At 63.3% G+C, this 56,998-nt stretch carries 51 protein-coding genes (1 of these 51 cut by a window edge); 24 read left to right on the top strand and 27 right to left on the bottom strand.

What is annotated here, in order from left to right; translation table 11 throughout:
* Window positions 1-1,640, top strand: partial view of a gamma-glutamyltransferase gene (locus RCO31_RS24320; protein ID WP_308971158.1) — the 3' portion only. The gene continues 136 nt to the left of window position 1, outside the view; only the last 1,640 of its 1,776 coding nucleotides appear in the window; the start codon falls outside the window, past its left edge; its stop codon occupies window positions 1,638-1,640.
* A 110-nt stretch (window positions 1,641-1,750) separates the two neighbouring features.
* Here the strand turns inward: RCO31_RS24320 and RCO31_RS24315 are convergent, their stop codons facing one another.
* The 4 genes from RCO31_RS24315 to RCO31_RS24300 all read right to left on the bottom strand — a co-directional run bounded on the left by RCO31_RS24315 (window position 1,751) and on the right by RCO31_RS24300 (window position 4,951).
* Window positions 1,751-2,425, bottom strand: coding sequence for a 3-oxoacid CoA-transferase subunit B (locus RCO31_RS24315; protein ID WP_308971157.1), 675 nt, complete (start codon window positions 2,423-2,425; stop codon window positions 1,751-1,753).
* Complete coding sequence (locus tag RCO31_RS24310; protein WP_308971156.1) at window positions 2,422-3,102, bottom strand: 3-oxoacid CoA-transferase subunit A; 681 nt, start codon at window positions 3,100-3,102, stop codon at window positions 2,422-2,424. The genes RCO31_RS24315 and RCO31_RS24310 overlap by 4 nt, the downstream gene beginning before the upstream one ends.
* A gap of 1 nt (window position 3,103) precedes the next feature.
* Window positions 3,104-4,060, bottom strand: coding sequence for a tripartite tricarboxylate transporter substrate-binding protein (locus RCO31_RS24305; RefSeq protein ID WP_308971155.1), 957 nt, complete (start codon window positions 4,058-4,060; stop codon window positions 3,104-3,106).
* A 93-nt stretch (window positions 4,061-4,153) separates the two neighbouring features.
* On the bottom strand, window positions 4,154-4,951 hold the full coding sequence (locus tag RCO31_RS24300) for an enoyl-CoA hydratase/isomerase family protein (RefSeq protein WP_308971154.1): 798 nt from the start codon (window positions 4,949-4,951) through the stop codon (window positions 4,154-4,156).
* Between the two features lie 167 nt (window positions 4,952-5,118).
* On the opposite strand from RCO31_RS24300, the gene RCO31_RS24295 reads away from it, so the two are divergent.
* Complete coding sequence (locus RCO31_RS24295) at window positions 5,119-5,907, top strand: enoyl-CoA hydratase/isomerase family protein (protein WP_308971153.1); 789 nt, start codon at window positions 5,119-5,121, stop codon at window positions 5,905-5,907.
* A 56-nt stretch (window positions 5,908-5,963) separates the two neighbouring features.
* Here RCO31_RS24295 and RCO31_RS24290 read toward each other — a convergent pair whose 3' ends face one another.
* Together RCO31_RS24290 and RCO31_RS24285 are read right to left on the bottom strand one after the other, a co-directional pair.
* A complete protein-coding gene (locus RCO31_RS24290; protein WP_308971152.1) occupies window positions 5,964-7,178 on the bottom strand; it encodes a CaiB/BaiF CoA-transferase family protein in 1,215 nt (404 codons plus the stop codon).
* Between the two features lie 32 nt (window positions 7,179-7,210).
* Window positions 7,211-8,053 carry an amidohydrolase family protein gene (locus tag RCO31_RS24285; RefSeq protein WP_308971151.1) on the bottom strand — a complete coding sequence of 281 codons (843 nt, stop codon included), beginning with the start codon at window positions 8,051-8,053 and terminating at the stop codon, window positions 7,211-7,213.
* A 535-nt stretch (window positions 8,054-8,588) separates the two neighbouring features.
* Here RCO31_RS24285 and RCO31_RS24280 point away from each other — a divergent pair.
* From RCO31_RS24280 to RCO31_RS24260, 5 genes are all read left to right on the top strand, one after another.
* Complete coding sequence (locus RCO31_RS24280; RefSeq protein WP_308971150.1) at window positions 8,589-9,716, top strand: lytic transglycosylase domain-containing protein; 1,128 nt, start codon at window positions 8,589-8,591, stop codon at window positions 9,714-9,716.
* 279 nt (window positions 9,717-9,995) lie between these two features.
* Window positions 9,996-11,387, top strand: coding sequence for an MmgE/PrpD family protein (locus tag RCO31_RS24275; protein WP_308971149.1), 1,392 nt, complete (start codon window positions 9,996-9,998; stop codon window positions 11,385-11,387).
* 154 nt (window positions 11,388-11,541) lie between these two features.
* The gene (locus tag RCO31_RS24270) at window positions 11,542-12,699 is read left to right on the top strand and encodes an NADH:flavin oxidoreductase/NADH oxidase (RefSeq protein WP_308971148.1); all 1,158 of its coding nucleotides are present in this window, start codon (window positions 11,542-11,544) and stop codon (window positions 12,697-12,699) included.
* A gap of 125 nt (window positions 12,700-12,824) precedes the next feature.
* Complete coding sequence (locus RCO31_RS24265; protein WP_308971147.1) at window positions 12,825-13,280, top strand: hypothetical protein; 456 nt, start codon at window positions 12,825-12,827, stop codon at window positions 13,278-13,280.
* A 664-nt stretch (window positions 13,281-13,944) separates the two neighbouring features.
* Entirely contained in the window at window positions 13,945-15,360 is a 1,416-nt protein-coding gene (locus RCO31_RS24260; protein WP_308971146.1) for an MATE family efflux transporter, read from the top strand.
* A 160-nt stretch (window positions 15,361-15,520) separates the two neighbouring features.
* Here the strand turns inward: RCO31_RS24260 and RCO31_RS24255 are convergent, their stop codons facing one another.
* The 6 genes from RCO31_RS24255 to RCO31_RS24230 all read right to left on the bottom strand — a co-directional run bounded on the left by RCO31_RS24255 (window position 15,521) and on the right by RCO31_RS24230 (window position 18,886).
* A complete protein-coding gene (locus tag RCO31_RS24255; protein ID WP_308971145.1) occupies window positions 15,521-16,270 on the bottom strand; it encodes a hypothetical protein in 750 nt (249 codons plus the stop codon).
* A 48-nt stretch (window positions 16,271-16,318) separates the two neighbouring features.
* The gene (locus RCO31_RS24250; RefSeq protein ID WP_308971144.1) at window positions 16,319-16,738 is read right to left on the bottom strand and encodes a hypothetical protein; all 420 of its coding nucleotides are present in this window, start codon (window positions 16,736-16,738) and stop codon (window positions 16,319-16,321) included.
* Between the two features lie 123 nt (window positions 16,739-16,861).
* Window positions 16,862-17,539 carry a thiaminase II gene (gene tenA / locus RCO31_RS24245; protein ID WP_308971220.1) on the bottom strand — a complete coding sequence of 226 codons (678 nt, stop codon included), beginning with the start codon at window positions 17,537-17,539 and terminating at the stop codon, window positions 16,862-16,864.
* Between the two features lie 4 nt (window positions 17,540-17,543).
* Window positions 17,544-17,786, bottom strand: coding sequence for a DUF3297 family protein (locus tag RCO31_RS24240; protein WP_308971142.1), 243 nt, complete (start codon window positions 17,784-17,786; stop codon window positions 17,544-17,546).
* Between the two features lie 183 nt (window positions 17,787-17,969).
* The gene (locus RCO31_RS24235; RefSeq protein ID WP_308971140.1) at window positions 17,970-18,392 is read right to left on the bottom strand and encodes a MaoC/PaaZ C-terminal domain-containing protein; all 423 of its coding nucleotides are present in this window, start codon (window positions 18,390-18,392) and stop codon (window positions 17,970-17,972) included.
* A gap of 11 nt (window positions 18,393-18,403) precedes the next feature.
* On the bottom strand, window positions 18,404-18,886 hold the full coding sequence (locus RCO31_RS24230; RefSeq protein ID WP_308971139.1) for a MaoC family dehydratase N-terminal domain-containing protein: 483 nt from the start codon (window positions 18,884-18,886) through the stop codon (window positions 18,404-18,406).
* 223 nt (window positions 18,887-19,109) lie between these two features.
* Between RCO31_RS24230 and RCO31_RS24225 the strand changes: the two genes are divergently transcribed.
* Together RCO31_RS24225 and RCO31_RS24220 are read left to right on the top strand one after the other, a co-directional pair.
* Window positions 19,110-20,060, top strand: a complete 951-nt coding sequence (locus RCO31_RS24225; RefSeq protein ID WP_308971138.1) for a MoxR family ATPase — start codon at window positions 19,110-19,112, stop codon at window positions 20,058-20,060.
* An 88-nt stretch (window positions 20,061-20,148) separates the two neighbouring features.
* Complete coding sequence (locus tag RCO31_RS24220) at window positions 20,149-21,438, top strand: VWA domain-containing protein (RefSeq protein WP_374991531.1); 1,290 nt, start codon at window positions 20,149-20,151, stop codon at window positions 21,436-21,438.
* 175 nt (window positions 21,439-21,613) lie between these two features.
* Here the strand turns inward: RCO31_RS24220 and RCO31_RS24215 are convergent, their stop codons facing one another.
* The 11 genes from RCO31_RS24215 to RCO31_RS24165 all read right to left on the bottom strand — a co-directional run bounded on the left by RCO31_RS24215 (window position 21,614) and on the right by RCO31_RS24165 (window position 34,336).
* A complete protein-coding gene (locus RCO31_RS24215) occupies window positions 21,614-22,450 on the bottom strand; it encodes a VOC family protein (protein ID WP_308971133.1) in 837 nt (278 codons plus the stop codon).
* Window positions 22,451-22,530: 80 nt separating this feature from the next.
* Window positions 22,531-23,664 carry a M20/M25/M40 family metallo-hydrolase gene (locus RCO31_RS24210; RefSeq protein WP_308971132.1) on the bottom strand — a complete coding sequence of 378 codons (1,134 nt, stop codon included), beginning with the start codon at window positions 23,662-23,664 and terminating at the stop codon, window positions 22,531-22,533.
* Between the two features lie 15 nt (window positions 23,665-23,679).
* Entirely contained in the window at window positions 23,680-26,088 is a 2,409-nt protein-coding gene (locus RCO31_RS24205; RefSeq protein ID WP_308971130.1) for a penicillin acylase family protein, read from the bottom strand.
* The gene (locus RCO31_RS24200; RefSeq protein ID WP_308971128.1) at window positions 26,085-26,336 is read right to left on the bottom strand and encodes a GIY-YIG nuclease family protein; all 252 of its coding nucleotides are present in this window, start codon (window positions 26,334-26,336) and stop codon (window positions 26,085-26,087) included. Before RCO31_RS24200 ends, RCO31_RS24205 begins: the two co-directional genes overlap by 4 nt.
* A gap of 52 nt (window positions 26,337-26,388) precedes the next feature.
* Entirely contained in the window at window positions 26,389-27,585 is a 1,197-nt protein-coding gene (locus RCO31_RS24195) for a CoA transferase (RefSeq protein ID WP_308971126.1), read from the bottom strand.
* Window positions 27,586-27,634: 49 nt separating this feature from the next.
* On the bottom strand, window positions 27,635-28,570 hold the full coding sequence (locus RCO31_RS24190; RefSeq protein WP_308971124.1) for a glycine reductase: 936 nt from the start codon (window positions 28,568-28,570) through the stop codon (window positions 27,635-27,637).
* A 266-nt stretch (window positions 28,571-28,836) separates the two neighbouring features.
* Complete coding sequence (locus RCO31_RS24185; RefSeq protein WP_308971122.1) at window positions 28,837-29,613, bottom strand: enoyl-CoA hydratase-related protein; 777 nt, start codon at window positions 29,611-29,613, stop codon at window positions 28,837-28,839.
* 47 nt (window positions 29,614-29,660) lie between these two features.
* Complete coding sequence (locus RCO31_RS24180; protein ID WP_308971121.1) at window positions 29,661-31,163, bottom strand: acetyl-CoA acetyltransferase; 1,503 nt, start codon at window positions 31,161-31,163, stop codon at window positions 29,661-29,663.
* A 291-nt stretch (window positions 31,164-31,454) separates the two neighbouring features.
* Entirely contained in the window at window positions 31,455-32,189 is a 735-nt protein-coding gene (locus tag RCO31_RS24175; protein WP_308971119.1) for a DUF3750 domain-containing protein, read from the bottom strand.
* Window positions 32,190-32,436: 247 nt separating this feature from the next.
* Window positions 32,437-33,219: an enoyl-CoA hydratase gene (locus tag RCO31_RS24170; RefSeq protein ID WP_308971118.1), complete on the bottom strand. Its 783-nt coding sequence runs from the start codon at window positions 33,217-33,219 to the stop codon at window positions 32,437-32,439.
* 4 nt (window positions 33,220-33,223) lie between these two features.
* Window positions 33,224-34,336, bottom strand: coding sequence for an NADH:flavin oxidoreductase/NADH oxidase (locus tag RCO31_RS24165; protein WP_308971117.1), 1,113 nt, complete (start codon window positions 34,334-34,336; stop codon window positions 33,224-33,226).
* 416 nt (window positions 34,337-34,752) lie between these two features.
* Here RCO31_RS24165 and RCO31_RS24160 point away from each other — a divergent pair, with 416 nt between their 5' ends.
* The 8 genes from RCO31_RS24160 to RCO31_RS24125 all read left to right on the top strand — a co-directional run bounded on the left by RCO31_RS24160 (window position 34,753) and on the right by RCO31_RS24125 (window position 44,182).
* Window positions 34,753-35,871, top strand: a complete 1,119-nt coding sequence (locus RCO31_RS24160; RefSeq protein WP_308971115.1) for an efflux RND transporter periplasmic adaptor subunit — start codon at window positions 34,753-34,755, stop codon at window positions 35,869-35,871.
* Between the two features lie 33 nt (window positions 35,872-35,904).
* On the top strand, window positions 35,905-39,045 hold the full coding sequence (locus RCO31_RS24155) for an efflux RND transporter permease subunit (protein ID WP_308971114.1): 3,141 nt from the start codon (window positions 35,905-35,907) through the stop codon (window positions 39,043-39,045).
* Window positions 39,046-39,069: 24 nt separating this feature from the next.
* Window positions 39,070-39,684, top strand: a complete 615-nt coding sequence (locus tag RCO31_RS24150) for a TetR/AcrR family transcriptional regulator (RefSeq protein WP_308971113.1) — start codon at window positions 39,070-39,072, stop codon at window positions 39,682-39,684.
* Between the two features lie 186 nt (window positions 39,685-39,870).
* Complete coding sequence (locus RCO31_RS24145; protein WP_308971112.1) at window positions 39,871-40,431, top strand: sugar O-acetyltransferase; 561 nt, start codon at window positions 39,871-39,873, stop codon at window positions 40,429-40,431.
* A gap of 185 nt (window positions 40,432-40,616) precedes the next feature.
* Window positions 40,617-41,765 (top strand): acyl-CoA dehydrogenase family protein, encoded by a 1,149-nt coding sequence (locus tag RCO31_RS24140; RefSeq protein WP_308971111.1) that lies wholly within the window; start codon window positions 40,617-40,619, stop codon window positions 41,763-41,765.
* Window positions 41,762-42,856, top strand: a complete 1,095-nt coding sequence (locus tag RCO31_RS24135; RefSeq protein WP_308971109.1) for an enoyl-CoA hydratase/isomerase family protein — start codon at window positions 41,762-41,764, stop codon at window positions 42,854-42,856. The genes RCO31_RS24140 and RCO31_RS24135 overlap by 4 nt, the downstream gene beginning before the upstream one ends.
* Window position 42,857: 1 nt before the next feature.
* On the top strand, window positions 42,858-43,745 hold the full coding sequence (gene mmsB / locus RCO31_RS24130; RefSeq protein WP_308971107.1) for a 3-hydroxyisobutyrate dehydrogenase: 888 nt from the start codon (window positions 42,858-42,860) through the stop codon (window positions 43,743-43,745).
* Between the two features lie 140 nt (window positions 43,746-43,885).
* Entirely contained in the window at window positions 43,886-44,182 is a 297-nt protein-coding gene (locus tag RCO31_RS24125; RefSeq protein ID WP_308971106.1) for a copper-binding protein, read from the top strand.
* A 20-nt stretch (window positions 44,183-44,202) separates the two neighbouring features.
* On the opposite strand, the gene RCO31_RS24120 is transcribed toward RCO31_RS24125, so the two are convergent.
* A complete protein-coding gene (locus tag RCO31_RS24120) occupies window positions 44,203-45,126 on the bottom strand; it encodes an SDR family oxidoreductase (protein WP_308971105.1) in 924 nt (307 codons plus the stop codon).
* Window positions 45,127-45,330: 204 nt separating this feature from the next.
* Here RCO31_RS24120 and RCO31_RS24115 point away from each other — a divergent pair, with 204 nt between their 5' ends.
* Together RCO31_RS24115 and RCO31_RS24110 are read left to right on the top strand one after the other, a co-directional pair.
* A complete protein-coding gene (locus RCO31_RS24115; protein WP_308971103.1) occupies window positions 45,331-47,679 on the top strand; it encodes an acyl-CoA dehydrogenase in 2,349 nt (782 codons plus the stop codon).
* A gap of 25 nt (window positions 47,680-47,704) precedes the next feature.
* Window positions 47,705-48,745: an MBL fold metallo-hydrolase gene (locus tag RCO31_RS24110; protein WP_308971102.1), complete on the top strand. Its 1,041-nt coding sequence runs from the start codon at window positions 47,705-47,707 to the stop codon at window positions 48,743-48,745.
* Window positions 48,746-48,863: 118 nt separating this feature from the next.
* Here RCO31_RS24110 and RCO31_RS24105 read toward each other — a convergent pair whose 3' ends face one another.
* Window positions 48,864-49,154, bottom strand: coding sequence for a putative quinol monooxygenase (locus tag RCO31_RS24105; protein ID WP_308971101.1), 291 nt, complete (start codon window positions 49,152-49,154; stop codon window positions 48,864-48,866).
* Between the two features lie 207 nt (window positions 49,155-49,361).
* On the opposite strand from RCO31_RS24105, the gene RCO31_RS24100 reads away from it, so the two are divergent.
* Window positions 49,362-50,507 (top strand): acyl-CoA dehydrogenase, encoded by a 1,146-nt coding sequence (locus RCO31_RS24100; RefSeq protein WP_308971100.1) that lies wholly within the window; start codon window positions 49,362-49,364, stop codon window positions 50,505-50,507.
* A gap of 10 nt (window positions 50,508-50,517) precedes the next feature.
* A complete protein-coding gene (locus tag RCO31_RS24095) occupies window positions 50,518-51,714 on the top strand; it encodes an acyl-CoA dehydrogenase family protein (RefSeq protein ID WP_308971098.1) in 1,197 nt (398 codons plus the stop codon).
* Window positions 51,715-51,819: 105 nt separating this feature from the next.
* On the opposite strand, the gene RCO31_RS24090 is transcribed toward RCO31_RS24095, so the two are convergent.
* Window positions 51,820-52,659, bottom strand: a complete 840-nt coding sequence (locus tag RCO31_RS24090) for a serine aminopeptidase domain-containing protein (protein WP_308971097.1) — start codon at window positions 52,657-52,659, stop codon at window positions 51,820-51,822.
* A gap of 496 nt (window positions 52,660-53,155) precedes the next feature.
* Here RCO31_RS24090 and RCO31_RS24085 point away from each other — a divergent pair, with 496 nt between their 5' ends.
* Together RCO31_RS24085 and RCO31_RS24080 are read left to right on the top strand one after the other, a co-directional pair.
* Window positions 53,156-54,709: a 4-hydroxyphenylacetate 3-hydroxylase N-terminal domain-containing protein gene (locus RCO31_RS24085; RefSeq protein WP_308971096.1), complete on the top strand. Its 1,554-nt coding sequence runs from the start codon at window positions 53,156-53,158 to the stop codon at window positions 54,707-54,709.
* A gap of 92 nt (window positions 54,710-54,801) precedes the next feature.
* On the top strand, window positions 54,802-55,104 hold the full coding sequence (locus tag RCO31_RS24080; protein WP_308971095.1) for a hypothetical protein: 303 nt from the start codon (window positions 54,802-54,804) through the stop codon (window positions 55,102-55,104).
* Window positions 55,105-55,112: 8 nt separating this feature from the next.
* Here RCO31_RS24080 and RCO31_RS24075 read toward each other — a convergent pair whose 3' ends face one another.
* Window positions 55,113-56,276, bottom strand: coding sequence for an LLM class flavin-dependent oxidoreductase (locus RCO31_RS24075; protein WP_308971094.1), 1,164 nt, complete (start codon window positions 56,274-56,276; stop codon window positions 55,113-55,115).
* 165 nt (window positions 56,277-56,441) lie between these two features.
* Here RCO31_RS24075 and RCO31_RS24070 point away from each other — a divergent pair.
* Window positions 56,442-56,998, top strand: a 557-nt coding sequence (locus RCO31_RS24070; RefSeq protein ID WP_308971093.1) for an aldehyde dehydrogenase family protein, incomplete at its 3' end; no start/stop codon positions are given.

Raw genomic sequence — 56,998 nt, 5'->3', positions numbered from 1 at the left:
TCGCAGCCGGATTCGTTGCGGGCGTCGTCGAGCCGATGGAGACCACGATCGCAGGCTCAGGCTTCATGCTCGTGCATACGGGAGACGGCGAGGTTCATTCCGTGGAGTTCGCGCCCCGTGCTCCGGCGGCGGCAACCGATACCATGTACAAGGTGGACACCAGCCGCGCGCTTGATCGCGGGCTGGGCGTGTCGGTCGTCGAGGGCGACGAGAATCTTCAGGGCATCAAGGCTGCCGGCATCCCGGCATCGCTTACCGGACTGATCAAGGCTCACGGCAGATTCGGGCGCCTGCCGCTTGCGACGGTTTTGCAGCCTGCAATCCGCGCGGCCCATGACGGCTTCGAAGCCGATTCGTATTTCGCGCTCGAAGTCGTCGCCAACCTTGCCGCGCTACGGAAGGATCCGGGCGCCGCGGCAGCGTTCCTCTCGGGTGGCGATCCCTTCGCCGTTCCTCATCTTGGTGAAACCAGTCTCGGCCAGCCGACGATGGTTCGCCAGAAACAACTCGGCAGAACGCTTGAGCTGCTCGCCGCGCAAGGAGCGGAGGCGTTCAGCGCCGGCGAAGTCGGCGACCGTCTGATGGAAACCGTCCATGAACTCGGCGGCATCATCGCGCGTGACGACCTGCGCAACGAAAGCACATTCATCGCGCGGGCGAGAAGGATGGAGTTCAGAGGGCATGACGTCTGGGGGCCGGTTTCCCCATGTGGAACGCTCACGCAGCATCAGATCCTGAAGATCTGGACGGCTCTCTACCCTGAGGGCGGGCCCAACGAGGACACGCCCCAGCGTCTCGAGCACCTCGCGGCCGCGAGCTGGCATGCATTCGCCGATCGCTATCATTGGCTTGGCGACCCGGATTTCGTTCCGGTCCCGGAAGCGGGGCTTCTCGATGAACGCTACATCGGCAACATCGCCCGCGCGATCAAGGCGGGCGCTTCTGCACCGCGCGCGAAACCCGGACAGGGCGCGCCGTGGGACCTGTTCGCGGGCGTGGCCGCGCACGATCCATGGGAATTCGAGGCGCGATCCGAAAGCAGGCCGTCCTGGCGTCCCGAAGGAGCGACGGCACCCACTGCAGGCACCACCCACATCTCCGTTATCGATCGGAGCGGAATGGCGGTGTCACTGACGCATACTGCGGCGAACCATTTCGGCAGCAAGGTGCTTTGCCCGCGCACCGGCTTGTTGATGGACGGAGCGATGGGCTGGTTCAACGCGCATCGTCATGCTGCCAACAGCATTGCAGGGCGCAAGCGCCCCTTGGCGAACATGGCGCCGATGCTCCTCACCAGGAATGGCAAGGCAACAGCGGCTATCGGCGCCCCTGGCGGCAGGCGCATCATCAACGCCGTGCTGCAGCTTGCGCTGAACCTCGTGGAACGAAAGATGGATGCAGCGGGCGCCGTCCATGCGCCCCGCATCGATGCCAGCGGCTCCACATTGCTCGCCTCCGAGCGGCTTCGGGACGTCGTTTCGAAGATCGACGCGAAGGAATACCCTTCCGTGCTCGTCAAGGAACAGCACATCCCATTCAACTACGAGCTGGCGCGGCCTGTCGTGGTGACGAGGACGGAGGACGGCCGGCTGCAGGCCGCCACCGACCAGTTCGCCAAAGGATTCGCGCTGGCAAACTAGCCAGTGTGCGATGAGACTGGTTTTCGATAAGCCATCCCCCCCCCGTCAGCGCTGCGGGTCGTGGATGCCCGCCTTCGCGGACATGACGGAACGTCGGCTTGATGCGTTCGTCAGGCGATTGTCGGTGCCGTCAGCACGCGGCAATTGCTTGTCGCAACGATCGGCGCGCCTGTCGCGGCCTGCAGGTCGGCGACGCTCATGCCATCGATGATCTCCCTGGCGACAAATCCTTCGGCCGTCACGTCGACCACCGCCATATTGGTGTAGACCCGGTTCACGGTTCCGGTCGCGGTGAGCGGGTAGGTACAGATCTTCACCAGCCGCGGCTCGCCGTCCCTGGTGGTGTGGTCCATGATGACCCACACCTGCTTGGCACCAACGGCGAGGTCCATGGCGCCACCGATCAGCGGTGCGCGATCGGACCCGACCGTGTCCCAATTGGCGAGATCGCCACTGGCGGAGACCTGATAGCCACCCAGAAGTGTCAGGTCGAGATGTCCGCCGCGCATCATCGCGAATGCGTCGACGCTGGTGAACAGCGCTGCGCCCTCGCGCAGCGTAACGAACGTGCCGCCTGGGGCCACGAGGTCGAGGTCCTTCGTCTCCGTCGTTGCCGAGGGGCCAAGGCCGAGAATGCCGTTCTCGGTCTGATAGAACACGTCGCGATCGCGCGGTGTGTAATTCGCCGCCGTCATCGGCATGCCAAGACCGAGATTCACATACATTCCGTCGGCGATATCCTGCGCGGCGCGCCACGCCATCTGCTTGCGATCGAGCAGCTTCATCGGCGCAGATCCGGAAGCGCGAGGATGTGGTTCACGTAGATGCCGGGCGTGCCGACCTGTTGCGGCGGTATCGCGCCTTCCGCCAACAGGTCCTTGACCTCGACGACGGTCAATGTGGCCGCGGTCGCCATCGCCGGACCGAAGTTCGCCTGCGCTCCATGATACTGCAGATTGCCGAAGCGATCGCCACGTTCGGCGCGCAACAACGCAACATCTCCCTTCAACCAGTGCTCCATCACGTATTTGCGCCCCTCGAACTCCCGCACGTCCTTGCCCGCGCCGATCGGCGTGCCGTAGCTGACCGGTGTGAAGAACGCCGGAATTCCGGCGCCCGCGGCGCGGATGCGTTCGGCAAAGGTGCCTTGCGGCACCAGTTCCAGCTCCACCTTGCCAGCCTTCCACTGCCGTTCCATCTCGGTCAGTCCGTCGCGACCGCGCGCCGCGCTGCAGATCACCTTTGCGATCATCTTCGCTTCGAACAGCATGGCCAGGCGGGAGCCGTTCATCCCGGCGCCAGTAACGATCAAGGTCAGATCCTTCGGCCCGCGCTCAATCAGCGCGTCGATCAGCGCGTTCGGCATGCCGGCGTCGCCGAAGCCGGAGACCATGACGCGCATGCCGTCGGCGACGCCTTCGAGTGCGGCCGTCGCATCCTTGACCCGTTTGTCGACTGCCATGCTACTCCACCTTGGCGCCGGACATCTTCACCAGCGGCCCCCATTTTTCGAACTCGCGTCGCGTGAAAGCCGCAGCCTTTTCCGGTGTCGTATCCGGTGTCGGTTCGACGCCGGCATCCTGCAGTCGGGCGATCACGCCGGCGTCGGCCAGCGCGATCGAAACATATTTGAAGATATGGTCGATGATCGGTTTCGGCGTGCCCGCGGGTGCGTAAAGCACGTTCCACGTCGAGGCGTCGAAATCCGGAAAGCCCAACTCGGCCATGGTTGGCACGTCCGGGAACGCCTGCGCGCGCCTGCCCATCGTGGTTGCCAGCAGAAACAAGCCGCCTGCGCGCGCCGAGGGCGCCAGCACTGGCAGACCGTCGATTGCGAAGTCCGTGACACCGGCGATCAGATCTCGCGAGGCGGGGCCGGAGCCGGCATAGGGCACCACGACAGTCGTGATCCCGGCTTGCTTGTTCAAGAGCGCGCCCAGAATGTGGCCGCCGGCGCCCACACCCGCGCTGCTCTGGTTCAGCTTTCCGGGATTGGCCTTCGCATAGGCGATGAACTCCGCCACGCTGCGGGCGGGCACCTTCGGATTCACGGCCAGCATCATCGGCGTGACGCCGACCTGCGCGATTGGCGTGAAGCTGTCGACCGGATGATAACCGAGCTTTGCGTAGAGATGCGGGTTGGTGCCGTGCGTCGAACTCGTGCCGATCATCAGCGTATAGCCGTCCGGCTCGGAGCGGGCGGCGACCTCGGTGCCGACGCTGCCGCCGCCACCACCGCGGTTCTCGATAATGAGCGGCTGTCCAAAACCTGATTCCCGCATCTTCGTCGTGATGACGCGCCCGACAATGTCAGTGGGGCCTCCGGCGGAAAATGGGATGATCACCTTCACCGGACGTGCCGGATAGTCCTCCGCCCGCGCCGCAAGCGGAACGGCGACGAGCGTGGAAATCAAGACCAAATATTGTTTCCAGTCAGCTAGTCTCATGCGACCGGCCTTTCTCTTATACGGCACAGTTCGAACAGGCTCGACCTGGAGCGGCGATGGATACGACTATCTACCTTTGAACGGAGCGGGCGGGCGCTTCTCCACGAAGGCGCGTGCGGCTTCCTTGAAGTCTTCGGTCAGGTGATACTTGTATGGCGCGTTCATCGTGATCACCTCGCGGATGAACTGGTCCATGTACCAGCGCCGCGTGCGGACCGCGCCGCGAATGCTCAGCGGCGGATTCTTGTTGACCTGCCGGGCAAGGTCCTTTGCGACTTCGAGGTGCTGGCCCTTGGGCGCAACGCGATCGATCAGGTTGTGCGCCAGAGCCTCCTCGGCGGTGAACATCCGACCCGTCAGCGTCACCTCATTGGCGAAGGCGCCGGCGCCGCGCCAGTGCAGCATGCCCCAGTATTTGGCGCCGTCCAGGCCGCGCGGAATCTCGGTGACCTGGATCTTCGTGCCTTCCTCGCAGACGATCAGGTCGCTCTGCAGCAGAATGCCGATGCCGAGGCCCAGGACATAGCCGTGCGCGGCGCTGATGATGGGTTTCCAGTTGATCGATTTAGTCAGGAGCTCGCCGGCATTGGCATTCGGCGCCTGCGGGCCGCCGAGCCGCTTGAATTCTTCCGCGGTACGGAGCTGGCGCTGTCGCACGTCAGCGCCGCTGGTGTAGCAGCGTCCGTTGCCGGTCAGGATGATCGCGTGGATGTCGTCATCGATGTCGGCGCAGCGCAACAGCTCTTGCAGTGCGATGACCATTTCGTCGCTGAAGGCATTCATCTTATCCGGCCGGTTGAACCGGATCGTCGCGATGTTGCCGTCGGTTTCGTACTGGGCCAGCTCCGCCGTCGTCTCCGCCATCCTTGGACCTTCCCTGGTCATGCGCGCTTTTCAACCCGCGCATCCGTTGTGTTTGCAGGGAAATGTGTGCGACGCTATTTGTCTTGCGTCAAGTAAAAACACATTTGTCAAATGTTTCCGCACCCGCTATCAAAGGCAGTCCCCGATATCTGGTTAGGAAAACCCGCATGGCTGTCGTCGAAACCGAGCGTCATGGGCAGGTCTTGATCGTCCGCATGAACCGTCCCGAGCGTCTCAATGCGCTCAACACCGAGATGCGCCAGGCGCTGGCCGAAACCTGGACCGAGTTCCGTCACGATAAGGAGTTGGAGGTCGCGATCTTCACCGGCACCGGCCGCGGCTTCTGCGCAGGCGAGGACATGAAGGAGACGCTGACGACCGGGGTGCCCGGCGGTACCCGGCTGAAGATCTCGAATCCCTTCATGGATGGCACGCTGGAGAAGCCGGTGATCGCTGCGATCAACGGTTTTGCCATGGGCGGCGGCTTCATGCTGGTGGAACGCACGGATCTGCGCGTCGCCGTGCCGGAAGCGGTCTTCGAAGTTTCGGAAGCGAAGCGCTGGCTGCTTGGTGGCTACAATCACGGCCACGTTGCCAATCTGCCCTACCCGGTCGCGATGGAGATGGCGCTCGGTTTCCGTTTCACCGCCGAGCGGTTTCACCAGATCGGCTTCCTCAACCGGATCGCGCCGCAGGCCGAGCTGATCCCGACCGCGATGGCGATGGCGGAGCACCTGCTCTCGTTACCGCCGGCCTCGCGCGTCAATACCGTGCACATGATGCGGCAGATGCGGCCGGAGCCGTCCGAAGCGCAGCAGGCGCTGGCGGCAAAGTTGCATGATCACGGCGACAAGAGCGATCTGATGGAGTCGCGTGCGGCCTTCGCCGAGAAGCGCAAGCCCAATTTCAAGGGCTGGCTCGATCCTGAGGATCGCTTCCGGTTGCCGAAGCTGTGAGTGGCAGGTAGCCGATAAGGAGGCGGAGCCGAGGCCGCGCTACTCGCCGCTCACCGTCAGATCACCTTCCGCGCCTTCAAGTCCGCGATCTCTGCTTCGCTGTAGCCGAGGCCGGCGAGCACCTCGTTGTTGTGCTGGCCGAGCTCCGGCGCGATACCGATCTTTGCCGGCGTCTCGGAAAATTGCCACGGCGTGCCGTGCACCTTCAGCCGTTTGCCGTATTTCGGGTAGTCGATCTCGGCGACGTAACCGTTGGCGATCACATCCGGATCGTTCGCGGCTTCGAGCAGCGTGTTGATCGGCGCAGAGACGATGTCGCCGGCCCGCAGCCGTGCCACCCAGTCCTCGCGCGTGCCGGTCGCAAACAGCTCACCGAGCTTCGCCAGCAGTGCTTCGCGCACCTCGTCCGATTCCATGGCCGCGCCGAGGTGGCTGAAACCGGCCCGCTCCATCGCCTCCGTAAAACCCAGCGCGGCCAGCGCCTCCTTCCACTGATCACGCGAAAGCTGAAAGACGAAGGGCTTGCCGTCCCTGTCGTTGAAGCTCGCCGACATCGCGGGCTTCTCACGTGTGCCTGCGACGCGCGCCTGGCCGGTGACGGGGTCGCGGTTGCGCCACATTGCCGTCGTCAACGTCCAGCCCATCAGTCGGATCTGTCCACCCAGCAGCGAGCAGTCGACCTTCTGGCCGACGCCAGTGGTTCGCGCATGGGTCAACGCGGCGAGGGCGCCGCCGAAGGCGAGAATGGCGCAGGTCTCGTCAGCAACGGAAACGACGCCGGTCTTCAGCGGCTGGCCGGGTGTCGCATAGGCCTGCGCAATCCCGCCCAGCGCCTGCGCCATCGAATCGGTGCCGGGCAGATCGGCGTGAGGCCCGTTGGGTCCGTAGCCGGAGATCGAGATGTAGACGAGCTTTGGATTGATCTTCCGCAGGTCATCCCACCCGAAGCCGTTCTTTTCGGCAGCGCCAGGCCGGAAGTTTTGTCCGAAGATGTCGGCGGTCGCGATCAGCTTGTGCAGGATTGCGCGCGCTTCCGGCAGTTTCAGGTTCAGCGTCACGCTCTTCACGCCGCGATTGTTGGTCTCGAAGAATGTGCTCGGCATCCCCGGCAGCACCGAAGCGACGCGCGAACTGTCGCCGCCGGCCGGCGCTTCGATCTTGATGACGTCGGCGCCGAGATCGGCCATCAGCATGTAGGGCACCGTGCCGGCCTGCGCCGTCGAACAGGACACAACCTTCACGCCGCGCAGCGGTCCGTGTGGCTCGTTCACTTGAGATTCCCCCTGGATATTGCTGGCGCTGATCAGGCCTTGGACGGCGTCCAGTTGTAGATCTTGGTGAGGCTTCCGCCCATCAGCTTGGCGCGGTCGCTGTCCGAAAGCCGATCGGTGACATGGAACGCGTCGACCGCCGGCTTGTAATCCACTACCGCCTTCGCGCGTGTCCAGTCGGTGCCCCACATGCAGCGATCGAGGCCGAAGGCGTCGATCACGCGGGACAACGGATCCCAGATGTCCTTGTGTGGAAATGGTTCGTGCGACAGCGTGCATGCGCCGGAGATCTTGATCCTGACATTGTCATGCGTGGCGAGCTTGAGCACGTTCGGCAACTCGGCCCAGGCGTCTTTCGGCACGGGTGGCGTACGCGGCTGCTGGATGCCGATGTGATCGATGATGAGCACTGTGTTGGGATTGCGCGCAGCGATCTGCTCGGCCTGCTCCAGCCGTCCCCAGGCGAGCAGGTTGACCGGCATGTTGTGTTTTGCGGCGGCAGCGAGCACGCGCGTGATGCCGGGATCGGCGGGATCCGTCGGCAGGCCGCGGTCCATCATGATACGCACCGCCACCGTGCCCTTCTTCGCCGCCCAGTCGGCGACGGTTTCGGCGACCGCCGGATCGGCGGGATCAACGGGTTTGATCAGCGCGAAGCGGTTGGGATACTTCGCGTAGACTTCGAGAGCGTAGCTCGCGTCGTAGCCGTACAGGCTGAAAGGCGAGATATTGATCGCACCGTCGACGCCGACCGCATCCATCGCCGCGACCATCTGATCGGCATTCGCTTCCGCAGGCCAGTTCGGGACTGTGAGCCACGGCCGCTCCGGTCGATTGCGCTCATAGGCATGAACCTGAGAATCGATCGTCAGCATGGCTTCCTCCCCTTGATCGCTGCCGTTCGCATGCGTCGGCAGTTCGGCGCGATCGCGCCGTTGCGTCGCCTGAAATGTTAGTGGAGCGATTCCTGCGGCGCCACACCGTTTATGAGCTGATTTGGGTGTACCTGGCGTGCTTGTGCACAATGGTGGAACAGAAGCGCCATCGAATTAGGTTAAGGCAGACGCCCTCATAGTTCCAGTTGGCGGCATCACGATCATTAATTGGTATAGCCCCGCCCCTTTTTGTGCGTCATCGCTGAGCGGGTTTCGTCGCATCAGAAAAGCGGCTGTCACGCTTCATTGCCGCGCTATGGCATCGTTTCGCGAAGCATTCTTTGCTTTCGATCCAAACGTCACTAGCAGTTCCGTGGAACTCCGCGCGAATGCCTAAAATTTTATTCAAATTCGACGGAACTTTTAAATGGTTCCGTTACCGAAGTATCTCTCTAATGCCGGCAATACGACATAAATTGCGCACGATTGCTGAAGAGAAGCCAGTCGTCCCCGCATCACAACAAAGGACAGAGAGTTGCGTACAATTTTCGCTTTGACTGTCGTGCTTGGCATTGCAGGTCCCGCCCTCACGACTACCACAGCCAAGAACGTTGCATTTCCCGTCGATGATGCCGCGCCTGAATTTCGTGTAGCGACGAAGAAGGAGCCGCAGCAAAAGCAGGCGCCGCTTGCCGTGTCGGAAATCGAGGGGCATGTCGGATCGCTCGCAAGCCTCGACTCGAACGAGGCAAAGGCAGAGAAGGCAAAGGCAGAGAAGGCAGAGGCAGAGAAGGCAGAGGCAGAGAAGGCAGAGGCAGAGAAGGCAGAGGCAGAGGAGGTCGCAAAGGCGGAGAAGTCTGCCGTCGCTGCTATCGCTGCCGTTGCAGCCGAAGAGCCGACGACCAACGGCACGGTGCCGATCGAGCAGGTCTGTGAAGCCGTGGCGGATGCTGCGAGCGCGCAAGGTCTGCCGGTCGGCTTCTTCGCGCGTCTCCTCTGGCAGGAGAGCAAGTTCAATCAGTGGGCGCGCAGCCATGTCGGCGCGATGGGCGTTGCACAGTTCATGCCGACGACGGCGGTGGAGTACGGGCTCGAGAATCCGTTCGACCCGATCGAAAGCGTTGCCGCGTCGGCGCGGTTTCTTCGTGAGCTCCGCGACGAGTTCGGCAATCTCGGTCTGGCCGCCGCGGCCTACAACGCCGGTGGTGGCCGGATCAGGAAATGGCTGAGCGGACAATCCGGACTGCCGGAGGAAACCCAGAACTACGTGAAGGTGATCACCGGTCATCCGGCCAAGCGCTGGACCATGCAGAAGCCGCTGCAAGCCAGCTTCGCGCTGCCGAACAGGGCACCGTGCGAAGGCGTCGAGGGTCTATCCCGCACCGCCGCTGCCGAGTCGCACCCGGTGCAGCTGACGAGCCTCGCCACCAACCTCATCGAGGAGGCGGAAGCCGCGGAGCGTGCCCGGATTGTCGCAGCGCAGGCCGCCCGTATCAAGAAGTACGCCGCTGCAAGGGTTGCGAAGAACAAGAACTACGCCGCAAAGACCGTCAAGAACACGCGATACGCGGCGGCGAAGAGCGTCAAGGGGCGTAAGACCGTCACGAAGGTCGCCGCGAAGTCGCGCGGCAAAAAGGTCCGCGTGGCGTCGTCGGGACGCTAAGGGCGTCCCTCCACCCGGGCGCGCGAGTGTCCCGGGTCTGACGGTCGCACCGCGTTGCCACGTTCTGCGAGCGTCGGGGTGCTCGTAACTTTATGAAGCTAGTGCGCTTTTTGGATTGACGTGCGTACGACACGCGGCAGTCGGCACGCACGTCAATCCAGCGCGGCAGTCAAAACGGATCGGAAAGGCTTCATTGCGGTAAAGCCGCTTCCTCCGGTTCCGGTCCTCCCTTAGTCTTGGCGCTTGCTCGAACTGGAGCCAAGATCAACGGAGGACGCCATGGCTGTTGCTGCGCGCAGAAGCGAACAATCCGATACGACCGAGCCGGTGCTGGTCACCGCAGCACTTGCGAAGAAGGCGGCAGAGCTCCGCTACGACGATCTTTCGGCCGAGGCCCGCACCGTCGTCGGCCACTGCTTTATGGATTTCTTCGGCGTCACGCTTGCTGCGCGCAACGAGCCGCTCGCCAATATCCTGGCCGAGCAGATCGCCGAGGACGGCGGTGCGCCGCAGGCAACCGTGATCGGTCGCGGCACGCGCGCCAACATCGAGCAGACGGCGCTGCTCAACGGCGCGATGTCGCATGCGCTCGATTTCGACGACGTCAACTTCAACATGGGCGGCCATCCGACCGTGCCGATCGCGCCGGCGGTGCTTGCGCTCGCAGAGCATCGCAAGCTCGATGGCAAGCGCCTGGTGGAGGCGTTCGCCGCAGGCTTCGAGACCGAGTGTCGTATCGGCCGGCTGGTCGGCCGCACCCACTATCAGCGCGGCTGGCATACCACCGCCACCGTCGGCGCGATCGGCGCTGCCGCCGCCGCCAGCAACATGCTGCGGCTCGATGCGGCCACCACGGCGCACGCCCTCGGCATCGCTGCTACCCAGGCCGCCGGCTTGAAGAGCGTGTTCGGCACCATGTGCAAGCCGCTGCATCCGGGGCGGGCAGCGGCGATCGGCTTGCAGGCGGCGCGGCTGGCGCAGCGTGGCTTCACCAGCAATCCGGCGATCCTCGATGTCGAGCAGGGTTTTACCGCAACCCAGTCCGAGGATCCGCGGCCGGATGCGGCGCTGGCCGATCCACCGGGCGGCTGGTTCCTGCCGCAAACGCTCTTCAAGTATCATGCGGCCTGTTACCTGACGCACTCCTCGATCGAGGCGAGCAGCATGCTGCGGCGTGAATTTGCGCTGCAGGTCGACGCCATCCGCAAGGTGACGCTCAGCGTCGACGAAGGGCACCTGCGGGTCTGCAACATCGAGAAGCCGCAGACCGGCCTGGAAGTGAAGTTCTCCTTGCGTGCGACCAACGCGCTGGCGCTGCTCGGCGAGAATACCGCCAGCGATGCCACCTATTCGGATAAGACGGCCAAGCGCGGCGAGGTGGTCGATCTCTGCAGTAAGTTCGAGATCGCAACCTGGAAAAAGCCGTCGCACACGCTGAGCGAGGTCGCCGTACACTTGAATGACGGCCGCGTAGTGCGGAAAGAATTCGACGTCGGCATTCCCATGACGGATCTCGTGGCGCAGGGCGCGAGCCTGCAGCAAAAGTTCTTGGGGCTCGCTGAGCCCGCGATCGGCGCCGACCGCGCCGGCAAGGTTGCCGAGGTCAGCGGCAAGCTCGACGGCGTCAAGGATGTCGGCGAGCTGATGGCTTTGATCGCTACGGCGGGTTGAGCTTGAGGAAATGGACCAGGTGCAATGCGTGGTATCGCCTCGCGCATTGCGTCATCGTCAGTCATGGCCGTTAACAGAACAGCGTCCTTTTGCGCGGCGCTTCACTCGGCTGTGGCGGTCTTAGAGTTTAAGTCAAGAACAATACGAGGATCATATGGAAAGCCTTCTGTTCACGCCGATGGATCTGCGCGGCGTGCATCTCCGCAACCGCATCGTCGTCTCGCCGATGCTGACCTACTCGGCAAAGAACGGCTATGCGGATGATTGGCATTTCATCCACTACGGACGATTTGCCACCGGCGGCGCAGGGCTGATCTTCGTGGAATCGACCAAGGCCGACCCGCGAGGCTGCACCACGCCGCGCGACCTTGGGCTGTGGAAGGACGAGTTCATTCCGCCGCTGAAGCGGATCGTCGATTTTTGCAGGTCGCATGGTGCGGCCATCGGTATTCAGCTTGGCCACTCGGGACGCAAGGCACGCAACCAGCTGCCGTGGGAGGGCCGCAAGCAGATGGAGAGCCATCCGGGCGTCGATCGCGGCGAGGAATGGGAGATTGTCGGTCCCAGCGCGATCGCGCAGGGCAACGGCTATTTTCAGCCGCGCGAGCTGACACTTGGTGACATCCAGAAGCTTGTCGATGAATACGGCAAGGCGACGGACAGGGCGCTGCGCGCAGGCTTCGACGTACTCGAAATCCACGGGGCGCACGGATATCTGCTGCACCAGTTTCTGTCGCCGGTCTCGAACCAGCGCACCGATGCGTATGGTAGCACGCCGGAAAAGCGCATGCGCTTTGCGCTTGAGATTGTCGAGAGCGTGCGCAAGCATTGGCCGGCGGACAAGCCGTTGTTCTATCGCGTCTCCGCCATAGACGAGGCCGGCTGGAGCGTCGCCGATTCCGCCGGCCTTGCGAAGGAGCTCGCCGCGCACGGGGTCGATGTGATCGACTGCTCATCGGGCGGGATGACCGGCAGGTCGATCGTCGATCCGGAGCATCCGCCGGGTTACGGCTATCAGGTGCCGTACGCGGAGGGCATCCGCAAGCTGTCCGGCGTCAAGACCATGGCGGTCGGCCATATCATCCATGCCGATCAGGCCGAGAAGATCCTGCGTGAGGGGCAGGCAGATCTCGTCGCCATCGGTCGCGAGTTCTTGCAGAATCCGAACTGGCCGGTCGACGCGGCCGAAAAGCTCGGCGTCGGCAAGGCGTTCAAGACCGTGCCGGAGCCCTATGGCTACTGGCTGGACAAGCGCGCGTCCGCGGGATTCGGCGGCAGGCCGTCCACCTGGCAGAACGGCATCAATCCGTAACGCCTTTTGCTTTCATTTCCGGGCAGGGCGCTTTGCGTCGCCCGGAAGGACCACGAAAATATTTGGCGTGCGGACGCTCCTATGTCACAGAGATCCAACTGGTATCGTGAACCTTGAGGATCGTTGTGACGAAAATTGCCTTCGTGCTCGTTGCTGCCGGTGTTCTTGCTGTTGCGAGCCCAGCCCGGGCCGACCGGTGCGATGATCTTGCCGCCCAGCTTGCGCAGCAGATCGACGGCTTGAAGGTCGGGAGGACGGTGGCCGGCGTCATCTACCTGACGCATCCGGCGGTGAAGCGAGCTTCGCTCGGCTGCTCTGCGCGCAACAAGACGAACGAGATTTTTGCGTCATCGGCCAGCAGGAAGCCGCCGAAGGAATTCTTCGACTTCGTCGCCAGCGCCACCGCGCTCGTATTCACGATCCCCCGAGCGGACGCGCTGCGCGGGGCGCAGCGCTGCGCCAACCGCATCGGCTTCCTGCGTGGCAAGAACATCGTCACACGCTATCGCAAGCTCGATATCCGCTGCACCGGCTCCGCCGAAGGCACCAACGTGATCGTGTCGCGGGAATTGGATGTTTAACGGCGTGCGACCTCTTGTGAGGCGCATTGGCCACCAGCCAAATCCGATCAGCAATTGCTCCCAACTGAATTGCTTCGCATCACCTGCAGCGACGCATTACCGCGACTTCCACGCGCAGATGCCGTCACCGGCGCAAGGCCAGGTTTGCCGGCGCGGGTCGCGTGCATAGGATTCGGACGGATTGCGTCTCGGCGTCCGCGCGGCTGCCGCAGGTCTTTGTCGTGGCCGCTTGCTCGTTGCCTGGCGCTGTGATGCGGCCGGCTTGGGCGCCGCTGCGTTCGGAGGGGCGGCCGGCTTCTCCGCCACGGGCTTTTTGCCCGGTCGCTTTTCGGCGGTGGGCGGAGGGGCAAGCCGGGTTGGCGGAGGCTCAAAACGAGACGGCGGACCGAGCGGGGTCGGTGACAGGATGATGCTTCTGAGGTCAAAATCGCCCAGCATGCTGCGCGGCTGTTCCTCGGCAAAAGCTGCTGTACTGAACGCCGCGAAAGCTACAAAATGCAGCAACTGCAATCCCTTGACGGGCATCACCGCCCTCCAGGCGCGAAATCCCCCTCATTCAATGACATATGATCCGCGCATGAGGCGGCAAGGGCTTCATTCTGTCACATAACGCGGTATCCTGCGCGCCATAGCCGTTCGAAGAACGGCGTCGCTTTGCTCGCCTATGTCCTCATCTGAAGCGGTATCCAGCGCCGCGGCGAAAGCCACGGCCGGCAGGCCTGTTCGCGCCGAGCTGATCGAAACGGTCCGCTTGGCGCTGCCGATTGCGCTCACCCAGCTTGGCCAGATCGCGATGATGACCACCGATCTCGCGCTGATCGGCAGGCTGGGCGACGCCGCGATCGCGGCCGCCTCGCTCGCACATACGATCTTCTTCGCCGTGTTCGTGCTCGGGATGGGCGCCATGTCGGCGGTGGCGCCATTGGTAGCGCAGGCGTTCGGCGCGCGCGAACCGCGCAGCATCCGGCGCTCGTTCCGCGTTGGCCTTTGGCTCGCGGTGATCATGGCAGTCCCGCTGACACCGGTGCTGCTGCAGGGCGAACCGATGCTGATCGCGCTCGGCCAGACGCCCGAATCGGCGACGCTTGCGGACCGCTATCTCGAGGGATTGACCTGGAGTCTTCTGCCCGGATGGTGGTTCATCGCCATCCGCGGGTTCATGGGCTCGGTCAATCGGCCGGAGCCTGCGCTCTGGATCACGCTGATCGCTATCCCGGCGAATGCGTTGCTGGGCTATCTGCTGATCTATGGCGAATTCGGCTTCCCGAAGTTCGACCTGCTCGGTGCCGGTCTGGCGACGACGATCGTCAACATCGGCATGTGCGTCGCCGGATTCCTGATCGCCCAGACGCGGCGGCCGTTCCGGAAATTCCATCCCTTGAGCAACTTCTGGCGCAGCGACTGGCCGCGAATGCGTCAGCTCGTGGCCGTGGGCGCGCCGATCTCCGGCTCGTTCCTGCTCGAGTACGGACTGTTCGCGTCCGCCGCCTTGCTGATGGGCTGGATCGGCACCACCGAGCTCGCTGCGCATCAGATCGCGCTGCAGACCGCGGCGATCCTGTTCATGGTGCCTTACGGCATCAGCATGGCCGCGACGGTGCGCGTCGGCCAGGCGGTCGGTCGCGGCGACACGGCCGGCTCACGGCGGGCCGGCTTCGTTGCGATCGCGCTCGCCGGCATTTTCATGGCGTTCATGACGCTGCTGGTGATCGCCTCCCGCTTCGAGATTGCGCGCTTCTTCCTTGGAAGCGGCGCATCGGACTCGTCCGCGACGGCAGAGATGGTCGCGTTGCTGCTGATCGTCGGCGCGACGTTCTTCATCTGCGACGGCTTGCAGACCGCAGCCGCCGGCGCGCTGCGCGGCCTGAATGATACACGCGTGCCGCTGATGTTCGCCGCGACGAGCTTCTGGCTGATCGGCTTCAGCGCGTCGTACATCCTCGGTTTCCCGCTGGGCCTTGGCGCGGTCGGCGTCTGGGTAGGCTTCTCGTGCGGGCTTGTGCTGTTCTCGGTGCTGCTGATCCTGCGCTTCCGTTACCTCACCCGGCGCGGCTACCTGCCTGAAATGGTACGGGCCTGACGCTGCCGTCATTGCGAGCGAAGCGAAGCAATCCACCCGCGCGCGAAGCGCGCAACAAAAGAAGCAGCGTCCGTGTGTAGTCCAGACCGGATTGCGTCGTCGCTATAGGCGAGCGAAGCGACGCCGTTCCTCGAAGAGCTGCGCCTCGCAATGACGGCGCTTAGATCACGATCTCCGTCCGCACGCGCCGGACGTCGACTTCGAAATCCATGTCGTTGACCGGCGGCCAGGCCGGATACCAGGCGACGCCGATCTGGCTGATGCGCAGTTCGGCGAACAGATCTTCCAGCACGGGGCGGAAGTCGTGCACGGTGTAGACCTGTGACGCCGTGATGCCGTTCCAGTCGCAGCCGAGCGCGTCGACCCGCGTACGAAGACCTTCCATGACAAAGCGCGCCTTCGCGGCGAGGCCTTTCAGCGAGACGTCACGACCGCCGAACGTTCGCTCGCCGGCCGCAGCCCCGACCTTGATCTCCGGCAGGCCCGAGATCAGGAAGTCGCCTGCGGCATTTGCGTCAGGCACCGTGTAAGTGAAGGCGAAGAAGCTCGAGTCGGCAGGAGCCTCGGTGATCGGTGCGATGTTGCTGCGCGCCGGTGCGTTGATCTCGCCGTCGCGGCAACCCCATGCGTGCAGCGTGGTCAGGTAGTCGCGGTTGAAGGCCTGGAATTCCTGCACCGTCATCGGCTTCGGCGAACGCAGTTCACAGGCGGCGAGGGCCGTCACCGGGCGCCCGAGCTTCTCGAGATGCTGCTTGATGCGCTTGAAGCCATCCATCATCGGCACAGGTTTGTCGAACCGTGCCCGGTGCAGCGCGAATCCCTTGTTGGCGCGCACGCCGCCGGAGAACGGCCCGCCTGGCGCAACAAGAAATGAGAAATCGCCAGCCTTGAAATCGATGATCTCGGCCATCGTCGGTACCCCGCGGTCTGTGTGAGTGAGTTGGTGGAATCGAGTTCGCTAGTGGAGTGAGGAATTCTGCACCGACGACTGTTTCAGCCGTGCGCGCACGTCGTCCATGGTGCGGCGGATGCGTGCCTCGCGTTCCTCGTTCAACTTGATCTGGAAGGCGCGGTAGTTGGCGATGCGGCGCTCCATCTCTTCGCGCGCGGCACGCGAGACGGTCGGGCGGGAGCGGCCCGTGGTGGGCGGGGGTGTGGCAGATGGTCGCTGCGGCGGCGGTGCAGTCGGCGCCGGCATTGGCGCCGGGGCAGCCTTGGGGCGAAAAGCCTCCGCGAAATCGAACAACTCACGTTCGGCTTCGACCGGGGCCGCGTTGACTTCCTGGGCCACGCGCAGGGTCTGTTCGACGGTAGCGTCATAGGGCGCCTTCACGTCAAAGGCGTCTTGCGGCGATTTCTTGGTGAACCAGAACTTCATCGGCCGGCCCCCTCTGGGGCCATTGCATCAGGCGGCCTTGATGTCGTCAAGATTGATGAAGGCACCAGGGTTAACCACGACCCGTTGCAATACCGGACCGCGCTGGCCGATTGCGATCCGGTCTCAGGCCGGATGATCCAGGGCCATTTGCCAGAAATCCGCTTCGAGCCGTGAAGCCTTGGCGAAGATGCCGCACAGCTCGGGAAAGCGTTCGGCAGTCATCGACCTTGCCGCGAGCCGCTCGAGCTGCTCCCGTGCGTTCTGCGCCACCGCCTGATACGCATCACCCGCATATTCGCCGATCCACTCCCGATAGGGATGGTTGGTTAGCGGGGTCTGGATCTCGGCGATCAGTCGCGTCGCAATCTCGGCATAGCCGATCACGCAAGGCGCCAGCGCGACATGCAGATCGAGCAGGTCGCCCGACATGCCGCAATCGAGCACGAAGCGAGTGTAGGCGACTGTCGCTTGAAGTTCGGGCGCGGCCTCAATCCGGTCGGGCGTCAGGCCCCAGCGGCTGCACAGCCGCACGTGCAGGTCCATCTCCACGTCCAGGATCGCGGCGACGCCCGCGTGCGCGGCGCGCATGTCGCTAAGTGTGCGGCTCTTGTAGAGCGCAAGCGCATAGGCGCGCGCGAACTGGATCAGGAACAGGTAGTCTTGCACCAGATAGGTGCGAAACGCTGCCTCCGGCAACGTCGCGCGACCAAGCTTGAGCACGAACGCATGATCGACATAGGCGGACCAGTCGGCTTTGCATTCGCGCTTAAGTCTATCGAAGATATCCTCGCGCGTATTCAGGCGATCACTCCTTGCTGCGAAAATACGGCTCCACGGGACCTGAGACCTTGATCGTTATCGGATTGCCGTGACGGTCTTTGGCGTTGCCCGCAGTCATCCGCACCCAGCCCTCGCTCACGCAGTACTCCTCGACATTGTTGCGCTCGACGCCCTTGAAGCGGACGCCGACATCCCGCGCCAGCACGTCGGCATCGTAGTACGGGCTCGACGGGTCGGTGGACAGACGATCGGGAGGCGTGTCGGACATCGTGGAACTCTCTTGCAGGCTTGAAACTCAAGCAGGGATATTAGCAGTTTCAGCCGAACGATAAATGTGTCGGCCCGTCGAAGTGCGAGCCGGAATGGCATGTATCTCTGCTTTCGCAGGGTCGATCGAAAGAAAACGCCCGCGACATGCGCGGGCGCCGAGTTCGTATATGAACGATTGACTTTAAGGATCTACCCGAGCGATTGCGGTGCCGGAGACCACTTCCTTGCCATCCTGGTTGGTTGTGGTAATCGTCAGATCCACCAGATGCTCGCCGTTCTCCTCGCGGATCGCGGCAACCGTCGCCTTGGCGTCCAGGGTATCGCCCGGCCACACCTGATTGGTGAAGCGCACGCCGAATTTCTTCAGCCGCGCATCGCCGACCCAGTTTGTCAGCATCTTGCCAGTCAAACCCATCGACAGCATGCCGTGCGCGAACACGCTTTTGTAGCCGGCGGCCTGCGTGGTGTAGACTTCGTCCGAGTGAAGCGGATTGTAGTCGCCCGAGGCGCCTGCGTACTGCACGATCTGCGTGCGCGAGAGGTTCTCGACGACCCGTTCGGAATGGGTGTCGCCCACCTTCAGTTGCGATGCTTTCAAAGCCATTGTGTTTCTCCTTACGATGCGTCCACGGGACGCTCGGTGGTGACGCCGACGCTGCGCGCAGTGACGACGAGCTCGCCGGTTGCGTCGCGATGTTCGGTGATACGCTCGCGGAAGATGAGCTTGCCTGCGCGCTTGCTTTCCTTCTCCCAGGTCTTGCCCTGCTTCACCTCTGAGGTGAGCACCTCACCGGCGCGAAGTGGCCGGTGATAAGTGTATTCCTGCTCGGCGTGCAGGCCGCCGCTCGAGGCAGGCTTGCCCTCGACGCCGGTCGGCGTCTTGCCCGAGCCGAACCACTGCTGCCCCGGCTTCGGTCGCAGGTGATAATCCGGATCGAACTGCGCCACAGCCTGAACGAAGGTCGGTGGCGCGATGACGCCCTTGGCTTCGGTCTTCTTTGCGGCTTCTGCGTCGTGATAGACCGGATTGGTATCGCCGATGGCGCGCGCAAACATCATGATGTGCGTCGCTTCGACCGGAAAGGCTATTTTTGGCACGTGTTTTCTCCCTAACGAACCGAATGAAGAAAACGTTAAGTCATCGCCGAGCGCCTGTCGATTCCGGGTCGTCGCTCCGCGCATGGGCTTTGTGTCAAAATGCATACGGCTTCGGTGGCAGGCGGCGTCCTCCGGCCTATCGCGACCGGGAAAATTCTTCTATCCATCGTTGTAAAGGCGGCCAGTGCCGCTTCCTTTGGGGCGGACTACGTCGAGGCATTGAATGGACAGTCTTCTTGATCCGGCCACCGCGATCGAAGCCGTTGATCGCGGGCTTGCAGAGGCCGGATACATCGCCAGCCGTCAGATTTCGACCGCGGTATTTCTCGCGCAGCGGCTCGACAAGCCGATTTTGGTCGAGGGGCCGGCAGGCGTCGGCAAGACCGAGCTCGCAAAATCGATCGCGGCCTGGCAGAACATCGAACTGATCCGCATGCAGTGCTACGAGGGCCTCGACGAGGCCAAGGCGCTCTACGAGTGGAAATACGCCAAGCAGCTGCTCTACACGCAGATTCTGAAGGACAAGCTCGGCGAAGTCATCGGCCAGACCGAGACCTTGCCGGCTGCGCTCGCCCGGTTGCATGATTTCGGCGACATCTTCTTCTCCAAGCAGTTCGTCGAGCCGCGCCCGTTATTGCAGGCACTGGAACAGAAGGATGGCTGCGTCCTGCTGATCGACGAGATCGACAAGGCAGATGCCGAATTCGAGGCGTTTCTGCTGGAGATCCTGTCGGACTACCAGATCACCATCCCCGAGATCGGCCGGATCGCCGCGGTGACGAAACCGATCGTCATCCTGACATCGAACGCCAACCGCGATCTTGGCGACGCGCTGAAGCGCCGCTGCATCCACTTGCACATCGGCTTTCCCGAGCCTCGGCTCGAGGCGCGGATTATCGAGACGCGGGTGCCGGGAGTCGCCAGCGAGTTGCGGAAGAAGATCGTCAGCTTCGTGCATGAGGTGCGCACGCTCGATCTCAAGAAATTGCCATCGGTGAGCGAGACGATCGACTGGGCACGGGTGCTGTTGCTGCTGCACACGTCGTCGCTCAGCTCCGAGGTCGTGCGCGACACGCTGAACGTGCTGCTCAAATACGAGGTCGACATGGAAACGGTGACCCCGCAGGTCGCCGAACTGATCGACAAGGCCGAACGTGCTTTCGTCCCCGGCTAGCGCCACGACGCGGGAACCTGACGACCTGCTGCTACGGTTCTTCCGCGCCGCGCGCGGCGTAGGCTGCCGCATCTCTCCACCCGAAAGCATGGATGCGATGAGCGCGGTGGCCGCTGTCGGCTACGCCGACAAGGCGCGCTTGCGCGACGCGCTGCTATTGACCATCGCCAAGACGCAGGAGGAGAAGGACGCGCTCGCCGAATGCTTCGACATCTTCTTCAAGAGCCCGGAGCCGCGCAATCTCGAAGAGGCGCAGGAGGACGCGGAGGCCGCCGACCAGTCCGCTGAAGAGCCGGGCGGGAATGAGAGCGAGGGCGGCAGCGAGCAATACGGCGAACTAGCGCGGATGCTGATGTCGGGCGATCGCGGCGCCGTCCAGGCAGCGATGACCGCGGCAGCGGACGCGGCAAACCTGTCGGAAATCCGCTTCTTCACCCAGCGCGGCCTCTACTCCAGCCGCATCCTCGAAATGATGGGCATGGCCCAGCTCGAGGACGACATTGCAGCACAACAGGCAGCGGGCAACCAGCCGCAGCGGCTGATGAACGCACGCGACGGGCTGCGTGAAGCCGTACGTGAGATGGTCAACGACGCGATCACGCTCTACACGCGCGAGGGCACCGAGGCGCTGCGCAACGACATCCTTCGCAATGTGCCGCTGAACCGGCTCGAACGCCAGGACATCGAGCGCACGCGCAAGCTGGTTGGAGAGATGGCGCGGCGGCTGCGCGACAAATACAACAAGCCGCGCCGCAAGAAGAATCGCGGCCGGCTCGACACCCGCAAAACCATCCGCCGCAACGCGAGCTGGGGCGGCATCCCGTTCATTACGGTGTGGAAGCAGAAGCGGGTCGACAAGCCGAAGATCGTGGCGCTGTGCGACGTCTCCGGCTCGGTGGCGCGCGTCGCCGAGTTTTTGCTGCTGTTCCTCTACAGCCTGAACGAAGCGATTTCGGACATTCACACCTACGCGTTCTCTGGCCGGCTGGTCGACGTCAGCGAAATTCTCGACGGCAATGCGATCGACAAGGCGATGCAGGAGGTCATGAAGACGGTCGGCTACGGCTCATCCGACTACGGCAAGTCGTTCGCGGATTTCGAAGACAATTTCATGAGCGGCGTGACCAACCGCACGACGGTGATCATCCTCGGCGATGGCCGCACCAATAATCTCGACCCGCGCACGGATATCTTGAGGCGCATCTCCGAGCGTGCGCGCCGCGTCATCTGGCTCAATCCGGAGCCGCGCTTCGCCTGGGGCACCGGCGATTCGGAAATGCCGCGCTACCAGCCCTATTGCACCTTCTCGCGTCCCTGCGGCACGGTCCGTCAGCTTGAGCGCGTCGTGGTCGATCTGATGGAGATGGACCGGCATTAGCGAGCCGCGGCATAAATCGTCATTGTGAGCGAAGCGAAGCAATCCAGCCGCGCGCAACGCGCGCAACTAAGGACGCTGCATTCGCGCCCGGCTCAGGCTGGATTGCTTCGTCGCCAGAGGCGAGCGAAGCGACGCCGTTCTTTCGAACGGCTACGCTTCGCAATGACGATGACGATCACACCGGCTGGATCACCAGCGTCGGAACGCCAAGTGTGCCGGTGCGCACCGTGAAGACACGTGTGCCGGGGCGGCGGCCGGTCCGGATTTCGGACGCGTCGAGCCCTGACGAAATGAGCCGTGTTTGTGCGGCTTCGATGTCGGTCACCCGCCAGCTCAGTCCCCACAACCTGTCAGGATTGCCGCCGCTTGGATCGTTCAGGCGATGCACGATCTCGACGACAAGGTCGCCGCAGCGGAAAAACATCAGTCGCGCTCCCCAATCCGGCCGCGACAGATCGAGCGTCATATCGAGACGCAGCCTTGCGCCGTAAAGTGCCGCTGCGCGTTCGGGCTGGTCGGTAGCGATCACCACATGATCGAGGCCGGTGATTGGCGCGCCAGCCGTCGCTTTCGACACCGGACGTTCGCCGGACGGTTCGAGAAAAAACAGCCGGACTCCGTGCGTCGTCTCCACGGCGGTGCGTGTCCGCTTCCACGACAGTGCTGCGCCGTCGGCGGCATTGGTGCTGCGGGACTGCGTGACGTCTTCCGGCAGCAAGCCAAGCCGCTTCAGCCGCCGCTGAAACCTGTCGATGTCCTCGACGCGGAAACAGAGGCTCGCGAGGTCTTCCCCCCGCTCATCGAGCCGCGCGCGAACCCGCCTCGCCATTTCGCCGTCGCCTGACGGTGCCATGAGCTCGAGCGACATGTTGGCGAGGGTGAAGATCGCGGTCTCGACGCCGTCGGCTATCGTGCGCCATGCAGGGCGCTGTGCAAGCAGCGTTTCGTAAGACGCAGTCGCTGCGCTGATGTTATGCGTCAGCAGAACGATATGGTCGAGGCCGATGATCATGACGGCAAGAGCCTGGTGAGTGGCCAGTAGGGAGTAGCGAGTAGTCGTGTTTAATTTCTACTCACTTTCCACTCCTCACTTCATTTCACCGCCAGCAGAATTCCTGCCATCAGCCTTGTCCGTTCGGCGAGGCTGTCGACGATGATGTGCTCGTCGAGCGTGTGCGCGCCGCTGCCGCGCACGCCAAGTCCGTCCAGCGTTGCGAGATCCATCGGTCCGGTGAAATTGCCGTCGGAGCCGCCGCCCGAGCTCTGATGCGACAGCTCCAGCCCGAGTTGCCGGGCAATGCCCTTTGCAGTCTCGTACAACGCCATGGTCTTGGCGTTAGGTTCCCAGACCGGGCGCGTCACGCCACGCGTGACGATGAACTGCCCGTCGTTGCGGTTGTCCTTGGACAGCGCCAGCATGCGCTCGACGCCGTGGTCGAGATCCTCCTGCTTTTTCGCCATCGACAGCGCCTCGCCGCTGCAGGAGCTCGACACGCAATTTACCCATTGCCCGCCATGAATGACGCCGACGCTGAAGGTGCAGTCCGATGTCGTCATCGATTCGATCTGCGGGATCATGTCGGCCATGATGCGGATCGCTGAGCGCCCTTCGGAGAGCCGTGCGCCGGCGTGGCTCGGCCGGCCGGCGGCCTCGAGGTTGAAACGGGCAATAGCGTAGCGCCCAGTGACCACGCCGCCATCCGGCCGTGCCGGCTCCGGCACCAGCACGTATTTGTGCCGGGCAGCCTCCGCCTCGATCAGGTCGCGCGTCGAGGGACTGCCGACCTCCTCGTCGCAGGTAAAGAGAAAAGTGATCGGCAGATGGATCGCAGCGCCTGCGCGCAGTAACTGTCGCACTGCTTCCACCGCGATGTAGTTGCCGGCCTTCATGTCGAAGATGCCGGGGCCGTAGCATTTGTCGCCCTCGCGCCGCCATGGCAGCTTCGCGAGCGTTCCGACCGGGTGCACCGTATCGAGATGCCCGAGGATCAGAATGCCGGGCTTCGAGGTATCGCCGGTCGCGAACGTCGCGCGGACACAGTCGCCGAAACCCATGCGGCCGCCGATCCGCTCGATCCGTGCGCCGATCAGCGCGAGGTCGCGGGCGGCGACGTCCATCATCGCGCCGATACGTGCGGCGTCCCAGGTCGGGCTTTCGCATTCCACCCACGGACGCAGGCCTGCAAGCATTGCGTCGATGTCGATCGGCAGTTTGGTCACGTCCACGGGCTCGCCCTCCAGTTATGCGGAATTTCTCTTGGCGTTATCCGGCGCCAGCACGATATGCAGCCGCGTTTCGCGCTCAATCGCCCGTTCCGAAAAGATCAGCGGCACGTAGCTGCGCTCGGACCAGAGCTTGCCGTGATCGTCATAGTGCCTGGAGCGGACGTCCCCAGATTGTCCCGGCGCGTTGACGAACACGCTGTTGTCCCATTGGCCGACGTCGACAACCATCCGGAATGACGCTCCGGTAATGGCGCGGCCGTCGCTCATGCGGTAGCCGTTGCTCATCACGGTCTGGGCCGAACCGCCCTGGTGCAGTGGTCCGACGTCCCGCAGCTCGTCCGGGTAGACGTTTGCGAGCGGGTGCTGGAAATAGCCGTGATGCCAGCCGGACCATCGCCATGTGGAGGCGTCGTCGCCGTGGCGGCGACGGCAGTCCGCGACCGCCGTGGCGAGCGTGGAAAGCAGAAGCTCGGATCGCTTTGCTTCCGGCAACGGACCGAAAGCCGGCGCGAGCTCGTTGAGCCAGTTGAGCAGGGTCACATGATCACCGGGAGCGAGCCGCGGACGTACCTTCGGATCCGTGCTGACGAGATCAAGCAGCGCAGGCTTCAGATGCCGCATCCACCAGACCTCGAACAAAAGTGCTGCCGCGCTGTCATCCGCCAGGCGATGATCCCACCCTTGCAGCAGCGAGAGGCCGAAAGCGGTGTCTTTATCGGCTGAGGTCGAGCGCGCAAGGTGTGCACAGATGCGCCGGGCCGGAATCGACAGATCGTCGCATTGCAGCTTGCAGGAATCGTCGAACGCGTGGAGCGGCTTCGAATCCAGCACCTCGCGAATGCGCTGAGCACGGAATGGATCGGTGAACTCGTAGCCGATGTTGAGCTCCTGCGCTGGTCCGGGCGGCAGGTTCATCTCATTGGCGCTGGCGACATAGCCGTGCGACGGCGCGATCTCACGTGGAAGCTCTGTCTGCGAATGGAAGCCGTCCCATTCGTAGCGTCCGTCACCGGGCACAGGCACCATGCCGTCGTAACCTCCGCGAACAGGCGCTTTGCAGGCGGGGGTCCAGGCGATGCGGCCCTCCACGTCTGCGTAGATCTGGTTGGTCGATGGTACCGACCAGCTTTGCAGTGCTCGTTCGAAGGCCTCGACCGATGCCGCGTCCTGATAGCCGAGGCTCGATAGATACGGCGCGCTGCCAGGCTCCAACCAGACCGTGCGAACGCCATAGGCGAGATTGCGCGCGCGATCCTCATGGACGATCGGGCCGTGCCGGGTGAATTTCAGCGTCAGGGTCTGTTCGCCGTAGCCTTTGACCGCGACGCGTTCCTGGATGACGCGCATGCGCTCGAACCCATCGCCATAGGCATAGCAATCCGGATCGTCCGGTTTGGTCCGGTAGACGTAAAGGTCTTCCTGATCGATCGGAAAGATTGTCAGGCCGAATGCGGCCTTGTCATTGTGGCCGATGGAGATTCCGGGCAGTGCGGGCTCGCCGGCGCCGATCACGTCCAGTCCCGGGGCGCGCAAGTGTGCGACATAGCGCAGTGACGGCATCAGATAGGCGCGATGCGGATCGCTTGCCAATACGGGCCGTCCGGTCGCCGAGCGCGAAGCCGCGATCGCCCAGTTGTTGGAGCCCTCGTCGCGCTGCGCCGTGATGATCTCGCCGAGTTCATCGGTGACGGCCCAACGATCGGCCTCATCGAGTGTCGCAGCGAGCCGCTCCTTGTTGAAGGTGACCGGCGCGGTCGCGAGAAAAAACGCCTCCAGCACATCGTCGCCGATTGCCGAGAAATCGACGTCGTCGGGAACGAACGGCGTATGGCCGAGGTCGACCCACCGGCGGGCGCGGTCCTGCTCGAGCGTGCCGTGGCCGAGCACGCGGGCGCGGCCGAACTCGAATTCGAGGTTGCGCACCATCGCGTGGCTGCGGATGCGCACCACGTCGGATGCCTCCCAGCGCGCCGGCCTGGTCCCGGTGAGCGCAAACTCGGGCGACAGCAGCGCCGGGTCGCGTTCGGTCAGTTCGACGAACGCATTGATGCCCGCGACGAAGCGCTCAACGGTCTCTTTCGCGTCCTGAACGCCGTAGGACTTCCATTCGGCTGCCATGTCGCCGCGATAGAGAAACAGACGCGTTGCCCGGTCCTGCGCGAGATAGCCGGGACCGAAATCCGCCGCGAGCAGGCCGAGGCCGCGTTTGCGCCAGATGTCGATCTGCCACAGCCGGTCCCGGGCGGCGTTGAAGCCCTGCACGAAGAACGCGTCGCTGCGGGAGGCCGCCTTGATGTGCGGCACCCCCCAGCGATCGACGCGGATATCGGCGGCAGCCTGCAGTCCATTGACGGCATAGCGACGCGTCTCGGTCGTGCCGGCATGGGCTGGCTGATCTGATTCGATTGTCGGGTGGTCGTTCATTGCGCCTTCGCTGCCAGCATCTTGCGGAATTTGCGGTCGCGCTTCAGGTACCATTCGCGGCGCATCGCCTCGGCGCGGGTCGCAAAGCCTTCCGAATGCAACAGCACCCAGGCCCGCCCCCTGGTCGTGCGCGCGCCCTTGCCCGCATTGTGCCTGGCGAGGCGTCGCGCAATGTCGGTCGTCCAGCCGACATAAGTGAGATAGCGCCCCTTGTGGGCGCAGCCGAGCACGTAGACAAAGCCTTCCATGCCGTTAGTTGTCCCGCGCCCGTTTGTTCGACGCAAGCGGATCGTTTAGTCGCTAAACCGCCTCAGCCTTGTGCAGCGCGGCGATCTCGTCCTTGCTGTAGCCCGCCTCGGCCAGCACCGCGTCGGTGTGCTCGCTTAAGCCGGGCGCCATCCGGTCGAGTTTGCCGCCGCCGTGGGTGAGTTGAAAGCCGGAGCCGGCGAAGCGCAGGGGGCCGTAGGGCGTATCGACCTTCTGAATCGCCTTGCGGTATTCGATCTGCGGATGATCGATGATCTCCTCGATCTTCCAGATGTTGGCGCAGGGCGCGCCGGCGGCATCGAGGATCTTCTCCCACTCCTTCGGGCTCTTGGTGGCTAGCACGCCCTCGATGATCTTCCGCAGCGCCGGCTCGTTCTCGTTACGCAGGAACCAATCGGCGAAGCGCGGATCGGTGAGCACGTCCTCGCGGCCGAGCGCCTGCATCAGCGCGGTGAACTGCTTCTCGTTGTTGACCGCGAGCAGGATGTAGCCGTCCTTGCCGGCCTTGAAGAGGTTTGCCGTCGGCCTGCGGCTCACGGCCTGGTTGCCGGACAGCTTTTGATGGTGCCCGGCCACGGTGTAGTCGGCCACCTGGCCGGACAGGAACGCAATGGTTGCTTCCAGCATCGAAACGTCGACAAGTTGTCCTTTGCCCGTATGCGTACGCTGGAACAGCGCGCTGGAGACGCCGAAGGCCGCCGTTGCGCCCGAGAGCACGTCGCAAACTGCAAACCCCGCGCGTGTCGGGCCCGTCGCTTCATGGCCGGTGATCGCCATGATACCGGACATCGCCTGGATCTTGCCGTCGTAGCCGGCACCGAGCCGTTCAGGGCCGGTCTGGCCGAACGCGCTGATACAGCAATAGATCAGCCGCGGGTTGATCGCGGACAGCGCAGAATAGCCGATCCCGAGCTTGTCCATCACACCCGGGCGGAAATTCTCCATCACCACGTCGGCTTTCGCGGCGAGCCGCTTGACGATCTCGATCGCCTCCGGCTTTCGCAGGTCGAGGGTCAGGCTGCGCTTGCCGCCATTGATGGCCTGCCACCCGGGTGCCAGCCCGCGTTCCGCCCACTCCTTGCTGAGCGGCGTGCGTCGCATGTCCTCGCCCTCGCGCCGTTCCACCTTGATGACGTCCGCGCCGAGCAGCGCGAACTGGTAGCTGGCATAGGGGCCGGCAAGCACTTGCGTGAAATCAAGAATCCGCACGCCTTCGAAAGGTCTGGTCACAACGTTCCCTCTGTTCGTATGTCGCCGAGCTCGTCAGTTGCTGCGGTTCTTATGCCGCATTCTCGCGCAGGCCGCGCGCGACTTCCTTCTGTTTGTCGAATTCGGCGCGACGGCGCGCCAGCTCATCCGGGCTCATGGTCTCGATGTTGTTGTAATCGAGCTTCCATTTGCCGTCGTCATTCCAGCGCAGCGGCGATTGCATCGTCGTGCGGGCGCCGGTCGCCGATTCAAGGACGCGCAGCGCGAGTTCCAGCGTCAGCGCCTGCGATTCCACGTCATGTGGCTTGCCGGCAGAGTTGCCGAGGGGGAAGTCGCTGAACAGGAAGCGCGGCACCGCAGCGTGTTCGATGATGTCCTTGGCGCAGCCCATGACGACGGTCGGGATGCCGTTTGCTTCCAGGTGCCGCGCGACCAGCGCAGTGGTCTGATGGCAGACGGGGCAGTTCGGCACCAGCACCGCTGCGTCCACCTTGTCCTCGCGACAGCGATTCAGGATTTCCGGCGCATCGACCTCGACCGTGACTCGATGGCTGCGGTTGGTCGGGGCTCCGAAGAAGCGCGGCGCGACTTCGCCGATGCGGCCTGCCGCCTTTGCCTTGATCAGCTGCGGCAGTGCGAACCAGGTGCCGGAGTCTTCCGCGGAGGTATGAACGCGGTCGTAGCCGATATGCGAGATGCGCAGGTCGTGCTGCTTCGAGGTATCGCCGTCATAGACCTTGTAGAACTTTGCGCCGCCGTTGTACTTCGCGCCTGGCCCCTGGTCCCCCTTGGCCGGATCATAGGGGGCTGCGGTTGTGACGATGGTGACGCGGGACTGCGCCAGCGGCTTCTTCAGCGGCTGGAACGGCGCCTCGAGATAGTGAGCCCAGCGATAGGGTGTCGTATAGCCGATCGCCATGTAGTAGTCGCGCGTCCGCTTCATATAGGGAATCGGCGAATCGTAATCCGGCGCAAAGCCTAGCTGCAGGTCGATATTTTCGATCATCGTGTTCCCTCCGGAATGCCGCGCAGCCGCATCTTCGGCGCGCCGCACCAAGCGTCTTATGACGGTCGTCAGGCTAGGAGTTTGGGCAACACTGTCAACTGACGTCCATAGCAGGCTGCCTTGCGTCGGCATCGCGCTTGGCCGGTGCGTGCGGCGCCTTATCGGTGACCCAGGTACTGGCCCGCCTTCCCCGGCCGCCGCCTTGGGCAGCCGCATGCTGAATCCATGAAAGCGCCTGCCAACAATCCGTTAGAACAAACCGTGCTCTACCGCCCCACCCACTTCGGCGCACGCTTTTCGATGAAGGCGCGGGGGCCTTCCTTGTAGTCTTCGGTTGCGGCGTTCTTGCGTGACGCGACGCCACTCACTTCGCGCAGCTCCGCATCGGAGAGATCGTACGCCTGTCGTGCAACGCCGAGGCTTTCGCGCACGGCAATTGGAGCGTTCTCGCAGATAGCCGCAGCAAGCTTCAGGGCCTCGGGCATCAGTTGATCGCGCGGTACCAGCCGGTTGACCAGGCCGTAGCCGAAGGCGCGTTTGGCGTCGAAATGCGCGCCGGTCATGATCAGTTCGAGCGCGATTGCCTTGGGCAGTGCGCGCGGCAGCCGGTACAGGCCGCCAGCTCCGGCGACCAACCCGCGCTTGACCTCAGGCAGACCGAACGCAGCCTCTTCGATGGCGACGATGAGATCGCAGGCAAGCGCTATCTCGGTGCCGCCGGCGAGCGCGAAACCGTTGACAGCAGCGATCCACGGCTTGGTCCTCGGCTGATGCACGAAGCCGGCGAAGCCGCCGCGCTCGGTCCCGAGGCTGCCTGCGCCGCCCTGCGAGACAGCCTTCAGGTCGGCGCCCGCGCAGAAGGCCTTGTCGCCGGCGCCGGTGAGGATCACGACCCAGGTGTTAGGATCCTTCTCCGCATCAAGCACCGCGTGCTCAAGCCCTTGCGCGACGTCGCCGTTCACCGCGTTGCGCGCGTCCGGCCGGTTGATCGTGACCAGCATGACGTGATCGGCGATCTGCTTGGTGAGAACGGCGTCGGTCATCGATTGTCTCCCTGTTGAATCTTATTCCGTGCCTTGTTGACGAGAGCTCAAGCCGCTTTCCATTCCTGCATGCCGTCGGCGCTCTTGCTGATCACGCCGTTGGTGCCGACCGGCGAGCGATCGAGGTCGAGCAGCCGGGCGAGCGTCTGTTTGTCGCTTGCAGGAACGCGGGCCAGCGTGCGGTCGTTGTCCGCGTTGCGGAGTATGACGACGCCGTGGTTCACCTCGCCGTTGCGATCGTAGATCACCGTGAAGCTTTCCACCTTCGCCTTGCCGCCGGCTTCGGGATTGAACTTCGGCGCGTCGCCGCGTTGCTTGTCCGCGATCGCCTGAACGCTCGTGCTCTCCGAAAGTCGCTCCGCAGGCTCTGCCGGTGACAGCACGAGGGCGTGATGTTTGGTCACGAAGCCACCCTGTCCATACAGCAGGCCGCATTTCGCGCCACCGCGGATGCGGCGGACCATCGCGCAGGCGGCATGGGTCATGTAGCTGTTGAGTGGCGCACCGAAAAAGGTGAGTCCGCCGGTGACGGTCGGCCGCACATCCGCGCCGAGGCCCAGCGTGCGCCGGGCCATCTTCGGTACGCACGGAAAGCAGCTGTAAAGTTCGATGGCATCAAACGCTTTGCCGTCACCGCCGGCGAGGTCGATGACCGTGTTGAGCACCGCATTCTGCGCGTAGCTCTCCACATACTGGTCGCGCACGAGGTAGTCCCGCGGCTCTTCCGCCGCGGCGCCGCCGACGAAGTGGACCATGCGCTCGTCCGGAATACCCGCCTCGCGCGCCTTCGCCAGACTGGTGACGATCAGGGCCGCGCCCTGGTTCACCATGGGGTTCGCGACCATCAGCTTGTTATAGGGCCAGGCGATCAACCGGTTGTCGGCGGTCGGCGTCATGATCGTGTCGGCGTCGAATGAACGCTTCAGCCACGAATTTGGATTGTTGGCCGCGACAGTGGCGAAGGTTGACCAGAGCTCGCTCGATTCGCGCAGTGCCTCGCGCGGCGTCTGGCCCCACTTTGCTGCGGTTGCCGCGTCATAAAACGGATAAACCGTAATCGGCTGAAATACGCCGAGCGCGATTGCGAGCGGATGCTGCCAGCTCGCGCTGCGCACGGATTGCACGCCGTGCTCGGCAAACGGCGTCCACGGCAACTTGACGCCTGCTTTCTCCGCCTTGTTGACCGTGCTCTGCGCCTCCGCGCCGCAGACAGCGCCGACCACGCTCTCGCCGCGCTGAATGCGCAGGGCGGCCTCGTGCAGATAGCGGATCGGCCCTTCGCCGCCCACCGGACCATAGACTGCGCGCTTGGGCGCGATACCGAGCCGGTCGCAAAGCTGTCGCGCCGGATCCTCGTAGCGCCAGCTCACCAGGTTGACGAGATCGATGGAATCGATCTCGGCGGCCAGCCTTGCCCCGGCATCCTGTTCTGCGCGCTTCAGTGCCTCCGCCATCAGCGCCAGCGGCTCGAGGCCCTCGGCAGGATTGGCCGGCTTGTCGGTGATCTCGCCGACGCCGACGATGACCGGAATGCGGCTTGCGTTGCTCATGCGTTGCCCTTGTTCTTGACGTTCGTCCCGCAGCTTTACCGTCAGCTTTCCAGAGATGCCACGCAGGCGCAACTCGTCCATTTGGGAATGGGGCGATGCAAAATCGGAACGTTCAGCGGCGTAGCGCTAGTGTCGTCGATCAGAAATTCGCGCCATCGTTGCCGCGAGTCCATCGTGCGAATTTTCTGATCCATAAACGACACTAGAATCATAAACTTGCTAGTGTCCTGATCGAATCCGAAGTTCGCTCTGAGCTCGCTGCAAAGTACGGCGAACTTCGGATTCGGGACACTAGCTTGGCGTGAACGCGCTCATGCCGATGCGGCCGAGCGCCGGCAGCTTGATCGCAGGCCTGCGAACATCGAGACCGATCACGCCGCCGAACAGGCTGAGTTCGATGCCTTCGATCCAGCCGACGGTCAATGTGAGATAGCCGCCGAGCGTCGCACGGAAGCCGGAGCTGGTCGCCGACAGCCAGCTTCCATTGTAGGGAAAGTCCTTGCCGATCGCCGTTGGCGGCAACGTGGCGCGCATCTGTGGAACAGCGTTGAGGATGGCGGCGATAAAGGTATTCGAGTTGGGGCCCGGCCAGGCGCGATAATCGCCGTAGTTGCGATACTCGTAGGCGGCAATGGCCGACCTGATCTTTGGAATCAGCTTTTCGGCCTCGGGGCCGTCGGCGGCGAAGACCGTTTCCGGGATTTCGCCGAACCAGCGTCCGTCGGCGGCGAAGCCATTGACGCGAATCGGCTCTCCCCAGGCGGTATAGTCATAGCGCGTATAGACCGACTCGCCCTTGTCCTTGAAAACGATCCAGCTATGGACCGCAAAGATGCCACGCCAACGCACCGTGCGCGCGGCAAAGATGCGCACCGCGGCATCCGCCTTCGCCGATGCCGGCGCCAAGAGACCTGCACTTGAGCGGTCGGCGATCTGCCAGTTCTCAGCCCGTTCGCTGAACGCATAAAGCGTCGCCGAGACGGCGATCGGCGCGGCGATCAGGGCGACGAAAAGGATCAGAAACATTCGCGTAAGGCGCATAGGGCGAGCAAGGGACGCCGTTCTTTCGAACGGCCATAGGCGAGCAAGGCGACGCCGTTCTTTCGAACGGCTATGGGACCTGAACGGTGATGCGGAATGCACAGAACTGATTTTCTAATTCGCAGGGAGCGGCAAATCCAGCTACGCGCGATCACTTATGCTTTAGGACGCGCGCACCACTTCTGGATCTGCATTCGCGAGGTTGGCGCGAATGACAGGTCATTCTAGGCTTTTAGGCTTTGGGCTTGCGCGGCCGGTCGATGAATTTCTGCATGTGATGCTGCGGCTCACCGGTCAGGAATGAGCGTCCGAAGATCGGAATGCTGGCGTCGATCGCCTCTTTCAGCGGCAGCTCTTCCCATTTACGGATCAGCACCTTCTGCGCGGCGATGGCTTCAGCGCCGCATTCAAGGATTTCGCCGAGCACCTTTTCGATCTCTGCGTCGAGTTTGTCCGGTGTCGTCACAACGTCGACGAGGCCCCATTGCAGGGCGGTAGCGGCGTCGATCGTGGCGCCTGTCATGACCAGCCAGCGTGCCCGGGGCGTGCCCATCACTCGCGGCATCATCGCTGCGTGGATTACCGACGGAATGCCGACCTTGACCTCCGGCATCGCGAACTGCGCTTCGTCGGAGGCGATGCGGAAGTCGCAGCAGATCGCAAATTCAAGGCCGCCGCCGAGGCACCAGCCCGGGATCCGCGCGATCACCGGCTGCGGGAAGTTGCGCACCGCCTCGCAGAGGTCACGCAGGCCGGTGATGAACCGCTCGCCGCCGGCCTGATCGAGCTTCGCCATTTCTTTGATGTCGGCGCCGCCGACGAACGCCTTTTCGGAATCCCCGCGCAGCACCAGCGCGCGAATGCTCTTTTCCTGGCCGAGCTGTTCGATCGCGGTGCGAAGATGAGCGATCACCTGCGAGTTGAAGATGATCATCGAGCCGGCGTTGCAGATCGTCATCTGTGCGACGCCGCGATTGTCGATCTCGAGCCTCGCGTGAGGGTTGGAATGGCTCATCGCCTCAGCCTGCCGCCGCCGGATGAAACAGCTCTTTCACAGTGTGCGGCGGTGCGCGCAGATACTGCTTCGGCGCAAGCAATTTGGCGCCGAGCTTGGCCGCTGCGTGCCAGGGCCAGCGTGCGTCGTACAGCACGCCTCGCGCGAGCGCGACCATGTCGGCTTGTCCCGTTGCCACGATCCGCTCGGCGTGCTCGGGTTCGGTGATAAGGCCGACCGCCATCGTCGGGACATTGGTCTCTCGCTTGACGGCCTCGGCAAACGGCACCTGGTACCCGGGCGCGAGCGTGATCTTCTGCTGCGGGGTCATCCCGCCGCCGGAGACGTCGAAGAAGCTGCATCCGCGCGCCTTCAGTTCCTGCGAATAGGCGAGCGTCTGTTCGAGATCCCATCCGCCTTCGAAGAAGTCGGTCGCGGAGTACCGCAATCCGAGCGGAATGTGCGGCGGTACGACTTCGCGCATCGCGTCGAAAACCTCGAGCGGAAAGCGCATGCGGTTGGCGAGCGATCCGCCATATTCGTCGTCGCGCTTGTTTGCCAGCGGCGACAGAAACTCATGCAGCAGGTAGCCATGGGCGCTGTGGATCTCAATCGCGTCGAAGCCCAGACGCACGGAACGTTCGGCAGCCTTGCGGAACGCCGCCTTGACTCGCGCGAGGCCCGTCCGGTCCAGCGCGCGGGGCGCCTCGCCGTCTGGCTGGAAGGGAATTGCGGAAGGGGCGTGCGCGGTCCACCCGCCGTCCGACACCTTGATCTGGCTGCCTCCCTCCCAGGGGACGCGATGTGAGGTCTTGCGGCCGGCATGGGCCAGCTGAATGCCGATCGGCATCGTCGCATGGTTGCGGACTTGCTCGAGCACGCGGGCGAGCCCGCGCTCGTTGTCGTCAGACCAGAGACCGAGGTCGCGCGGCGAGATACGACCGTCGGCCTCGACAGCGGTCGCCTCGACGATGAGCAGCCCGGCGCCGGACAGGGCCAGATGCCCGAGGTGGATCGTGTGCCAGTCGGTGGCAGTGCCGTCCGGTGTGGCCGAGTACTGGCACATGGGCGCGATGATGACCCGGTTGGGTAGGGGCAGGCCTGCAAGCTGAATGGAATCGAAAAGATGCACCGACATCGGAAAGGTCCCGCCCGTTTGATCACAGCTAGAGGATTAGCCGACACCTCAATCGAAGGCGATCATCGTGCCGGCATTGCAGATCGGCATCCACACCGGACGGCAACTGTCCGGCCACGGCTGGCGCGACTGCACATGGGTTCGAAAGTGAGCGCCAGCCAAGCCGATCGCGGGAGTGTGACCAGCGCGCGCTGCAGCATGAATGTCCGCAGCACGCGCTTCGTGATCACTGCTGGCGGCGGACTGGGGAGAGATTTCACATTTTATTCAAGTTGTTATCTGGATCTTAAGGTTCCGTTACGATGTAAATGCAATTGACATCGTCACGGTTGCATCGCAAACGTGTGATCGATGACGATTATTGACATTCGTCACTAGTCAGGTCTTTCTAGCGGCGCGTACTGCCGGAGCCTGCCATGAGCGATCAATCCCATTATCCCAATAGTCGCATTCCAAAGCCGTTCATTGCTTTTGCGCTGCTTGCGATCGTGTCGCTGGTGCTGGCCGGCTGCAACAGCGAGGCCAAGGACGAGCCGACGCCCGACCGGCCGGTGTTAACCATCAAGGTCCAGTACGAGCCGCAGACCCCCGACCGCAGTTTTGTCGGCACCATCCGCCCTCGCATCGAGAGCGATCTTGGCTTCCGTGTCGCTGGCAAGGTGGCAAAGCGCGTCGTCGAGGTCGGCCAGCTGGTCGAAGCCGGCCAGCCGCTGGCGCTGCTGGACGAGGCCGATCTGAAGCTGCAGGCCGAGCAGGCGGAGGCCGAACTGCGCGCCGCAACCGGCGTGCTGGCGCAGGCGACGGCGTCCGAGCGTCGTTCGTCTGAACTGAAAGCCAAGGGCTGGAGCACCGATGCGCAGCTCGATCAGGCGCGCGCCGCCGGCGACGAAGCCCGCGGTCGCGTGGCACGGGCCGAGCGCTCCGTTGAACTCACCAGAAATAACCTCTCCTACGCGACGCTGACCGCAGATGCGCGCGGCGTCGTGACCTCGACTTCCGCCGAACCCGGCCAGGTGGTGGCCGCCGGCCAGGGCGTGGTGCGCCTCGCACGCATCGCCGAGAAGGAGGCCGTGGTCGCAATCCCTGAAACACTGGTTTCGCGCGCGCAGGGCGGCGAAGCGCGGGTGTCGCTGTGGTCGGATCCCGACAAGACCTACACCGCGAAGCTGCGCGAGCTTGCGCCGGCTGCCGATGCCGCCACTCGCACGTACCTTGCCAAGTTTTCCATTCCTGACGCGACGGATGACGTGAAGCTTGGCATGACGGCGACGCTGATCCTTTCCGAACCCGAGGCCGAGCGGGTGACGCGCGTGCCGCTGTCGGCCATCTACAATCAGGGCACGGGTCCTGCGGTGTTCGTCGCCGACGAAAAGACCGGCCGGATCGAGCTGAAGCCGGTGGAGGTGAAGGCCTATGAAGCGCGCGACGCCGTCATCACTGGTGGCGTCAAGGATGGCGAGAACGTCGTCGCCCTCGGCGTGCATAAGCTCGACACTGCGCAAAAAGTGCGCGTGGTTTCCCACTTCTCATTCTGACGCAACCTTCTCTCGAGGCTAATGGGGTCAGCCATGCGTCGCTTTAACCTTTCGGAATGGGCAGTCCACCATCAGGCGCTGGTGCTGTTCTTCATTCTGGCGATAGGTCTTGCGGGCTTGTTCTCGTATCAGCGGCTCGGCCGCTCCGAAGACCCGTCGTTCACCATCAAGCTCGCCGTGGTCTCGATCCTCTGGCCCGGTGCGACCGCGCAGGAGATGCAGAGCCAGGTCGCCGAGCCGATGGAGAAGAGGCTGCAGGAGCTGCCTTATTTCGACAAGGTCCAGACCTACAGCAAGCCCGGCTTCTCGGCGATGCAGGTGTTCTTCAAGGACTCCACGCCGGCGGCAGAAGTGCCTAACCTCTTCTATCTGGTCCGCAAGAAGCTGATCGACATGCAGGCCGAGCTGCCGCAAGGCGTGATCGGGCCGATGATCAATGACGAGTACGGCGACGTCGACTCGATCCTTTACATGCTGACCGGGGACGGGGCGGACTACGCGCAGCTGAAGAAGGTTGCCGATGCGCTCCGCCAGCACACGCTGAAGGTTCCTAACGTCGTCAAGGTCAATATCTACGGCGTGCAGGATCAGAAGATCTACGTCGAATTTTCGCACGCGAAGCTCGCTACGCTCGGCATCACGCCGCAGGCGCTGTTCGATTCGCTTGCCAAGCAGAATGCTGTTGCCCCCGCTGGCGTCGTCGAAACCTCCTCGCAGCGCGTCTCCCTGCGTGTGACTGGGGCTCTCGACGGCGCCAGAGCGGTGGCCGAGACTCCGGTGGAGGCGAACGGTCGCGTGTTTCGCTTGGGCGACATCGCCACCGTTACGCGCGGTTTCGAGGATCCGTCCGACTTCCAGGTCCGCCAACGTGGCAAGCCGGCGCTCGGCGTCGGTATCGTCATGGCCAAGGGCGGCAACCTGCTGCAGCTTGGCGAGGACCTGAAGAAATCCACCGCAGAGTTCATGAAGTCAGTGCCGGTCGGCATCGACCTCGAGCAGATCGCCGACCAGCCGCAGGTGGTCGACCATGCGATCAAGGAGTTCCTCCGCTCGTTCCTCGAGGCGCTTGCGATCGTCCTCGCTGTCAGCTTCCTGTCGCTTGGTTGGCGCACAGGTATCGTGGTCGCGACCTCGGTGCCGCTGGTGCTGGCGATCGTCTTCATCATCATGAACGCGATGGGCCTCGATCTGCACCGCATCACGCTGGGCGCGTTGATCATTGCCCTCGGTCTGCTGGTCGACGACGCGATCATTGCGGTCGAGATGATGGTCGTGAAGATGGAGCAAGGCTTCGACCGGCTGAAGGCCGCCTCGTTCGCCTGGGATTCGACCGCGTTTCCGATGCTGACGGGCACGCTGATCACTGCGGCGGGCTTCTTGCCGATCGGCCTTGCCGCATCCGGCGTCGGTGAATACGCCGGCGGCATCTTCTGGATCGTTTCGATCGCGCTGGTCGCCTCGTGGTTCGTGGCGGTGATCTTCACCCCTTATCTCGGGGTCAAGCTGTTGCCGAATTTCGCCGCGCATCACCCGCTGAACGACAACCCGCATGCGATCTACGAGACGAAGACCTACAACCGCCTGCGTCGCGTGGTGCAGTGGTGCGTCGATCACCGGATCAAGGTCGTCGTCGCGACCGTGATCGCGTTCGCGGTGTCGGTCGTCGCCTTCGGAGGTATACAGCAGCAGTTCTTCCCGCTGTCGGAACGTCCCGAGCTGTTCCTGCAATTGCGCATGCCGGAAGGCACGGCCATCAACGTCACGTCCGAGACCGCGAAGAAGGCTGAAAAGCTGCTCGAGGGCGACAAGGACATCACCACATACACGACCTATGTCGGCCAGGGCTCGCCGCGCTTCTGGCTCGGCCTCAACCCCCAGCTCCCGAACGAATCGTTCGCCGAGATCGTCGTTCAGTCGAAGGATGTGGAGGCGCGCGAGCGCATCAAGGCGCGGATCGAGAAGCAGGTTGCGGAAGGCGCACTGACCGAAGCACGCGTGCGCGTCGATCGCTTCAACTTCGGCCCGCCCGTCGGCTTCCCGGTGCAGTTCCGTGTCGTCGGACCGGATGCGGAGAAGGTGCGCGAAGCGGCCTATCAGGTCCGCGAGGTCATGCGGACCGACAAGCGGCTGATCGAGCCGCAGCTCGACTGGAACGAGCAGACGCCATATCTGAAGCTCGTCGTTGACCAGGATCGCGCCCGCGCGCTCGGCCTGACCCCGCAGGACGTCTCGCAGGCACTGAGCCTGTTGATCTCGGGCGCGCCGGTGACCACCGTTCGCGACGGTATCGAGAAGGTGGGCGTGGTGGCGCGTGCCGTCGCGTCGGAGCGGCTTGACCTCGGCAAGGTCGGCGACCTGACCATCTTTGCACGTAACGGCGTCCCCGTTCCGCTCTCGCAGATCGCCAAGATTGAATACAGCCACGAGGAACCGATCCTCTGGCGTCGCAACCGTGACATGGCGATTACCGTGCGTTCGGACGTCGTCGACGGCGCGCAGGCGCCGGCAGTGTCGAGCGCCGTGTGGCCGAAGCTGCAGCCCATCGTCGACAAGCTCGAGCCGGGCTATCGCCTCGAAGTCGGCGGCGCGATCGAAGAATCGGAAAAGGGCAACTCGTCGATTCTGGTGCTGTTTCCGTTGATGTTCGCCATCATGCTGACGCTGCTGATGGTTCAGTTGCAGAGCTTCTCCAGGATGTTCCTGGTGTTCGCGACCGCTCCGCTCGGCATCGTCGGTACTTCGCTCGCCCTGAACATCACCGGCCTGCCGTTCGGCTTTGTCGCATTGCTCGGACTGATCGCGCTTGCGGGCATGATCATGCGCAACTCGGTGATCCTAGTCGACCAGATCGAGACCGAGGTGCAGCGTGGCATGACGCGCCGCATCGCAATCGTCGAGGCGACCGTCCGTCGCGCTCGGCCTGTGGTGCTGACCGCGCTGGCTGCGATCCTGGCCATGATTCCGCTGTCACGCTCGCCGTTCTGGGGGCCGATGGCGGTCACCATCATGGGCGGCCTGTTCGTGGCGACCTTCCTGACCCTGCTCTATCTGCCAGGCCTCTATGCTCTCTGGTTCCGCAAGAGCCTTGACGACAGCATCTCGAAAGCCGACGCTGGCGAAAAGGACTCAAACCGCGAAGGAACGGAGCCGGCAATGGCGATGGCGGCGGAGTAACCGGACGCTTATATAAATAGGACCATGTCGCTCGTTCTTGAAAATACCGAAACGGACACCCGCACCCGCATCCTTCTCGTTGCGGAGCGGCTGTTCCGCGAGATCGGGTATCAGAAGACCACCGTGGCGGACATCGCCAAGGTGCTGAAGATGAGTCCGGCCAACGTCTATCGCTTTTTCGATTCAAAGGCGGCGATCCACGAGGGCGTGGCGACCCGGCTCATGGGCGAGGTCGAGGCAGCGGCAGTGACCATTGCCGCCGAGCCACTGTCGCCGAAGGACCGCTTGCGCGAAATTCTTGCGACCATCCACCACATGAATTCGGAGCGCTATGTCGGCGACGCCAAGCTGCACGATATGGTGGCCGTGGCGATGGAGGAGAACTGGGACATCTGCGACGCACATGTCGCCCGTCTCGGTGCGGTGATCGGGCAGGTGATCGGCGAGGGCGTCGCCGCCGGCGAGTTCAAGCCGGGCGACGTGGAGCTGACGGCTAGATGCGTCTGCATCGCGATGTGCCGCTTCTTTCATCCGCAGATGATCGCCCAGTGCTCTGCGAACGAGAAGCAGGTGGATGTGCCGCTCGACCACATGATCGAGTTCCTGATCGGCGCAATTTCCATCCCGAAGTCTTCGTAGTCTCTCTGCGAGAGGTCGTCCCTCAGGCTGTGCAAACCGGCGGAGGAAATGGCGCTCCGCTACTACTGTCCGGTGAGCCGACGTTGTTGAATTCGGTTCGGGCGGGATTTCAGCCGTTCTGCCTTATCGCTACCCTTGCATCCAGAGCAGGCGACGGTGTCGCCTGGGTTGGAAGGTAGGTGGCGAATGTCGGGCGAAGGCGGCGTCAAGATCATTCCCGTGCGAACGCCGGAATCAAAACAGTTCGTCGCCGACGTGGAGAGGGCTATGACCATCACGTCGGCCCTGAACCGCCTGACCTATACAGACGCGGACGAAGTCCGTTCGCTGTTTGAAGAACTGGCAGGTCAGAGGGTGGGCGATCACTTTCGCCTCGTGCCACCATTCTACACGGACTGCGGCAAAAACATACGCATAGGCTCTCGTGTCTTCATAAACCAGAACTGCACCTTCTACGCCTTGGCCGAGATCGCCATAGGTGACGACGTGATGATCGGCCCGAACGTAAGCCTGATCACATCCGAGCATCCGGTCGCGCCGTCGCAGCGGCGCGCCTATCTCCTTGGGCGGCCGATCACTATCGAGAAGGGGGTCTGGATCGCGGCAGGCGCGACCGTTATCGGTGGCGTAACCGTCGGTGAGAACTCGGTCGTGGCGGCGGGATCGGTCGTCACGCGCGATGTCCCCGCGAACACTCTCGTGGGCGGAAACCCGGCGAGGGTCATTCGATCGATCGAAGGCGAATAGGGCGGGTCCGCCGCGGGTTGCTCGCGCGACCCGCCTCGCTTCCCGGCGGTCTCGCTTGGCCACGCCGAACGGAGTTCCTGCACCGCCGGCCCGACGCCCCACTTGCTTTCATGCTGAAGCGTTGCGAATCTGTGCGCCCACGATCGCGCCGCACTAGTTTGCGGCGGCAAACTGGACGCTGCCGGATGACGTTGTTTGCCTTGCCCGAGGATCAGATTGCGCTGCGCGATACCGCGCGTGCGTTTGCAGCCGAAAAGATCGCGCCATTTGCGCTGAAATGGGACGAGGAGAAGCACTTTCCCGTCGATACGATCCGCGAGGCCGCGACGCTTGGCATGGGCGGCATCTACATCCGCGATGACGTTGGTGGCTCCGGCCTCACCCGTCTCGACGCTGCGCTGATCTTCGAGGCGCTGGCGCAGGGATGTCCGACCGTCTCGGCCTATATCTCGATTCACAACATGGCAGCGTGGATGATCGACGCGTACGGCTCTGCCGATCAGCGCGCATATTATCTGCCGAAGCTCTGCCGCATGGAGCAGCTGGCCAGCTATTGCCTGACCGAACCGGGCTCGGGCTCGGACGCGGCCGCTCTGCGGACGACCGCGAAGCGCGAGGGCGAGTTCTATGTGCTCAACGGCGCGAAACAGTTCATTTCCGGCGCCGGTGCGGGCGACCTTTACGTCGTGATGGTGCGCACGGGAGGCGAGGGACCAGGCGGCATCTCCACGCTTGTGGTCGAGGGCGATTTGCCAGGTATTTCGCTGGGCGCCAACGAACGGAAGATGGGCTGGAACGCACAGCCGACCCGCGCGGTGATGTTCGAAAATGTTCGCGTGCCCGTGGGCAACCGTCTCGGCGAGGAAGGCATGGGCTTTCGCATCGCCATGGCGGGACTCGATGGCGGCCGGCTCAACATCGGCGCGTGCTCGCTCGGCGGCGCTCAGGCGGCGCTCGACGCCACGCTTGCGTACATGCATGAACGAAAGGCCTTCGGCAAGCGGCTCGATGAATTCCAGGCGCTGCAGTTTCGTCTAGCGGACATGGCGACCGAGCTCGAGGCCGCGCGCATCTTTCTTTATGCGGCGGCCGCGGCCTACGATCGCGGCGATGCCGACGTGACGATGCGTTGCGCGATGGCGAAGCGTGTTGCCACCGACGTCGGCTTCGAGGTCGCCAATCAGGCATTGCAACTGCACGGCGGCTACGGCTATCTCTCCGAATACGGCATCGAGAAGATCGTGCGCGACCTGCGCGTGCACCAGATTCTCGAAGGCACCAACGAAATCATGCGGCTGATCGTCGCGCGCAAGCTGATCGAGGCTCACCGATGACGGACGGCGCGAGCGTGCTGGAGAAGGAAGACGAACTCGTCGTTGCCGGCGAAGGCTCGCTTGGCGTGATCCGGCTCAACCGTCCGAAGGCGCTGAACGCATTGACGCTCGATATGGTCCGCGCCATGAGCGCCGCGCTCGACCGGTTCGAGACCGATCCGTCGGTCGGGGTGATCCTGCTCGAAGGCGCGGGTGAACGCGGCTTGTGCGCGGGCGGCGACATCCGCGGCCTGTATGAGAGCATCCGCGCCGGCGGCGATCTCGGAAGCGTGTTCTGGCGCGAAGAGTATATTCTGAATGCGCGCATCGCTTCGCTGAAGAAGCCGTATGTTTCGTTCATGGACGGTGTCGTCATGGGCGGGGGCGTGGGGTTGTCGGCGCACGGCGCCCATCGGGTGGTGACCGACAGGACGCAGCTTGCGATGCCGGAGACCGGTATCGGCTTCTTTCCCGACGTCGGCGGCACCTGGCTGCTGTCGCGCGCGCCGGGGCAGCTCGGCACGTACTATGGACTGACCGGACAATCGATGACCGGTATGGATGCGATCCGCTGCGGCTTTGCCGATGTGTTGATCCCGGCGGCGCGGCTTGACGAGCTGCGGCAGGCGCTGGTGCGGCTCGGTCCGGAGGCGAATAACGGCATGGTGCGCGGCGTGCTTGCCCATTTCGCGCTGCCGCGCGGAGCTGCGCCGATCGACGAGCATCGCAAGACGATCGATGCGTCGATGGACCGCGACAGCGTCGCCGATATCATCTCTGCTCTTGAACAAGACACGTCGGAGTTCGCGCAAGGCACGGTGAAGACGCTGCGGACGAAGTCGCCGACCAGTCTGAAGCTGACGCTGCGCCTTTTGCGTGAGGCCAAGGCGTCGACATCTCTGCGGCAATGCCTGGTGCGCGAATACGGCGCGGCGCTGGAGATCTTCATCAACCGCGACTTTCCGGAAGGCATCCGCGCCGCCGTTATCGACAAGGACAGGTCGCCGAAATGGTCGCCGGCAAGCCTCGAAGAGGTGACGCCGGCAGTGATCGACGCCTACTTTGCGCCGCGCGGCGCCAATGAACTCGTGTTTCCGGACCGGGAGGTATGACATGAGCAAGAGCATCGTCGTGATCGGCCTCGGCAACATGGGTGCGCCGATGGCCGTCAACCTGATCAAGGCCGGGCACAAGGTGACAGGTTTCGACCTGACGCCGGCGTGCTGCGATGCGGCGCGCGCCGAGGGCGTCATAATCGCGAGCTCGGCGGTCGAGGCGGTGCAATCCGCAGATGTCGTCATTACCATGCTGCCGGCGGGCAAGCATGTGCTGTCGGTATGGGGGGAAATCGTGCCGGCTGTGCGCGACGGAGCGCTTTTGATCGACTGCTCAACGATCGATGTCGAAAGCGCGCGCAAGGCGCACGCGCTGGCGGCCGCACGAAAGCTGCCGTCGATCGATGCGCCGGTGTCGGGCGGCGTCGGCGGCGCGAAGGCCGCGACGCTGACGTTCATGGCCGGCGGTAGCGGCGAGGCGTTCGCCGCCGCGAAGCCAGTGCTGGAAGCGATGGGCAAACGGATCGTGCATTGTGGCGATGCCGGCGCAGGCCAGGCGGCGAAGATCTGTAACAACATGATCCTCGGCATTTCGATGATCGGCGTCAGCGAAGCCTTTGCGCTGGCCGAAAAGCTCGGCCTGTCGCATCAGGCGCTGTTCGATGTTGCTTCCACGTCGTCCGGCCAGTGCTGGTCGATCACCAGCTACTGCCCGGTGCCTGGACCGGTGCCGGCGTCACCTGCCAACAACGGTTACAAGCCGGGTTTTGCCGCCGCGCTGATGCTGAAGGACCTGAAGCTCTCACAAGAAGCGGCGAAGGTCGCCGGTGCCGCCACGCCGCTCGGCGCGCACGCTGAAGAGATCTATGCAGCCTTCAACGCGGCGGGGCACGACGGCGACGATTTTTCCGGCATCATCAATCACGTGCGCGGATTGAAGCGGTAGGCTTCACGCGGGGCGGCGCGAAGCGCTGAGCCCGGAACCCGCGATCAGTGCTCGTCATGGAAGCCACTTCTGCGCGGCCGTGCGGGGAACAAATCCCGCTGTTATGGTTTGTCGCAGACCGTCCGAAGCCGGAGTTCTCCATGAAAATGGCAAAGATCGTTTTGGCCGCTGCCGTCGCCATCCTCAGTTCGGCGACTTTCGCCCAACAGGCGACTACAGGAATGGTCACCACGATCAATCGCATCAGTGGAACTATCGCGATCCAACCGACTCAAGACGGCACGGTCGGCGCGGCGACCACCGGTCCTGCCGAAGTGTTCAAGGTCCAGGAAGGCATGCTGGACGATTTGCACGCTGGAGATCGGGTTTCGTTTTCCACCACCGAAACGAGTGGGACCAAGACAATCACGAAACTCGAAAAGCTCAATAAGAGCTGATTGTCGTAAGACGCCGCGCTCTACTCATCCACGTCCCAGGAGAACACGTCGCCGGTGCGCTCGAGCGGCGTGAGTGACGTCTTCAGCATCTGTGGCAGCTGCTCGGCGAGCTTTGCCGGCGGCCAGCCGCCGGAGCGGAACAAGGTCCGGATCGGCCGTGGCTGGTTGTAAAGATAGATCTCCGGGCCGCGTGCGCCGAAAATCTGTCCGGTGATGCCCTGCGCGGCGTTGCTCAGCAGGAACACGGTGAGATTGGCGATGTGCTCGGGGCTTTGCACGCGCTGGCGCCGCGCGATCCGCGCCGCCATCTCCGGCGTCTGATTTGGTGTTGCATCGATCATGCGGCTGTGCGCCGCCGGCGCGATCGCATTGGAGCGGACGTTGAACACGCCCATGTCGATGGCGATCGAGCGCGAGAGGCCATGGATACCGATCTTGGCTGCTGCGTAGTTGGCCATGCCGAGGGTGCCGACGAGCCCGGCGGTCGAGGCCATGTGCACGAACGCGCCGCTCTTCTGTTCACGCATATGCGGTGCCGCGGCTCGTGCGACATAGAAACTGCCGTTGAGGTGAACGTTGATCACGTCCTCCCAGTCTTTCGGCATCAGCTTGTGAAAGCTCGCCATGCGGATGATGCCGGCATTGTTGACGACGAGATCGATCTTTCCGTAAGTGTCGCGCGCCGCCTGGACGATCTTCTGCGCCGACTCCCAGCTTGCCACGCTGTCACCGTTGGCGATGGCTTCGCCGCCGGCGGCCTTGATCGCGGCGACCGTCTTCTGCGCTGGTCCGAGGTCGTTCTGATCGGCGCCGAATACCGAGCCGCCCACGTCGTTGACGACCACCTTCGCGCCTTCCTTCGCGAGCAGCCGCGAGATCGCGCTGCCGATCGCGCCGCCTCCGCCGGTAACGATAGCGACTTTCCCCTCGACGATCCCTGCCATTGCTCACTCCCTGGGCCTTTCCGGCTGCTTCTTCTTGGTTGGCGATTTTTCACGCAATGCACAATTGCACATTTCGAGTGCGGTCATGCTGCATACGACGTTCGTCGTAACGGTATATCAAGCTAAGAAGAAAGCAACGGCGGGCGCCCCTCCGATCCGGAGTCGCCACAATGCCCCCGCAAGCCCACCCTTCTGGAGTAGCCTATGTCAGTCGCAGTCGCACATGATGAAACGCAATCGGATGATGGCGAACTCAAGCGTCTGCTCCGCGATGCGACCGCAAGTTTTGCAAGGCGAGGCGGCGTCGAGCGATCGCGCGCGCTGCGCACGACCAGGCCGGGCATGGATGTCGACGCCTGGAAGCAGATGGCCGAACAGGGCTGGCTCGGCATTCTCGTGCCGGAAACCTATGGCGGGCAGGCCCTCGGCTTCGGCGAGATGGCGGTGGTCGTCGAGGAACTGGCAAAGACGCTGAGCCCCGAGCCGGTCGTCGCGTCCTCGGTGCTCTCGGCGACCCTGTTGATCGGAAGCGACAACGACGCGCTGAAGACGGCGCTGCTGCCGAAGATCGCCTCGGGCGAGTGTATCGTCGGTGCTGCGGTCGCCGGCCGCTTCTCGCAGGCTGCCGGTGTGACGGCAAAGACGACAGGCGGCGATGCCGTTCTGAATGGCGTCGCCTATCACGTTTATCCCGCGTTGAGCGCCACCGATTTCATTGTCGCCGCCAAGGGCGTCGATGGTGTCGGGCTTTACCATGTGCCCGCGCATGCGGCCGGGCTCACCGTCAAGGACGAGCTGCGTGTCGACGGTACGTTCTCCGGAACGCTGACGTTCAAGGATGTGAAGACTGCGGGTCTCGTGGCTAAGGGCGCAAAGGCCGAAGCAGCACTTGCCCGCGCGACCGATGCCGCGACCATCATGACCTGCGCCGAGCTGTTCGGCGGCATGAACCAGGCGCTCGAGATCACGCTGGGCTACATGCGCACGCGTGTGCAGTTCGGTAAGCCGATCGGCAGCTTCCAGGCATTGCAGCATCGCGCCGTCGACCTCTGGATTCAAAAGGAGCTGTCGATCGGAGCGTTGGCGGACGCCGTTCGCACCCTTGATGATCCAAAGGCAACGGCCGAGCAGGTCAGCATGGCTGCGAGTCGCGCGAAATCCCGCCTGGGAGACGCGGCGCACACCATCGGCCGCGAGGCGGTAAAGCTGCACGGCGCGATCGGCTTTACCGACGAATACGATGTCGGCCTTTATCTGCGTCGGGCGATGGCGCTGAACGCCTGGCTCGGCAACCCGGCCGAACACCGCCGCCGCTATGCCACGCTGCTGCAGAAGACCGGCGGCGAGGCAGCGAAGAAGCGGGAGAGCGTGCCGTTCTCCACGGTTTTCCTGCAGGACGACAAAGCCGACGTCGACTGGAATTCGTTCAGTGACGAGGAATTCCGCGCCGGCGTGTTCGCATGGTTCGACAAGAACTATCCGCACGACATGCGTCACACCGGCCGTCGCGGCAGCGCGCAGGAAATGAGCGCGTGGATGAAGACCATCGCGCGCAAGGGCTGGATCGCGCCAGCCTGGCCGACCAAGTGGGGCGGCATGGGCCTCTCGCCCGCCAAGCAGATCATCTACATCGAAGAGCGCGAGCGCGTCGGCGTGATGCGCGACCCGGACATGGGTATCGTCATGTTCGGCCCGATGCTCATGCGCTGGGGCAGCGACGAGCAGAAGCAGAAATACCTGCCGCGCATCGTCGCCAACGAAGACATCTGGTGCCAGGGCTATTCCGAGCCGAATGCCGGCTCGGATCTCGCAAGCCTGCAGACGACCGCGGTGCTCGACGGCGATCACTACGTGATCAACGGCTCGAAGATCTGGACTTCTTCCGGCCACTGGGCCGACCACATGTTCCTGCTCGCGCGCACCGACAAGGATGCGAAAAAGCAGGAGGGCATCACCTTCTTCGTGCTCGACATGAAGACGCCGGGGTTGACCGTGCGGCCGATCATGAACATCGGCGGCCATGAGGAGTTCGCCCAGGAGTACCTTGAGAACGTGCGCATTCCGAAGGAGAATGTGGTCGGCGAGGTCAACAAGGGCTGGACAGTCGCGAAGAGCCTGCTCGGCTTCGAAAGGCTCAATTCCGGCAGCCCGCGTCCGGCGCGCGCCGCACTGATGGCGGTCGAGAGGCTTGCGAAGGCCACCGGCGTCTGGGATGACGCCGAATTCCAGGCCAAGTATGTGCGAGTTTATCTCGACATCGCCGATCTCTCCACCGCGTATCAACGTTTCGCCGACATCATGAGCCTCGGCGACAGCCCGGGTCCGGAGCTGTCACAGCTGAAGATCATCGTTGCCTCGGCTACCCAGCTCGCCAGCGAGCTATTGATGGAGACAGCAGGCGGCGCCGGCGCCAATCTCGGTTACGAGGCCGTCGACGGCGACGCAGTCAACCTGACCGGTGCATTCTTCGGCCATTTCGGCGCGATGATCGCGTCCGGCACCAACGACATCCAGCGCAACATCATCGCCAAGCGGATCCTGAACCTGCCTTAATGGAGGTGTGGGAGATTGCGGCCTCATGCAGACCGATAACTTCGATGAAGACCTGAAATTCACGGTGCAGCGTCCGCCGGCCTATGGGGAACTGACGGACGTATTGCCCGGGCTCTACTGGGTGCGGCTGCCGGTGCCGCTCAGGCTCAATCACGTCAATTGCTGGCTGCTCGACAACGGTCCCGGCTGGACGTTGATCGACTGCGGGATGAACACCGACGACATCTTCGAGATCTGGGACAAGTTGTGGCGCGGCCTTCTACGCAGCCGGCCACTGCAGAACCTCACCCTGACGCACGCGCATATCGATCACATCGGCTTCGCAGGTCAGCTCGTGAAGGAGTCGAACTGTGCAGTGCGGCTTCCGTTTGCCGAATGGCTGAACGGCTGGATGATGTGGCACGAGCGCGAAGAGGGGCTGACGGACCAGTTCGCCTCTGTCATGAAGCGCAACGGCGCCTCCGACGAGGAGGCCGCGGCGATCATGGCGGCGCAGCGGCCGTCGAAGTATCTCGGCTTACGGCCGCCGCGCGAGTTCACCCGCATCAAGGACGGCGATGTCGTCACCATGGGCGGCCGGGAATGGCGCGTCATCACGGCGGGCGGCCATTCGCCGGAACACGCTTCATTCTACTGCGACAAGGACAAGATCCTGATCGCAGGGGATCAGGTCCTGTCGCACATCACTCCGTCTGTCATCGTGCCGTCGGCGCAGCCGGACGCCAATCCGATGAAGGACTATCTGGATTCACTCGCGCGCTTCGAGGAACTGCCCCCAGACACACTGGTGTTGCCGTCCCATGGCCTGCCGTTTCGCGCGCTGCATACACGGTTGAGACAGCTGCGTGAGCACCATCAGGCGCGACTGGACGACATGGCCTCGTTCGTCACGGAAAGAACCAGCGCGTTTGCCATCGCCCAGGAGGTGTTTCCCCGCGTCCTGCACGAGAACCCGCGCCAGGCGTTCGGCGAGGCGCTCGCCCATCTCAACATGCTCGCCTCAACGGGCAGGCTGACGCGGGATGTAGACGCGACCACCGGCGCCGTGACGTTTGCGCCGGTGTAGCATTTGTCGTGACGAACTGTAGCCCGGATGAGCAAAGCGATATCCGGGTCTGACTCTGCGGGTCACGTTCCCCGGATATCGCTTTCGCTCATCCGGGCTACGGTCTGAAGCCGAGCCGTTACGCGCCCACCTGCTTGAAGCGCTGAACGTTCGGCTTTCCGTCCATGAACGCGCCCATCGCGCGGCCGAGCGTCTTGAAATATTCGGTGCCGCGGTGCGCCTCCAGCGCGGCCTGATCGGCATAGCGCTCCATGAACACGTAGGTGTTCGGCTCTTCGCCGTGATAGAGCTGATACAGCAGGCAGCCCTTCTCGTTGTCGTTGACCTTCTTGACAAGCTCGGTCGCGACCTTCTCGAATTCCGCGCCCTGGCCGTCCTTGACCTTGATCGTTGCGACAACACCCAGCATCGACGTGACTCCCTGATTTTGTGGGCGTGATCTTTGCGAAATTCTCTAAAGGATGCAACAGCGCCTGCCTTACGACATGGGACCATGCGCGCACGCATGATCGATTTCGAAAATCGGTGGGTTCGCTGCCTCTGGCGCGGCAAGTTTGGATGCGTGTAGAGTGCCGCCTAACGACAGCCGCAAAGGCTGCTGCCATGGGGAGGGTCAATGGATCTCTCGCTTTCCGACGAACAGCGACTTTTGGGCGACGCTGCAAGCCGCTTCATTGCCGGCCGCTACTCCTTTGAAGCCCGCCGGACCATCCTGCAATCAACGGAAGGCTTCAGTCGCGAAATCTGGCGCGAATTCGCCGATCTCGGCTGGCTCGGATTGTCGGTGCCGGAGGAGTTCGGCGGCCTTGGCGCGGGCGCCGTTGAGACCGGCATCGTAATGGAGGCACTTGGCCGCGCGCTCGTGGTCGAGCCGTATCTGGCCACGGCGGTCATTGCTGTGCCGTTGATCGCCGAGCTTGGTTCGCAGCAACAGAAGGCGGAGCTGCTGCCGCCGATCGTCGCCGGCAAGTCGCGGCTCGCCTTCGCGCAAGCCGAGCCGCAGGCGCGGTTCGCGCTCGATGATGTCGCTACGAAGGCAGTACGCACCAGCGTTGGCTGGCGTCTCGAAGGCCGCAAGGATGTCGTGCTTGGCGCGCCATGGGCGGATCATCTGCTGGTCGTCGCGCGCATCTCGCCCACGCAGCGGGATCGGTCGGGTATCGGCGTGTTCGTTGTGCCGTCGAGCGCTGCGGGCATTGTGCGGACGGACTATCAGACACTCGACGGCGGGCGCGCCAGTAACATCGTCTTCAGCGAGGCCGCGGTGCCGACCGACGCGCTGCTGGGCGGCAGCGAGCACGCGCTGCCTGCGATCGAGAAAGTGACGGACAACGCCATTGCCGCGATGGCCTCCGAGGCGGTCGGCTGCATGCAGGTGCTGCTCGAGACGACTATCGCCTACACCAAGCAGCGCATTCAGTTTGGCAAACCGCTGGCGGACAATCAGGTGCTGCGTCATCGCATGGCGGCGATGGCGGTCAAGATCGAAGAGGCGCGCGCGAGCGCGCTCAATGCAGTGTTGGCGGCCGACGCCGATCCTTTGACGCGCGCACGTGCGGCATCCAGCGCGAAGGTGAAGGTTGGTCGGAGCGGGCGGTTCGTTGCCGAGCAGGCGGTGCAGCTTCATGGCGGCATGGGCGTGACCGAGGAACTGAACGTCGGTGCCTATTTCAAGCGCCTGATGGCGATCGACATCATCTTTGGCTCTCCGGAATTTCATCTTCAGCGGCATGCGCGGCTGTCGCGCCAGCAGGCAGCTTGAGGAGGCGCCGATGGACCTGTCGTTCTCCAAGGACGAACTCGCATTCCGCGATGAGGTGCGTGACTTCATCGCAAAGAACCTGACCGAGGAGGCGCGGCGCGGACAGCGCCTCACGCCCTCTGCACTGTCCGAAAAGGCTGTGTTCGGAAGCTGGCACGCTGCGCTCTACCGCAAAGGGTGGGTCGCGCCCTACTGGCCGAAAGAGTATGGCGGCGCCGGGTGGACGCCGGCACAGCGCTATATCTTCGAGAGCGAACTCGGCCTCGCCGGCGCGCCGCGGCTGTTGCCGTTCGGTATTCACATGGTTGGACCGGTCATCATCAAGTTCGGCTCGCAGGTGCAGAAGGACTACTATCTGCCGCGCATCCTGTCCGGCGAGGACTACTGGTGCCAGGGCTATTCCGAGCCTGGCTCCGGGTCTGACCTCGCGTCGCTGAAGACAAAAGCCGTGCGCGACGGCGATCACTACGTGGTCAATGGCACAAAGATCTGGACCACGCATGCGCACTTCGCCGATCGCATGTTCGCGCTGGTGCGTACCGCCGACACGCCCAAGCGGCAGGAGGGTATCAGCTTCCTGCTGATCGACATGAAGACGAAGGGCATCTCCACGCGGCCGATCATCACCATCGGCGGCGATCATGAGGTCAACCAGGTGTTCTTCGACGATGTGCATGTGCCGGTCGAGAACCGTGTCGGCGAGGAGAATAAGGGCTGGACCTATGCGAAATACCTGCTGGAATTCGAGCGTGGCGCTGGCTTCAGAGCGAGCGGTTTGCGCCGGGAACTGAAAGAGCTGCGCGAGCTGATTGCCCGCGATAGGGCCGGCTCGGTCGCGGGCGACGAAAGCCTGGCGTCGCGCCTCTCGGAGATCGAGATCGACATCGATGCGCTCGAGATGATCGAGCTCAAGCTTCTTTCGGATGTGCAGGCCGGCCGCAATCCTGGGCCGGTCTCGTCGGTGCTGAAGCTGCGCGGTACCGAGGTCTTCCAGGCCATTACCCGGCTTGGCGTGGACGTGATCGGCCACAACGCGCTGGTCTGGGAACCGCGGCGACCGCTCTATGGTCTGAACGAACCCGCCGTGCTGCCGGAGGAAGAACTGGCGATCCTGCCGGCGCATCTCGACGGCCGCGCGCACACGATTTTCGGCGGCACCTCGGAGATCCAGCACGAGATCATCGCCAAGCAGATGTTGGGGCTATAGCCTCGCCTGCTATGGCGACGACGCCCCGGCTCCGCGCGAGCTGTTGCCCACATGCAAAAACGCCGCTCCGAGGAGCGGCGTTTTTCAGATCGCACAGCGTGAAGCTTAGTTCGACGGCATATAGTTCACCGACAGCCTGTTGTCGGTGGGCTTGCGCTCGGCCGGCTTCTTTGCGGGTTTGTCGTCGGCGAGGAAGCGCGCCAGCTTGGCCTTGATGCTTTCCTTCACAGTCTCGGGGCCGCGGTCGCTCATATCGACATGCTGGAATTCTGTCTTAACCAGCTCGATACCAGCGTCGTCGCACATCTCGTCGGTCGGCACGACACCCGGATCAGGCTTCCAGTCCTTCGACCGGAACGACAGAATCCGCGACTTGCCGGACATCAGGAACGGCACGCGCAGGTTATCCAGCGTGACGATCTTGGTCACGATCTCCGGATTGTGCCCGGCGAAGAACATGGAAATGTCTCCGCCATTGGAATGGCCCAGCATGGTCAGCTTCGTGTAGTCGAGGTCGGGATAGCGCCGCTTCACTTCGTCGAGCGCGAAGAAGATGTTCTTCACGCCACGCTCGTACATCGGCATCCGGCCGACGAACGGAAAGCCGACCTGCGACAGCGGCGCGTCGCCCGGCAGGTCGTGCTGGATGCTGGCAACGAGATAGCCTTGCGTGGCGAGCACGTTGGCGAGGAACTTGTACTCGTTGTGATTGACGGTGTAGCCGTGGTTGACGATCGCCACACGCGGCTTGAAGCCGAACATCTTCTTCAGCTCGGCGCGGCGGCTGATCGAAATCTCGACCGGCACATCGCGGTCGCGCGACGCGTCATGCAACGCCAGGGATTCTTCCCTAACGTCGAATTTGGCTGCGAAGATGTAACCCCCGACGACGGCGGCGGCAACGGCGGCAATTCCCAACGAAAGCAGTCGTGTCCTGCGTTTCATCGCGTCCCTCAGCCACGGGCCCTCTCTGCGGCCCTTCACCCGGTTAGTATCTATTGAGAACGCCGGCGTTGTCCAGAATATCGGTCACAGTTCAGTGACGCGTGAGCAAACATTTTATGACTATTCGCAGTTCATTGTGCATCGCAAACGAGCATTCTGCGCGGAATCGTACAGTTTCACTCTATTGCTGCACCGCACGCGATCGCCCAGTCGGGGATACCGCCTGAAAGGAAAAAGGCGGCCGCGCCGGAGCCGGTCGTCGTTATCGCCTGTGTGATATCGTTTTCGGCTATGGCCGCGCGTCAGGCGCAAGTGCGGTGTTTCTGACGTTCCGATCACCCGTGCTGCAATCTCCTTCATCGGAACGTCAGAAACATAAACCGCACTAGAATTGTAAGATTGCTAGTGTCCTTTTTGTTTCTGACGCTCGCACGTAGGACTCGCAACTAGGTGATGCGAGCGTCAGAAACAGGACACTGGTCTCAAGGAGGTTCGCATGCGCCCAGAAGACATTCGCGCGGACAGATCGCGTCCGTTTACCGGAGCGGAGTTTCTGGAAAGCCTGCGGCAGGGCCGTGAGGTCTATATCAATGGCGAGCGGGTGAGGGACGTCACGACGCATCCTGCCTTTCGCAATTCCGCGCGCTCGATCGCAAGGCTCTACGACGCGCTGCACGATCCAGCGACCAAGGATGTGCTGACTGCGCCGACTGACACCGGCAGCGTCGGCTACACCCATCGCTTTTTCAAGGCGGCGCGCTCGCGCGAGGACTTGAGGGCGCAGAAGGAGGCGATCGCGGTCTGGGCGCGGAAGACGTACGGCTGGATGGGGCGCACGCCGGATTACAAGGCGTCGCTGATGAACACGCTCAGCGTCAACGCAGAGTTCTACGGCAAGTTCGCGGACAACGCACGCGCCTGGCACAAGCGCGCGCAGGAGCCGGTGCTGTTCATGAACCATGCGATCGTCAATCCGCCGGTGGATCGCTCACTTCCGACCGACCAGGTCAAGGACGTGTACGTAACGATCCAGAAGGAGACCGATGCGGGTATCATCGTCTCGGGCGCCAAGGTGGTGGCCACCTCGGCGGCGCTGACCCACTACAATTTCCTCGGCCAGAACGCGGCGACCGCGACTGACGATACCGATCTTGCGGTGATGTTCATGCTGCCGATGGATGCGCCGGGCGTGAAGCTGTTTTGCCGCAACTCCTATGAGGAGATCGCAAGCGCCGTCGGCACGCCGTTCGACTATCCGCTCTCCAGCCGCTTCGACGAGAACGACGCAATCTTCGTGCTCGATAATGTGCTGGTGCCATGGGAGGACGTGTTGGTGCATCGCGACGTCGATCGCATCAAGATGTTCTATCCGCGCTCCGGATTTCTCGAAGGCTTCTGTTTCCAGGGCTGCATCCGCTACGCGGTGAAGCTCGACTTCATCGCCGGTCTGGTGGCCAAGGCCCTGCACACGACCGGCGGCGATGTCTTCCGCGGCAACCAGGCGATGCTCGGTGAGATCGTCGGCTGGCGCAATCTGTTCTGGTCGCTGGCTGATGCGATGGCCAATGATCCAAAACCATGGATCAACGGGGCGGTGCTGCCGAAGCTGGAGGCGGGGCTGACCTATCGCCTGTTTGGCGGCGATGCTTATGGCCGCATCAAGGAGATCATTGAAAAGATCGTCGCGTCCGCGCTGATCTACCTTCCGTCATCGGCGCGCGACTTCGCCAACCCGCAGATCGAGCCGTATCTGGCGCGCTTCGTTCGCGGCGCGAACGGCATCGGCCACCGCGAGCGGATCAAAATCATGAAGCTTCTATGGGATGCCATCGGCTCCGAATTCGGCGGGCGCCACGAGCTTTATGAACGCAACTATGCCGGCAACCACGAAGAGATCCGCCTGCAGGCGCTGATGTCTGCACAACGATCGGGACAGATGCAGAAGATGCAGGATCTGGTCGATCAATGCATGGCCGACTACGACGAAGGGGGCTGGACGTCGGAAGAGTGGATCGGACCCGAGCGCGATCAAGCGCGCGCCGCGGAGTAGCGCGCCGGACAGACCGGATCGTGAGAGCTTTCTGTCCGTCGGGTAGCGCGGCGTTATCGTCTGATTAACGAAGCCCGGTCATTGTTCGCGCCATGACCGATCCGACCGATGCCCGCTCCAAGGCCGAAGCCAGTCTCCGCCTTGCGGAACTTGCCAAGACGCCTCGGGCGCGCGAGCTTTTCAAGCAACTCGCGGAAGAATACGAGAGTCGCGCCAGGGCGGAGATCGACCCTTCGGCGGCCGTCCACGCTGAAGCGGCGCCGCCGCTGGTGCCGGCCGCACAGCTCTCACCAACTTTGTCGTCCGTGACGGTCGGCTCGGCGCAAGCGGATGCTCCGCTGACCGAGACTGAGCGGTGGCTTGCCGGTCTCAAAGCCACTCGCCTGGACTCTTGACCGTCCACTTACGTAAATCGCGGCATCACCTTGGTCCAGAACGCCTCGGTCGACTTCATCAGCGTCGCGTGCGGAACGAGCGCGTTGTAGGTGTAGCAGAACAGCCAGTCGACCGGCTGTCGTTTCATATTGACCTCCAGCGCCCGCGTCACGGTGTCGACCGTGCCGACCAGGGCATAGCCGTGGTCGACGGTTTCCTTCGCCGACGGAAACGCCTTCGTCGCCGGGTCCATCAAGCCTTTGCGGAAGCCAAACGGCTCGAACCAGGCTTTGCCCGAGAAGCGCCCCGAATCTTCCCAGAGCTTCATTGCCTCCTCGTCGGAGTCGCAGATGATCACGTCGCGCAGCAATCCTGTGCCGTGGCCGCGCGGCTTGCCGGATACCTCGGCGTAAAGATCGTAAAGCGGCGCCTCATAGGCCGGATGCATCGGCGGCAGGATCGCGGTGACACCTTCGGTCGCCGCCCAGCGGATGCTGTTCGGCGATGACGCGAAGGGCAGGAACACCGGCGGATAGGGTTTCTGCAACGGCTTCGGAACGACGCCGACCGCCTTCAGCATGCCGTTCTCGACGCCCTTGCCGTATTTCGTCGTCGTTTCGAGATCCCAGGGCGTGGCCCCGGCCGGAACCTTCCAGAACTTGCCGTCGAAGGTCAGCATCTCCTCGGTCCAGCACTTCTTGATGATCTGCCAGTTCTCCTCGAACGCTTCGCGATTGACCTTGTCGATCTCGTCATGCTGGTGCGGCAGCGTGCCCGACACGCCATGGGTCTGCTGCGCCATGATGTCGACCCAGCGGCGCTGGTAGCCGCGCGCAAAACCGGCGCAGGCCCGCCCGCCTGTCATGTGGTCCAGCATGGCGATGTCTTCGGCAACGCGGATCGGGTTCGCTGCAGGTAGCACGATGCCGAGCTGGCCGACGCGGATGCGCTTCGTCTGCATCGCAAAGTACAGATCAAGCAGCACGGGATTGTTCGAGAGCTCGAAACCCTCGATGTGAAAATGGTGCTCGGTGAAGCTGACGGAATCATAGCCAAGGTCGTCGGCGAGTTTCACCAGCTCGGTCAGTTCCTTCAGCATCTTCTGGTAGAGCTCGGGCCGCATCGCGGCCATGCCGGCTTCGATGTCAGCGCGGGAGCCAACACTTGGCAGGCAGAAGATCGAGGCTTTCATGTTCCTGGCTTCCTTCCCTCATTTTGTTGGTTGCGCAACAGTAACCGACCTTCGGCGGGATTGGCATTTCCGATTTGCGAGATAGGGTCTGCCATGCGACATTGATCCGACGAAAAGACCAGACAAAAATGTGGTCTGTCTTCCAAGAATATCCGGATGGAAATCATGCGTGAGATCGGTCATTTCATCGGCGGCAAGCAGGTCAAGGGTTCCGGCCGGACCGCGGAGGTGTTCAACCCCGACACCGGCGAGGTGCGCGCGAAGGTGGCGCTCGCATCGAAGAGCGAGGTCGAGCAGGCGATCGCGAACGCACAGGCTGCGCAAAGGGAATGGGCCGCGACCAACCCGCAGCGCCGCGCCCGCGTGCTGTTCAAGTTCCTCGAGCTGGTCGCCAAGGAGAACGATTCACTCGCTGCGATGCTCTCCTCCGAACACGGCAAGACCATCCCCGACGCCAAGGGCGACATCCAGCGCGGCGTCGAGGTGGTGGAGTTCGCTTGCGGTATTCCGCATCTGTTGAAGGGCGAATACACCGAGGGCGCGGGTCCCGCGATCGACCTCTACTCGATGCGCCAGCCGCTCGGTGTCGTCGCCGGCATCACACCCTTCAACTTCCCGGCGATGATCCCGATGTGGAAGTTCGCCCCCGCCATTGCCTGCGGCAATGCCTTCATCCTGAAGCCGTCCGAGCGCGATCCGTCCGTGCCGATGCGGCTCGCAGA

It is taken from the genome of Bradyrhizobium sp. LHD-71, from assembly GCF_031157255.1.
In the GTDB taxonomy this organism is placed as follows: Bacteria; Pseudomonadota; Alphaproteobacteria; order Rhizobiales; family Xanthobacteraceae; genus P52-10.
Note: the sequence above shows the minus strand (reverse complement) of the source record. Positions and strands in the feature narration are given on the sequence as shown.

Excerpts from the sequence above, each read along its gene's own strand:
- RCO31_RS24200 (WP_308971128.1), bottom strand. The coding sequence starts at position 26,336 with ATGGAAGGCTTTGTCTACGTGCTCGGCTGCGCCCACAAGGGGCGCTAT.
- RCO31_RS24250 (WP_308971144.1), bottom strand. The coding sequence starts at position 16,738 with ATGAAGTTCTGGTTCACCAAGAAATCGCCGCAAGACGCCTTTGACGTG.
- RCO31_RS24105 (WP_308971101.1), bottom strand. The coding sequence starts at position 49,154 with ATGCTGGGTGTTGTCGCAACGATCAAGGTCAAGGACGGCCAGGGCGCG.
- RCO31_RS24255 (WP_308971145.1), bottom strand. The coding sequence starts at position 16,270 with ATGGCCGAGATCATCGATTTCAAGGCTGGCGATTTCTCATTTCTTGTT.
- RCO31_RS24125 (WP_308971106.1), top strand. The coding sequence starts at position 43,886 with ATGAAAATGGCAAAGATCGTTTTGGCCGCTGCCGTCGCCATCCTCAGT.
- RCO31_RS24275 (WP_308971149.1), top strand. The coding sequence starts at position 9,996 with ATGGCTGTTGCTGCGCGCAGAAGCGAACAATCCGATACGACCGAGCCG.
- RCO31_RS24075 (WP_308971094.1), bottom strand. The coding sequence starts at position 56,276 with ATGAAAGCCTCGATCTTCTGCCTGCCAAGTGTTGGCTCCCGCGCTGAC.
- RCO31_RS24100 (WP_308971100.1), top strand. The coding sequence starts at position 49,362 with ATGGATCTCTCGCTTTCCGACGAACAGCGACTTTTGGGCGACGCTGCA.
- RCO31_RS24090 (WP_308971097.1), bottom strand. The coding sequence starts at position 52,659 with ATGAAACGCAGGACACGACTGCTTTCGTTGGGAATTGCCGCCGTTGCC.
- RCO31_RS24215 (WP_308971133.1), bottom strand. The coding sequence starts at position 22,450 with ATGATCATCGGCCTCGACCATATCGTTCTGCTGACGCATAACATCAGC.
- RCO31_RS24300 (WP_308971154.1), bottom strand. The coding sequence starts at position 4,951 with ATGGCGGAGACGACGGCGGAGCTGGCCCAGTACGAAACCGACGGCAAC.
- RCO31_RS24285 (WP_308971151.1), bottom strand. The coding sequence starts at position 8,053 with ATGCTGACGATCGATTCTCAGGTTCATGCCTATGAGCGCAATCGACCG.
- RCO31_RS24240 (WP_308971142.1), bottom strand. The coding sequence starts at position 17,786 with ATGTCCGACACGCCTCCCGATCGTCTGTCCACCGACCCGTCGAGCCCG.
- RCO31_RS24295 (WP_308971153.1), top strand. The coding sequence starts at position 5,119 with ATGGCTGTCGTCGAAACCGAGCGTCATGGGCAGGTCTTGATCGTCCGC.
- RCO31_RS24135 (WP_308971109.1), top strand. The coding sequence starts at position 41,762 with ATGACGGACGGCGCGAGCGTGCTGGAGAAGGAAGACGAACTCGTCGTT.
- RCO31_RS24160 (WP_308971115.1), top strand. The coding sequence starts at position 34,753 with ATGAGCGATCAATCCCATTATCCCAATAGTCGCATTCCAAAGCCGTTC.
- RCO31_RS24220 (WP_374991531.1), top strand. The coding sequence starts at position 20,149 with ATGGATGCGATGAGCGCGGTGGCCGCTGTCGGCTACGCCGACAAGGCG.
- RCO31_RS24185 (WP_308971122.1), bottom strand. The coding sequence starts at position 29,613 with ATGACCGACGCCGTTCTCACCAAGCAGATCGCCGATCACGTCATGCTG.
- RCO31_RS24310 (WP_308971156.1), bottom strand. The coding sequence starts at position 3,102 with ATGGCAGTCGACAAACGGGTCAAGGATGCGACGGCCGCACTCGAAGGC.
- RCO31_RS24080 (WP_308971095.1), top strand. The coding sequence starts at position 54,802 with ATGACCGATCCGACCGATGCCCGCTCCAAGGCCGAAGCCAGTCTCCGC.
- RCO31_RS24140 (WP_308971111.1), top strand. The coding sequence starts at position 40,617 with ATGACGTTGTTTGCCTTGCCCGAGGATCAGATTGCGCTGCGCGATACC.
- RCO31_RS24120 (WP_308971105.1), bottom strand. The coding sequence starts at position 45,126 with ATGGCAGGGATCGTCGAGGGGAAAGTCGCTATCGTTACCGGCGGAGGC.
- RCO31_RS24270 (WP_308971148.1), top strand. The coding sequence starts at position 11,542 with ATGGAAAGCCTTCTGTTCACGCCGATGGATCTGCGCGGCGTGCATCTC.
- RCO31_RS24165 (WP_308971117.1), bottom strand. The coding sequence starts at position 34,336 with ATGTCGGTGCATCTTTTCGATTCCATTCAGCTTGCAGGCCTGCCCCTA.
- RCO31_RS24235 (WP_308971140.1), bottom strand. The coding sequence starts at position 18,392 with ATGGCTTTGAAAGCATCGCAACTGAAGGTGGGCGACACCCATTCCGAA.
- RCO31_RS24205 (WP_308971130.1), bottom strand. The coding sequence starts at position 26,088 with ATGAACGACCACCCGACAATCGAATCAGATCAGCCAGCCCATGCCGGC.
- mmsB (WP_308971107.1), top strand. The coding sequence starts at position 42,858 with ATGAGCAAGAGCATCGTCGTGATCGGCCTCGGCAACATGGGTGCGCCG.
- RCO31_RS24150 (WP_308971113.1), top strand. The coding sequence starts at position 39,070 with ATGTCGCTCGTTCTTGAAAATACCGAAACGGACACCCGCACCCGCATC.
- RCO31_RS24315 (WP_308971157.1), bottom strand. The coding sequence starts at position 2,425 with ATGAAGCTGCTCGATCGCAAGCAGATGGCGTGGCGCGCCGCGCAGGAT.
- RCO31_RS24095 (WP_308971098.1), top strand. The coding sequence starts at position 50,518 with ATGGACCTGTCGTTCTCCAAGGACGAACTCGCATTCCGCGATGAGGTG.
- RCO31_RS24225 (WP_308971138.1), top strand. The coding sequence starts at position 19,110 with ATGGACAGTCTTCTTGATCCGGCCACCGCGATCGAAGCCGTTGATCGC.
- RCO31_RS24180 (WP_308971121.1), bottom strand. The coding sequence starts at position 31,163 with ATGAGCAACGCAAGCCGCATTCCGGTCATCGTCGGCGTCGGCGAGATC.
- RCO31_RS24115 (WP_308971103.1), top strand. The coding sequence starts at position 45,331 with ATGTCAGTCGCAGTCGCACATGATGAAACGCAATCGGATGATGGCGAA.
- RCO31_RS24085 (WP_308971096.1), top strand. The coding sequence starts at position 53,156 with ATGCGCCCAGAAGACATTCGCGCGGACAGATCGCGTCCGTTTACCGGA.
- RCO31_RS24170 (WP_308971118.1), bottom strand. The coding sequence starts at position 33,219 with ATGAGCCATTCCAACCCTCACGCGAGGCTCGAGATCGACAATCGCGGC.
- RCO31_RS24175 (WP_308971119.1), bottom strand. The coding sequence starts at position 32,189 with ATGTTTCTGATCCTTTTCGTCGCCCTGATCGCCGCGCCGATCGCCGTC.
- RCO31_RS24155 (WP_308971114.1), top strand. The coding sequence starts at position 35,905 with ATGCGTCGCTTTAACCTTTCGGAATGGGCAGTCCACCATCAGGCGCTG.
- RCO31_RS24260 (WP_308971146.1), top strand. The coding sequence starts at position 13,945 with ATGTCCTCATCTGAAGCGGTATCCAGCGCCGCGGCGAAAGCCACGGCC.
- RCO31_RS24190 (WP_308971124.1), bottom strand. The coding sequence starts at position 28,570 with ATGATCGAAAATATCGACCTGCAGCTAGGCTTTGCGCCGGATTACGAT.
- RCO31_RS24145 (WP_308971112.1), top strand. The coding sequence starts at position 39,871 with ATGTCGGGCGAAGGCGGCGTCAAGATCATTCCCGTGCGAACGCCGGAA.
- RCO31_RS24110 (WP_308971102.1), top strand. The coding sequence starts at position 47,705 with ATGCAGACCGATAACTTCGATGAAGACCTGAAATTCACGGTGCAGCGT.